This window comes from Salegentibacter sp. Hel_I_6 (genome assembly GCF_000745315.1).
In the GTDB taxonomy this organism is placed as follows: domain Bacteria; phylum Bacteroidota; class Bacteroidia; order Flavobacteriales; family Flavobacteriaceae; genus Salegentibacter.
Window position 1 is genome coordinate 3286729 of the sequence record NZ_JQNQ01000001.1, and the last position, 57671, is coordinate 3344399.

Annotated in this window: 54 protein-coding genes and 2 pseudogenes (2 of these 56 only partly in view); 18 read left to right on the forward strand and 38 right to left on the reverse strand. The window is 34.5% G+C overall.

From position 1 onward, the window contains the following. The 6 genes from FG27_RS14545 to FG27_RS14570 all read left to right on the forward strand — a co-directional run. Window positions 1-102 carry the final stretch of a hypothetical protein gene (locus FG27_RS14545; protein ID WP_037320371.1) on the forward strand. 312 nt of this gene lie to the left of the window's left edge, so only the last 102 of its 414 coding nucleotides appear in the window; the start codon falls outside the window, past its left edge; it ends in the stop codon at window positions 100-102. Window positions 103-232: 130 nt separating this feature from the next. Beyond that, entirely contained in the window at window positions 233-625 is a 393-nt protein-coding gene (locus tag FG27_RS14550) for a hypothetical protein (RefSeq protein ID WP_231563332.1), read from the forward strand. Window positions 626-797: 172 nt separating this feature from the next. Continuing rightward, on the forward strand, window positions 798-980 hold the full coding sequence (locus FG27_RS14555) for a hypothetical protein (protein WP_037320373.1): 183 nt from the start codon (window positions 798-800) through the stop codon (window positions 978-980). 418 nt (window positions 981-1398) lie between these two features. Beyond that, the gene (locus tag FG27_RS14560) at window positions 1399-1782 is read left to right on the forward strand and encodes a hypothetical protein (protein ID WP_037320374.1); all 384 of its coding nucleotides are present in this window, start codon (window positions 1399-1401) and stop codon (window positions 1780-1782) included. 169 nt (window positions 1783-1951) lie between these two features. Continuing rightward, entirely contained in the window at window positions 1952-2245 is a 294-nt protein-coding gene (locus FG27_RS19420; RefSeq protein ID WP_231563333.1) for a hypothetical protein, read from the forward strand. A 50-nt stretch (window positions 2246-2295) separates the two neighbouring features. Next, window positions 2296-3428 (forward strand): IS3 family transposase gene (locus FG27_RS14570; protein WP_156101241.1). Its coding sequence is split into 2 segments (ribosomal slippage): window positions 2296-2557 and window positions 2557-3428, totalling 1134 coding nucleotides; the frame shifts between segments, so codons are not numbered across the junction. Window positions 3429-3438: 10 nt separating this feature from the next. Here FG27_RS14570 and FG27_RS14575 read toward each other — a convergent pair. The 5 genes and pseudogenes from FG27_RS14575 to FG27_RS19290 all read right to left on the reverse strand — a co-directional run. Then, window positions 3439-4434: pseudogene (locus FG27_RS14575) on the reverse strand (IS91 family transposase); the annotation flags it as partial. Then, entirely contained in the window at window positions 4422-5177 is a 756-nt protein-coding gene (locus tag FG27_RS14580) for a tyrosine-type recombinase/integrase (RefSeq protein WP_037320380.1), read from the reverse strand. The pseudogene FG27_RS14575 and the gene FG27_RS14580, both read right to left, overlap by 13 nt. Window positions 5178-5499: 322 nt before the next feature. After that, complete coding sequence (gene ltrA / locus FG27_RS14585) at window positions 5500-6762, reverse strand: group II intron reverse transcriptase/maturase (RefSeq protein WP_037315631.1); 1263 nt, start codon at window positions 6760-6762, stop codon at window positions 5500-5502. 647 nt (window positions 6763-7409) lie between these two features. Next, the gene (locus FG27_RS14590; RefSeq protein WP_037320381.1) at window positions 7410-8273 is read right to left on the reverse strand and encodes an AraC family transcriptional regulator; all 864 of its coding nucleotides are present in this window, start codon (window positions 8271-8273) and stop codon (window positions 7410-7412) included. Between the two features lie 74 nt (window positions 8274-8347). Beyond that, on the reverse strand, window positions 8348-9127 hold the full coding sequence (locus FG27_RS19290) for a putative quinol monooxygenase (protein WP_051935870.1): 780 nt from the start codon (window positions 9125-9127) through the stop codon (window positions 8348-8350). A gap of 218 nt (window positions 9128-9345) precedes the next feature. On the opposite strand from FG27_RS19290, the gene FG27_RS14600 reads away from it, so the two are divergent. Further along, on the forward strand, window positions 9346-9921 hold the full coding sequence (locus tag FG27_RS14600; RefSeq protein WP_051935871.1) for a hypothetical protein: 576 nt from the start codon (window positions 9346-9348) through the stop codon (window positions 9919-9921). 1138 nt (window positions 9922-11059) lie between these two features. Here FG27_RS14600 and FG27_RS14610 read toward each other — a convergent pair. From FG27_RS14610 to FG27_RS14695, 17 genes are all read right to left on the reverse strand, one after another. After that, window positions 11060-11401, reverse strand: a complete 342-nt coding sequence (locus FG27_RS14610; RefSeq protein WP_037320386.1) for a hypothetical protein — start codon at window positions 11399-11401, stop codon at window positions 11060-11062. A gap of 16 nt (window positions 11402-11417) precedes the next feature. Then, window positions 11418-11834 carry a hypothetical protein gene (locus tag FG27_RS18740; RefSeq protein ID WP_051935872.1) on the reverse strand — a complete coding sequence of 139 codons (417 nt, stop codon included), beginning with the start codon at window positions 11832-11834 and terminating at the stop codon, window positions 11418-11420. Between the two features lie 19 nt (window positions 11835-11853). Next, a complete protein-coding gene (locus FG27_RS14620; protein WP_037320388.1) occupies window positions 11854-14505 on the reverse strand; it encodes a DEAD/DEAH box helicase family protein in 2652 nt (883 codons plus the stop codon). Continuing rightward, the gene (locus FG27_RS14625) at window positions 14502-15170 is read right to left on the reverse strand and encodes a DUF4276 family protein (protein WP_081912627.1); all 669 of its coding nucleotides are present in this window, start codon (window positions 15168-15170) and stop codon (window positions 14502-14504) included. The genes FG27_RS14620 and FG27_RS14625 overlap by 4 nt, the downstream gene beginning before the upstream one ends. Continuing rightward, window positions 15167-16276, reverse strand: a complete 1110-nt coding sequence (locus FG27_RS14630) for an AAA family ATPase (RefSeq protein ID WP_037320390.1) — start codon at window positions 16274-16276, stop codon at window positions 15167-15169. The genes FG27_RS14625 and FG27_RS14630 overlap by 4 nt, the downstream gene beginning before the upstream one ends. A gap of 3 nt (window positions 16277-16279) precedes the next feature. Beyond that, window positions 16280-18277, reverse strand: a complete 1998-nt coding sequence (locus FG27_RS14635; protein ID WP_037320392.1) for a site-specific DNA-methyltransferase — start codon at window positions 18275-18277, stop codon at window positions 16280-16282. A 71-nt stretch (window positions 18278-18348) separates the two neighbouring features. After that, a complete protein-coding gene (locus FG27_RS14640) occupies window positions 18349-19137 on the reverse strand; it encodes a nucleotidyl transferase AbiEii/AbiGii toxin family protein (RefSeq protein WP_037320394.1) in 789 nt (262 codons plus the stop codon). Then, complete coding sequence (locus FG27_RS14645) at window positions 19134-19928, reverse strand: type IV toxin-antitoxin system AbiEi family antitoxin (RefSeq protein WP_037320396.1); 795 nt, start codon at window positions 19926-19928, stop codon at window positions 19134-19136. Before FG27_RS14645 ends, FG27_RS14640 begins: the two co-directional genes overlap by 4 nt. Before the next feature lie 103 nt (window positions 19929-20031). Next, window positions 20032-20493: a hypothetical protein gene (locus tag FG27_RS14650; protein ID WP_156101242.1), complete on the reverse strand. Its 462-nt coding sequence runs from the start codon at window positions 20491-20493 to the stop codon at window positions 20032-20034. A 16-nt stretch (window positions 20494-20509) separates the two neighbouring features. After that, window positions 20510-20911 carry a hypothetical protein gene (locus FG27_RS14655; RefSeq protein ID WP_037320400.1) on the reverse strand — a complete coding sequence of 134 codons (402 nt, stop codon included), beginning with the start codon at window positions 20909-20911 and terminating at the stop codon, window positions 20510-20512. Between the two features lie 522 nt (window positions 20912-21433). Then, the gene (locus FG27_RS14665) at window positions 21434-22150 is read right to left on the reverse strand and encodes a hypothetical protein (protein WP_037320404.1); all 717 of its coding nucleotides are present in this window, start codon (window positions 22148-22150) and stop codon (window positions 21434-21436) included. Between the two features lie 178 nt (window positions 22151-22328). Continuing rightward, window positions 22329-22796 carry a DUF1905 domain-containing protein gene (locus FG27_RS14670; protein WP_037320406.1) on the reverse strand — a complete coding sequence of 156 codons (468 nt, stop codon included), beginning with the start codon at window positions 22794-22796 and terminating at the stop codon, window positions 22329-22331. Window positions 22797-23012: 216 nt separating this feature from the next. Then, entirely contained in the window at window positions 23013-23489 is a 477-nt protein-coding gene (locus FG27_RS14675) for a cupin domain-containing protein (RefSeq protein ID WP_037320409.1), read from the reverse strand. A 196-nt stretch (window positions 23490-23685) separates the two neighbouring features. Next, on the reverse strand, window positions 23686-24210 hold the full coding sequence (locus tag FG27_RS14680) for a GNAT family N-acetyltransferase (protein ID WP_037320411.1): 525 nt from the start codon (window positions 24208-24210) through the stop codon (window positions 23686-23688). 169 nt (window positions 24211-24379) lie between these two features. After that, complete coding sequence (locus tag FG27_RS14685) at window positions 24380-25465, reverse strand: endonuclease NucS domain-containing protein (RefSeq protein WP_037320413.1); 1086 nt, start codon at window positions 25463-25465, stop codon at window positions 24380-24382. A gap of 132 nt (window positions 25466-25597) precedes the next feature. Continuing rightward, window positions 25598-26485: a hypothetical protein gene (locus FG27_RS14690; protein WP_037320415.1), complete on the reverse strand. Its 888-nt coding sequence runs from the start codon at window positions 26483-26485 to the stop codon at window positions 25598-25600. A 174-nt stretch (window positions 26486-26659) separates the two neighbouring features. Continuing rightward, the gene (locus FG27_RS14695) at window positions 26660-27586 is read right to left on the reverse strand and encodes a hypothetical protein (protein WP_037320417.1); all 927 of its coding nucleotides are present in this window, start codon (window positions 27584-27586) and stop codon (window positions 26660-26662) included. A 642-nt stretch (window positions 27587-28228) separates the two neighbouring features. On the opposite strand from FG27_RS14695, the gene ltrA (FG27_RS14700) reads away from it, so the two are divergent. Next, window positions 28229-29491: a group II intron reverse transcriptase/maturase gene (gene ltrA, locus FG27_RS14700; RefSeq protein ID WP_037315631.1), complete on the forward strand. Its 1263-nt coding sequence runs from the start codon at window positions 28229-28231 to the stop codon at window positions 29489-29491. Window positions 29492-29582: 91 nt separating this feature from the next. On the opposite strand, the gene FG27_RS14705 is transcribed toward ltrA (FG27_RS14700), so the two are convergent. The 7 genes from FG27_RS14705 to FG27_RS14735 all read right to left on the reverse strand — a co-directional run bounded on the left by FG27_RS14705 (window position 29583) and on the right by FG27_RS14735 (window position 35718). Next, window positions 29583-30788, reverse strand: coding sequence for an aspartyl protease family protein (locus tag FG27_RS14705; protein WP_081912628.1), 1206 nt, complete (start codon window positions 30786-30788; stop codon window positions 29583-29585). A 186-nt stretch (window positions 30789-30974) separates the two neighbouring features. Further along, complete coding sequence (locus tag FG27_RS14710; RefSeq protein WP_037320420.1) at window positions 30975-31868, reverse strand: DUF5712 family protein; 894 nt, start codon at window positions 31866-31868, stop codon at window positions 30975-30977. Continuing rightward, window positions 31858-32331 carry a BfmA/BtgA family mobilization protein gene (locus tag FG27_RS18745; protein WP_051935874.1) on the reverse strand — a complete coding sequence of 158 codons (474 nt, stop codon included), beginning with the start codon at window positions 32329-32331 and terminating at the stop codon, window positions 31858-31860. The genes FG27_RS14710 and FG27_RS18745 overlap by 11 nt, the downstream gene beginning before the upstream one ends. Before the next feature lie 171 nt (window positions 32332-32502). Beyond that, a complete protein-coding gene (locus tag FG27_RS14720) occupies window positions 32503-33336 on the reverse strand; it encodes a toprim domain-containing protein (protein ID WP_037320422.1) in 834 nt (277 codons plus the stop codon). Window positions 33337-33486: 150 nt separating this feature from the next. Beyond that, window positions 33487-34665 (reverse strand): virulence-associated E family protein, encoded by a 1179-nt coding sequence (locus FG27_RS14725; RefSeq protein WP_231563334.1) that lies wholly within the window; start codon window positions 34663-34665, stop codon window positions 33487-33489. Window positions 34666-34795: 130 nt separating this feature from the next. Next, window positions 34796-35107 carry a DUF3853 family protein gene (locus tag FG27_RS14730; RefSeq protein WP_037320424.1) on the reverse strand — a complete coding sequence of 104 codons (312 nt, stop codon included), beginning with the start codon at window positions 35105-35107 and terminating at the stop codon, window positions 34796-34798. A 236-nt stretch (window positions 35108-35343) separates the two neighbouring features. Then, window positions 35344-35718 carry a hypothetical protein gene (locus tag FG27_RS14735; RefSeq protein WP_037320426.1) on the reverse strand — a complete coding sequence of 125 codons (375 nt, stop codon included), beginning with the start codon at window positions 35716-35718 and terminating at the stop codon, window positions 35344-35346. Window positions 35719-36002: 284 nt separating this feature from the next. Here FG27_RS14735 and FG27_RS14745 point away from each other — a divergent pair. Then, window positions 36003-37135, forward strand: a protein-coding gene (locus FG27_RS14745; RefSeq protein ID WP_156101194.1) for an IS3 family transposase whose coding sequence is annotated in 2 segments (ribosomal slippage) — window positions 36003-36264 and window positions 36264-37135 — 1134 coding nt in all. Because the reading frame shifts where the segments join, the coding sequence is not laid out codon by codon here. Here the strand turns inward: FG27_RS14745 and FG27_RS14750 are convergent. Together FG27_RS14750 and FG27_RS14755 are read right to left on the reverse strand one after the other, a co-directional pair. Next, window positions 37132-37506: a hypothetical protein gene (locus tag FG27_RS14750; protein WP_037320427.1), complete on the reverse strand. Its 375-nt coding sequence runs from the start codon at window positions 37504-37506 to the stop codon at window positions 37132-37134. The genes FG27_RS14745 and FG27_RS14750 overlap by 4 nt on opposite strands. Before the next feature lie 5 nt (window positions 37507-37511). Then, window positions 37512-38861 carry a site-specific integrase gene (locus FG27_RS14755; protein WP_156101243.1) on the reverse strand — a complete coding sequence of 450 codons (1350 nt, stop codon included), beginning with the start codon at window positions 38859-38861 and terminating at the stop codon, window positions 37512-37514. A gap of 356 nt (window positions 38862-39217) precedes the next feature. On the opposite strand from FG27_RS14755, the gene FG27_RS19605 reads away from it, so the two are divergent. The 5 genes from FG27_RS19605 (at window position 39218) to FG27_RS14775 (ending at window position 44507) form a co-directional block, all read left to right on the forward strand. Then, window positions 39218-39583, forward strand: coding sequence for an Arm DNA-binding domain-containing protein (locus FG27_RS19605; protein ID WP_369794122.1), 366 nt, complete (start codon window positions 39218-39220; stop codon window positions 39581-39583). Next, the gene (locus tag FG27_RS14760; RefSeq protein ID WP_369794123.1) at window positions 39552-40463 is read left to right on the forward strand and encodes a site-specific integrase; all 912 of its coding nucleotides are present in this window, start codon (window positions 39552-39554) and stop codon (window positions 40461-40463) included. Before FG27_RS19605 ends, FG27_RS14760 begins: the two co-directional genes overlap by 32 nt. A gap of 193 nt (window positions 40464-40656) precedes the next feature. Further along, complete coding sequence (locus FG27_RS14765; protein ID WP_037320428.1) at window positions 40657-42282, forward strand: dihydroxyacetone kinase subunit DhaK; 1626 nt, start codon at window positions 40657-40659, stop codon at window positions 42280-42282. Between the two features lie 202 nt (window positions 42283-42484). Continuing rightward, window positions 42485-42772 (forward strand): helix-turn-helix transcriptional regulator, encoded by a 288-nt coding sequence (locus FG27_RS14770; protein ID WP_037320429.1) that lies wholly within the window; start codon window positions 42485-42487, stop codon window positions 42770-42772. A gap of 247 nt (window positions 42773-43019) precedes the next feature. After that, window positions 43020-44507, forward strand: a complete 1488-nt coding sequence (locus tag FG27_RS14775; protein ID WP_037320430.1) for a VWA domain-containing protein — start codon at window positions 43020-43022, stop codon at window positions 44505-44507. 111 nt (window positions 44508-44618) lie between these two features. On the opposite strand, the gene FG27_RS14780 is transcribed toward FG27_RS14775, so the two are convergent. The 6 genes from FG27_RS14780 to FG27_RS14810 all read right to left on the reverse strand — a co-directional run bounded on the left by FG27_RS14780 (window position 44619) and on the right by FG27_RS14810 (window position 51561). Continuing rightward, window positions 44619-45512: a DMT family transporter gene (locus tag FG27_RS14780; protein ID WP_037320431.1), complete on the reverse strand. Its 894-nt coding sequence runs from the start codon at window positions 45510-45512 to the stop codon at window positions 44619-44621. A 779-nt stretch (window positions 45513-46291) separates the two neighbouring features. Then, window positions 46292-46984, reverse strand: a complete 693-nt coding sequence (locus FG27_RS14785; protein WP_037320432.1) for a TrkA family potassium uptake protein — start codon at window positions 46982-46984, stop codon at window positions 46292-46294. 10 nt (window positions 46985-46994) lie between these two features. Beyond that, window positions 46995-48782, reverse strand: a complete 1788-nt coding sequence (locus FG27_RS14790) for a TrkH family potassium uptake protein (RefSeq protein ID WP_051935876.1) — start codon at window positions 48780-48782, stop codon at window positions 46995-46997. A 241-nt stretch (window positions 48783-49023) separates the two neighbouring features. Then, complete coding sequence (locus FG27_RS14795) at window positions 49024-49701, reverse strand: response regulator (protein WP_037320434.1); 678 nt, start codon at window positions 49699-49701, stop codon at window positions 49024-49026. Then, window positions 49694-50773, reverse strand: coding sequence for an ATP-binding protein (locus FG27_RS14800; RefSeq protein WP_081912629.1), 1080 nt, complete (start codon window positions 50771-50773; stop codon window positions 49694-49696). Before FG27_RS14800 ends, FG27_RS14795 begins: the two co-directional genes overlap by 8 nt. Window positions 50774-51204: 431 nt before the next feature. Beyond that, window positions 51205-51561, reverse strand: coding sequence for a BfmA/BtgA family mobilization protein (locus tag FG27_RS14810; protein ID WP_037320438.1), 357 nt, complete (start codon window positions 51559-51561; stop codon window positions 51205-51207). A gap of 443 nt (window positions 51562-52004) precedes the next feature. Between FG27_RS14810 and FG27_RS14815 the strand changes: the two are divergent. Continuing rightward, window positions 52005-52994, forward strand: a pseudogene (locus FG27_RS14815) (gamma-glutamyltransferase family protein); the annotation flags it as partial. Window positions 52995-53242: 248 nt separating this feature from the next. Here FG27_RS14815 and FG27_RS14820 read toward each other — a convergent pair. Beyond that, entirely contained in the window at window positions 53243-54403 is a 1161-nt protein-coding gene (locus FG27_RS14820) for a hypothetical protein (protein ID WP_037320440.1), read from the reverse strand. A 321-nt stretch (window positions 54404-54724) separates the two neighbouring features. Between FG27_RS14820 and FG27_RS14825 the strand changes: the two genes are divergently transcribed. From FG27_RS14825 to FG27_RS14835, 3 genes are all read left to right on the forward strand, one after another. Further along, window positions 54725-55852 (forward strand): hypothetical protein, encoded by a 1128-nt coding sequence (locus FG27_RS14825; protein ID WP_037320442.1) that lies wholly within the window; start codon window positions 54725-54727, stop codon window positions 55850-55852. After that, window positions 55843-56706: a tetratricopeptide repeat protein gene (locus FG27_RS14830; RefSeq protein WP_037320443.1), complete on the forward strand. Its 864-nt coding sequence runs from the start codon at window positions 55843-55845 to the stop codon at window positions 56704-56706. The genes FG27_RS14825 and FG27_RS14830 overlap by 10 nt, the downstream gene beginning before the upstream one ends. Before the next feature lie 75 nt (window positions 56707-56781). Further along, window positions 56782-57671: the beginning of a S41 family peptidase gene (locus FG27_RS14835; protein WP_051935877.1), read on the forward strand. 1405 nt of this gene lie beyond the right edge of the window; the window shows 890 of its 2295 coding nt (coding positions 1-890); the start codon lies at window positions 56782-56784; its stop codon lies off the right edge, out of view.

Consider the following 57671-nt stretch of genomic DNA (forward strand, 5'->3'; position numbering starts at 1 on the left):
AATTCGGGGGTGGTTGATGAAAAGTCTTTAATCGAACTCGAGCGAATCCTTTCGAAGTTGGATCTGCCAGCGGACAAAACACCGTTTGCTAACAACATATAAAAACAATGCTTACTTAGGTTTTGAATTTAAACTCCATGCTCGCTTGCAACGCCTGATTGTCCTGCGGACAATCAAGCTCGCCAGCTCGCACTGTTTTTATACGGGACGTTGGCAACAATTAAAACCAAAAATGATGAAAACTAGAGTATTATTATTTTTCCTTCTTGCCTCATTAATTTCCTGTTCAGATGATGATTCGGAGGAATGTATCGGTTACAGACCAGAAAATGTAAAAGAGGTTAATGCCCCATCTTCAGGGAAGGTAAATGAGACAGTAGAAATTGAAGTAAAATTCTCAGTCTACAATGGATGCGGGGAATTCGGAAAATTCGTTGAGAGCGGAAGTGAACAATCAAAAGTAATAGAGGTTCAGGCAAAGTATGAGGGATGTATTTGTACCCAAGATATACCAACCATAATTGCAGTTTATGAATTTACTCCCTCAACTCCTGGAGAATATGAGTTGAAATTCAAGTCCGGAGAAACGGATTATATTACGGTGAATATTGCCGTGACGGATTAAAACTGTTGCCAACAGCATATAAAAACAATGCTCAAACCTGTCTTGAATCGACACTCCGTGCTCGCTTGCAACGCCTGATTGTCCTGCGGACAATCACGCTGGCCAGCTCGCACAGTTTTTATACGAGACGTTGTCAACCATAGCTCCTGACCAAAATATAAAATGAAAACAAATGAAAATTAATAAAGTAGGTTACTACATTTTAAACGCAATATTATTTATTTCCATAATTGTCGGTTTTTATGAACTGATAGATATTAAAACATTGGTAGGAGTTTTTATAACTCCAGCTTTTATAATATCTGCTTCTTTGAGATATAAAAGTAAAAAAGAGAAAACAGTAGATTCCATTTAAAGCGGACTTTTACTCAGCCGCAGATTTAATTCATCACTCTTGCGGACTGGAAATTGATAAATCAGAACTCGAAAGATTAATTAAGGAAGCGAGATTGTAAAGTTACGGATCCAACTCAGCCGCAAAAAAGAATTTCATCACTGTTGCGGATAAAACAAATAGAAAGACAAAAGATTAAAAATTTCTCAAATTAAAAACAAAGCAAACGGAAAAAACGGAACGGCAAATCTTTCGTGCTCCCTCGGCTATGTCGCTACGGATTGACAACAATGTATAAAAACAATGCTATCTTAGTGTCGAATCGTAGGTCTGTGCGTACTTGCTGCGTCTGATTTTCCTGCGGAAAATCATCGCCGACAATCGCCGCACTGTTTTTATACGGGACGTTAGCAAACAGTTCAAAATAAAAAATACAATTATGAAAATTAAGTACGAAAATAGTAGGTTGAAAAGTAATTTGGTTTACGGATCCTTTATGATAATCATAGGAATTTTTGCTGTTTCAATTAATTCAGATTCTATTTTTAATTATGCCTGGATTATTGTCGGACTTTTACAAGCTGGATCTTATTTTTACGATAAAAAACATCAGTATTTAACAATCGATAATAACACTCTGACAAAACATTTTCCAATCCCCAAAAAAATAAATATCAATGAAATTAAAAAGGTGAGAAAATTTAAAAATTCCTACAAAGTTGAAACTAATAAAGGAAGAATAACAATCTTCAAAGACCTGGTTGAGAAGGATTCTTTAAGAAATTTGGATCATTTTTTTAATGGGCTAAACTTAAAAGTCTGAAAACCGTTTGCTAATAACTAAGCGTTCGTGTGGCCGGTACGGCCCAACATGAACGCACTGTTGACTAAACCGGTTCTTTGCCGGTCAGCCATATATGGGGATTAATATGTTTTTCGGAGGTCAAATTTGTTAGGTAAGGCAGCTAAGCTCTATGCGCAATTTCAGGTTTTTGCTATTAATCGATGATGCCACTGCTTTTTACTATATTTTTTTACTGGGACTTACGGGATTTACTATCATTTTGATCGCTTTGGGCCATAGGTTTCCTGTTACGCCCGGAAGGATCGTTTTTCATACTCATTTATTTGATTGTTTTCTTAGTTTTTCCATCCAGTATCTTGGTGGGCCTCGTGCCATAAAAGTAGTAAGTGTCACCAATTTTCCTTTCTTGCACACCGGGCAAAGCTGGTTTTGTAGTGGTTGGCGCTCTTTGAGTTGCACCCGTCCTGTAAGCTTCCCTTAAAACCGAACTGTTTAAAAGTATAATATATTTTATAACTTTAAACAGTAATTATGAAGAAGAGTAGATATTCACCACAGCAAATCGCAAAGATTTTAAAGGAGTTTGATAACGGAAAAACGGCCGCAGAGATCAGCCGTGAATATGGTATTAGTACAGCTGCGTTCTACAAGTGGCGGGAACGCTATGGCGGGATGAACGGTAAAGAGCTTAAGCGCCTAAAAGATCTGGAAGAGGAAAACCGAAGACTGAAGCAGATGTATGCCAATCTATCCCTAGATCATCAAATGGCCAAAGAAATCATTGAAAAAAAGCTTTAAAGCCCTGCCGTAAAAGAACTATTGCTAAAGAACTTGTTCATTACGGTATTAGCAGGGCGTGCCGTGTTTTAAATATGAGCAAAAGCGTTTTTTATTACAGGCCAATTCCAAAGGACGATACTGCTATCGAAGCGGCCTTACAACAAAAAGCTAAAGAACATAGCGAAGAAGGCTTTTGGATGGCTTACGATCGTCTAAGAAATGAAGGCAAGCCCTGGAACCATAAACGGGTATACCGGGTCTATAAAAAGCTTGGCCTAAGTTTGAGACGAAAGGTAAAAAAGCGGTTACCTGCCAGAGTTAAAGAACCCCTGGAGGCTCCCATAGCTCTTAATCGTAGCTGGAGTATTGATTTTGTAACCGATGTTCTGGAAAATAAAAGGCGCTTCCGTGGTTTAACCGTAATCGATGATTACAACCGGGAAGCATTGCATATAGAAATTGATTTTTCACTGCCCAGCAAACGTGTCGTCTGGGTATTGAACCATTTGATTAATCGCAGGGGAAAACCTCAAAAAATAAGAATGGATAATGGACCTGAATTTGTTGCTAAGATCGCTTCAGAATGGAGCCAGATGCAAGAAATCGACTTTCAGTATATTCAACCCGGGAAACCAACTCAGAATGCTTTTATAGAACGGTTCAATGGAACATATCGAAGGGGCGTTCTCAATAAGTACCTATTTGAAAATCTCAATCAGGTAAGGGAACAAACCGAGAACTGGATGGAAGATTACAACAACGTAAGACCACATAATGCATTGGGAAAAATGGCGCCCGTAGCATACGCGAAAAGTCATTCTCCTGGCGGTACCGCCAGGAGAATGAAAAATGATATTTTTGGACAATCAAGCAGTTCTAATTAGGGGAAGCTTACAGTCCCAGGCTTTGCTGTAGCTGGGTAATCGTAATTTTTTTGTGGTAGGAGCTCAAGATTCCATAATGACGGATGCGAACAAAGCCTTTGGGAAGTATGTGAAGAGCGAACCGCCTGATGAACTCTGCATCAGATAAACGTAATAAGGATTTTCTTCCCCCGTGGCGGTAGTCCTTTACAGAAAATGTAACGCTTTTATTATCCAGGTTTTTAATTCTGTGGTTACTGATGGCGATCTTATGGGTATAGCGACCGAGGTATTCCACCACCTGGGCGGGACCTAAAAATGGACGTTTACAATAAACTACCCAATCATATTTAAAAAGGCTTTCGTAGAAGTCTTTAGATTGTGGTTCCAGTTCCTTGCGAAGGGAAGCCACAAAAAGGGCCCTAAAAACCTTGCTCATAGCCTTGACCGGGAACAGGTATTTTCCATTGCTTTTTGCAGATTTCCATTGACCGCTTTGGGCAATACCACCCCCGGGAACAATACAGTGCAGGTGTGGGTGCAAAGAAAGGTTTTGCCCCCAGGTGTGCAGGATGGCGATCATCCCAGGTTTGGCACCCAGGAATTTATGGTTGGATGCAAAATCCTGGATCACCTGCCAGGTTATTTTAAACAGTAGAGGATACATTTTTTTAGGCTCATACAGGCATAGGCGGTTGAGGGCTGATGGCAATGTGAAGACCACGTGGAAGTAAGGCACGTTTAAGAGTTCTTCTTCCCGTGCCCGGATCCATTCCTCCTTTTTATGCCCCTGGCACTTGGGACAATGGCGGTTCCGGCAACTATTATAACTAAGGTGGAGCCGATGGCAGGAAGGATTGTTACAACGGTCGATATGGCCACCCAGGGCAGCAGTGCGGCATTTGCGCAAGGCGTGCAGGGTTCTTGTCTGCCAGGTGTTGTAACAATATTTGGATAAAGATTCCGTATTCCTTTCCAGAACCTGGGCCACCTCATAGGCAGCAGGTCTCACGGCTACTTCTTGTATAGTCGGTCCAACGGACTGAAGGGCTTCTGCCTACCGAGTTGTGCCACGTGCAAGTAGGTGAGGGTGGTTTGGATATCTGCGTGTCCCAGTAAATCTTTGACACTGATAATATCCAATCCCATCTCCAAAAGGTGGGTGGCATAGCTGTGCCGAAGGCTGTGGGTAGTGATATCTTTCTGGATCCCACTTTGTTTACGGGCTTCCCGGACGATCCATTGCACCCCCATTGCCGATAACTGGGATGGGTTTCCTTTCCTGTTGTAGCCATTAAAACACCAGGTGGTAGGATTATCTGCAGCGATATATTTTTTTAGACCACGGATCTGCATTTGGGACAAAGGAACATAACGGTCTTTTCTTCCTTTGCCCTGGCGGATGTGGAGCATCTTCCGATCAAAATCCAGGTCTTTGAGCTGAAGGCTGCAAATTTCAAAGCAGCGAAGGCCACAGCCATAGAGCATTGCTAGTACCAGCCGGTGTTTGAGAAGTTTGGGTGTTTTAAGCAGTTGTTTTACTTCACTACGGCTTAATACCACCGGGAGTTTGTGGGGACGTTCTATGGAAGGCAACATAACCCGCATTGCTTTCATACCAGAGATACGATAGGCATAGCGAAGACCATAGACCGTATGCTTGAAAAAACTGTCGGATGGTGTTTTGTGCTGGGATTTTAGAAGGTGCAGGTAATCCAAAATCTGTTCTTCATCGAGATCAAGAGGACTACATTTAAAATGGAGGGACATATGCGCAAGGCAGCGGGAGTAGTTGGTAAGGGTACTTTGACTTTTACCGGCGAGTTCTACGGAACGTTTTAACTTGCGGTAGAGTTCGCCGAACTCGGGTACAGAATTACAAGCCCTGTCAATGAGGGTACTACTTTTTTTTCATAACTTTCAATATTATAATTAGAGATACTTAAAGGTAGTGAATAGTGATTTAGCGATCTCTTGAAGCTACCTTTAGGTTTAGTTCAATCGAGTAGACGGCTCCGCCGTTAATTGACGGAGTGCGCCTCTCACACCACCATACGTACGGGTCTCGTATACGGCGGTTCGATAATGAAACTTATCGATTATAGTATTCGATTAAACCAACATAACCTTTCATTTTTAAGCGTTTTATGGTAATAGTGGTACGCAAGATAGGACTCTGGGCTACAGCCCAGCCGCCCATTCGGGTGCGACTCCAGGCATAGGCTTGATCTGGATTAATACCCAATCGAATAAGGTTTTTCCGTTTTCGTTCGGGCTTTTTCCAGTGATGCCAGATGCAATACCGTAAACGATTCCTTAGCCATTCTTCCAGCTTCTTAAGCTTTCCCTGAATGGATGCCGGTTTAAAGTAATTGATCCAGCCCCTTAACAATAAGTTGATGCTGTGGATACGTTCTTCAAAGCTTGCAGGAATTGTCTTTTTGGTAATATATTTAAGTTTTGACTTAAATATTTCCCATTTTGACGCTTCTGCCACAAGCTGGTATTTGGCCTTTTCTCCTTTCTTGTAGGTTGGTACAAAACCAAATCCCAATACCTTAAAGGTTAAAGGTTTACGTATGCCACTTTTCTCCCTATTGATTGGAAGCCGGAGTTTGTCCCGGAGAAATTTGTAGATACTATTACCTACGCGTTTCGCAGCGGGTTTACTTCGAACGTAAATACTAAAATCATCGGCATATCTTACATAGCGGTGTCCTCGCTTTTCCAGTTCTTTATCCAGCTCATTGAGCAGAATATTGGAGAGCAAAGGACTTAAGGGAGAACCTTGCGGGACTCCTTTCCTGCGTTTATGCAACTTGCCGTTAATTTGTATCGGAGCTCTTAAAAATGACCGCAATAACTTTAAAGTAGCCCGGCATTTTACCTTTTTGAATATCAAGTCTAACAGTACATCGTGGGCCACTTCATCAAAGAAGCTCTTTAAATCAATATCGACGATGTTTTGGTAGCCAGAATTGATATTTTCAAGGCTCTGTGCAACGGCTTGATGGGCATTGCGGTTTGGTCTGAATCCATAACTATAATTTTGAAAGGCTGGCTCAAATACTGGTTGCAAAACCTGATGTAATGCTTGCTGAAATACCCTGTCGACAACCGTGGGAATACCGAGTAAACGTTTCTTCCCGTTGCTTTTTGGTATTTCAACTCCCAGTATTGGAGCCACCTGATATTCCCCTCGTTCTATCTGCCGGGCGTATTGTTTACCGTGAGCTTTTAGAATAGATTGGAGTCCTGTTATTTGGACGTTATCTATACCTGCTGCTCCTTTGTTGCGATACACCTGACGGAAGGCTTGGTTTAGGTTCTTTTTACTTGTTAATTCTTTAATCATTAATACTAAAACAAATTTGTTGTCTCGCTTGATCGAAGGCTATTATTCTACCGGAAGGCTATCCGTAACATAAAATAACTCCAAGGTTCATTAAAGACCATTATCGTTCAGTCCTTCACCGGCTTATCAGGTGACCGGCTACTATGACTTCGGCTGACTTCTCCATCAAGCCATCCCGTGGCTATGGAGATCTCCCCAGGTAAGAACATCTTCTTTCCCCTGATTCCTGCCGGATCTACTACTTCGGTATTCATTTCGAAAGAAATGTTTAGGACATCACAATGATGTGCTTGCTCATCCAACCTTGTAGCCTCATATCCGGTTCCTGTTCGTCAGCACCAGGGTTTGTAGTCCCGCTTCCTTCAGTCCCAACTTCGCAGTTGGCAACCTTGCGGCTTACTAATGGTTCAAGGCGTCACCCCTGCCCATAAGGGACTTGCACCCTTTAGATTAATCTTTTACCTTTCGGTAAAAGAAAAGATGCCCATGCTGGGCACACACAACGTATATAAAAAATAGCGGTTTAAGTGCTTAAACAAAAGAAAATTAATAAATTAGAGGTCAGTTATAATCCGAAAAGTTAGTGCTTAAAATCCGCTACTTTTCATATACAAAACCGTTATGTGCAACTTAAGACCACCTGATAATTATAGCCTTTCTAGTTTGGCGAAACCTACTGTCTTTCTGTAATTATCTGGAGAAACACCTACTTTTTTCTTAAAAAATCGACTAAAATAAAATTCATCATAATAACCAAGTCCAGCTGCAATCTGTTTCAAAGGTTTTGATGTTAAATATAGCTCTCGTTTAGCCGCTATAACAATTCTATTAGAAATTAAATCGCTAGGTGTTTGCTGTAAATATTTTTTTACAATCCCTGCCAATGTTTTTGTACTAATACACAAAACATCTGCATAATCTTTCGGAGAATGTAATTCACAATAATTTTTCTCAATAGAATCTACTAAATTTTGTAGGATTTCTGATTGACCATCAGAAAATTTTGGAACTATCTCTTTATCGAATTGTTTTTTCTGTCTCACTGCTTCTATCAAAAATACCTTTAAAAAAGCCACAAGAACTTCATGTTGAGCAATAGAATCTCTATCCATCTCTTTAGAAATTTGGTCTATGAGATTAAAAAACAGCCCTTCTTCAGAAATTTGAAAATGTGGTAATCCATGAAAGTTGTTAAAAAGAACGCCTTCTGTTTCAATTTCATTTTGATGACGATATGTACAAAAAAAGTCAGGGTGAAAATTTAATAACCAGCCTTGACAACGTTCTTCAGAAGAAATCATAAATGGTTGATAAGGCGACAAGCAAATCATTTGATAACCTTGCAGTTCATAATTAGAAAGGTCTACACTTAACTTATAGTTGCTTGCGTTAAGTAAAATAATAGAATAATAATTTTTTCTTTGTAAATGATCAAATTGATTAAGATTTTCAAACCTTTCTAGTCTAAAGGCTAATTCACCATTTTGTTTATCTATAATAATTTGAGCCATAAGAATATATTTCTTTATTTAATATTACATATAAAAAGAAAGGAGTGTTTTACACTCCTTTCTAAAGATATAAATTATTTGGAAGCTATAATATCTATTTTTTGAATTGCAGTTGCTTGGAAACCTTCTAAAAGAACAGGAGCATTTTCCATAAGTGCTGCAGCAACTTTACCTGTTAAATGAGCATCTCTACCTGAATCATCTGCAAAGGTATCAAAGATTGCATAAGTAGTTGCATCTATTTTTATAGCATACCAAGATAAAGTCTTTGGCTCATCACTTACTAATTGTTTTCCAACATTAAGAAAATTTTCGACATCTGCTGTCTTTGCTTCTTTAGATTTCATAATAACAAGTAAGCCATTGTTTTGCAATCCGGACTTATGATTAGATGCCAATACATCTGTTGGTTGAATATCTGTACTAGGATCAAAATCTTCTAACAAATCACCTGCATTTGCTAATAATGCCTTTGCAACTTCGCCTGTTAAATGAGCTTGCCTACCTTCTTCTACTTCAAAGGTATCATAGATACCAAAAGTTTTACTGTCTATCTGAAAGGCAAACCAAGATACTGTTTGGGGTTCTTGATTGACTAGTGCTAATCCACCAAGTAAAAAGTTTTTAACGTCTTGCTCTTTTCCTGGCTTTGCTTTCATAATTACTAATAATCCGATTGTTTCATTTTTGGTACTGTTCATAATGTTTGTGTTTTTAGTTTTTGAAAATGTTTGAGTTGTAAATCCTAGTAAAAAACTAGGAGCACTAATTTTAATGGAACTGTAGTTTTCATTTTTTCTTGTTTTTTTGTTACAATGCAAATTTGGGGTAAAACAAAGGACTGTGGAATGCATATTTATTACTATGGCATGGACGATTTTCTGAAAAGCATTACTATTGAATCCAGTATGCACATAACAACGTGAATAATTCATTGCTAGTTCTAGCCTACTTGGAAATTCCTGCGGAATTTCCTCTGGTTCGTTTTAGTTTACTAATTTAGTTGCTGAAACACGCAACGAAATCATACACAAACACGTTGGCAGCAAGTTGAAAAATCATCGCATAAATTATGAGAGGGAATTTAATCAAGGTAATTTTCTTATTTTTTTTACCTTTAACGAATAGTATTGCACAGGAAAATACACCATTTCTAAAAGGAAAAGTCGAAATCTCAATTAAAGAAGGAACTTTTGATTGTGATTTAACTTTGAGCAATATACCCAAAATTAAAGATTACTTTATTCGATTAAATTCGGGTATGAACATTCTTCATATGCGAAGTAAAAAACCAAATGACTTTTTAATTTATTATAGTAAATCCCTTGCTGACACAACTTCAACCGGAGAATCTACTGCATACTATTTTAAAGATGATAAAGGAAACGATAAATTTTTACCTAAATCTGTTCAATTTAAATATGTTGGCAAATTTCCAGTCGCTAACGATACGCTAAAGAATTATAGCCGAAAAGATTGGAAAGGTAATATTGCTTTTAATCAAAATTCCGTGAGGTCAGATGGTCGTCAATCTTCGTGGTATCCCATTTTGTATGACATTACAAATGACAAAGATTTTCATTTAGTAAAATATGACATTGAATTATCCTGCAAAGACTGCAAAAACATTGTACGTAAATGGGAATGAACCAATTAAAACAAAAAAGTAAAATAAATAATTGGTAATAGATGAAATTTCAAGGTTAAAAAAATAGTCATTTCAATATTTTTAATTAATGGCTGCGACAGAAGTAATGAAAAAAGGATCTAGCGTTTTGCTATTGAGAATGATTCAGGTTATGATATCCCTCTGGAAATTTTTTGAAAGTGATATTAATGATTTCGTCAAAATCATTAATATCCTAAATTCAGACTTTGTTAGTAAAGATTTTCCTCCAATATGGATAAGCTTTATGGAATTCAGGATTTTCTTTAAGGAGATTCCGTGATTGTAGTTTATGGGAATAACTTAATAATGGAATCTTACAAATATGAATTTCTTGAGACAGAAAATAATGGTTGTAGTGAGGATGGAATATTATAAACGATGGCGATCCGCGTTGGGACACGATAGGGTAGGAGGCCTTTATAAAAGAATGTACACATTTATACCTGAAACTTTTTAAAGGCTAACCTCAATGAGAGTGGATAGATATAAATCAAATTTACAGTAGATTTAAAAGCATCTTAGAGTTAAAGTTTGGTTAAAGGTGTCAAATTCGGTTACACTTAAAATGGACCCCTTCTGAATCGCCAGTATTGACGAGATATTCGCATTTTCGGATTGTTCCTCTTCCTCCGCTGTTTCACCTGATTATCAGGTAGTTAAGAGTATTACAGCCATATTTACAGCCAGTTTTGGTGTAAATATGGCTTTTTTGTTTTGATGAGATTCAGTGAGATTCGGTGAACGGAAATGAATACTATGGGATCGATTTTATTTAAAAAATATCTATTATCTATAGAAAGATTCTGTTTGATACAAGTAAGTTTAAGATTCTAAAATGGCTTATTAACTTACCCAATTAAATTATTGGTTTTAATCATCTTATAATCAATTGTTTGTATGATATGAGTTTAGTTCCCCAATCTTACCCAGTCTTACCCATATGTCCGGAAAAAAATTCAACCATTTGATAATCATAGGGTTTAACTTTTTTCGGACATATTGCGGACAGATTTTCTCTTTTATATCTCGTTTTTTAAAGATATAGTAAATGAGGTTAAATTGAATTAAGGTAATTTTCAGTGAATTTAGTACCAATAAAGGCAATTGTTTTGCAAAATCATAAATTCAATTTTTCTTCAACTTCTAAATTGTAGGCCTCCCATTGTTTACTGTCATCTTTCTGCTCAGGCTCTTTCATTAGAAAAGTGACTTTAAATTTAGAACCTAAATATTTACATTTAATCTTAACATATAAAGCTTCATAATCATAGTGGTAGTAGTTGAGTTTTGAGATTAAACCTAACCACACTCCACCCTTAAAGTGATCAACACACAAATTATAAAAATCTAGATTACCAACCATTTTATTTTGTTCTAGTTCTTTAATCATTTTATGAGCAGCATAGTTTAAAGTTGAAATTATTTGTTGCTTTTCTTCTTTGTTGAGAGTAGTTCCCATAATATTCAACACTTTATTAAATGCTTCTTAAGCTTTTGTTCAATTCGTAGGATAAAAAATAGTAGTAAAAAGCCGCTTTCAGTGTATATTCCATTTTCTTTTTCTTAGAAAAATAAAGGCTTACTTCTTCTTTTTTTATAGCTAATTGTCGACTAAGATCTTTTTTATTCAATCCAAATTCTTTCATTTTTTGCTCTATCCAGTCAATAGTAATAGTAGAAACATCTAAGTTAAAAACTACTGGTATAATTTTATGCTTAGGGAAAATGGCTCTGGCTCTTTGATGCAATTCTTTATTTGATAATATAAAACCATTAATAAGCTTAACCTGGTCGATCTTAACTGTTTCTTCATCCACAACGGTGATTTCGATTCCTGCTTTTGCGTAATTCTTAATAGATTCAAGTTGGGATTTATCTAATTCTTTAAGCATATTTAATTTTCTTTTATGGTTAAATGAGTTGTCCTACTTTATTAACCACTCTATATTCTAAGGTTTCAAATTCGCTAAAGTGTGCTTTACCACATTTTATTTTTAATTGCTCATCTGCACTTAATTTATGAAGATCAACCTCAGGTGTACCTGTGTCTTTCGTTTCTGCAACAAAGTAAACTTTGCTAGCATCTTGAAAAACTACTGCCCAGTCTGGGTTATAATTTCCTATAGGTGTTGGAATTTTAAACCAATTCGGTAATTTAAAATAAAACTTAATCTGCTCGCTTGTTTCACAATCTTCAGCAAATTTGCTTTCTACTCCTGAATCTAACGGAATAAACTCTTCATAGATAGTTTTAGAAGGATCATTTACATTAAATGTAAAATCATTAAGATATACTTCTAACTCTTGTGCTTCAAATAAGGTCATTTCGTATTCAGAGCCGCCTATCTTTTCGTATTTGATTCCTTCTATCATTAGATCATATAGCGTTCGTTTTATGGCCTCTGAAGCTAAATCTAAAAATAATTGGGGGTTTACTAAAATATCCGGAATTCTGTTTGATTTACTTAGAATATCCTGTAACGTTGATCGGGTTAATTCAGTTTTGTTTTGGATATATCCCAAAACGTCCGGTATAGACCAGGAGTAACTATCGTAATTTTCTACTTTATCTCCGGCATAGCTGGTTTCTAGGCCTTCATCAGACATTGATAAACGTACCTTGGTAGAACGAATTGACGGTGCTTTAATTTCCGGAAGATCTTTGATAGCTTTGGCCGCTAAGGTTATAAGTTCTTCGGTCTTATAATCTACTCTATAAGTAGTTTTGCTTTTTAGATTTTCCCATATCTCTAAAAATTTGGGGTCTGCATCAAAACCTTTGCGATATTTTATAGGAGTTCGTTTACGTTTATTTTTTACTCGGTCTTTAAAAGTTACACCGCATTCATCTTCGATTTCTTTCTGAAGTGTTTTTGCAAAATCATCGTAACTTTCGTTCGCTATTACGGTTAAGCGATTAATATTCTGGTCGTAGGTTCTTTTTCCGTTTTGATCTACCGCCAAACGTAATCCGCGTCCTATTTCCTGGCGTTTTTTAATGTCAGATTTAGTTTCGTTTAGTGTACATATCTGGAAAACATTTGGGTTATCCCAACCTTCACGTAGTGCTGAATGCGAGAAGATAAACTGCAACGGATTATCTAGATTCAGAAGTTTTTCTTTATCCTTCATAATCAAGCTATAGGTATCATCATCCGCTTTGGTTTCACCTGAAGTATCTTTTAATTTCCCTTTTCTATCCTGAGAAAAATAACCGTTATGAACTTCTGAAACAGAGAATAGATCTAAATCTTTAAATGCTGGCTTGGTTATGTATTCCTGATAAATTTCTTCAAACCATTGGGCAAATTTCCCTAGTAATTGGTTACCGTTAGCATCGTATTTTCTATAGTTAGCCACTTTATTAATAAAGAATAGCGATAATACTTTAATTCCCAGTTTATTTAAACGCTTCTGCTTCTTTAGATGTTCTTCTACGGTTTTACGGATCTGAAATTTCATAACTTCATCTGTTAAACCGCCCTGGCTATCGCCTTTGTATAATATGCTACCGTTAGAAAACGAAATACATTCATTGGCCGCGTCTATTTCTTCTATTATATAGCCATCTGAATATATTTCACGTTCGTTAGAAAGGTTATACAGATCTTTATTTACAGCAACATTTACTTTCTTCTTTTTTACACCACCTTTATCATTTAAATTAATGATCAGTTTAGCGGTAACTTTAGTTTTTGTAGCCTTTATAGAATCTACTGAAACATAGGCATCATTAAACGCATTCTCTTCAATAATACTATCTACCTCTATTTGTTTTACCAGGCCTAAATCGTAGGCCTTCACCGGATTCAAATTATAGGTAAGATTATATTGATTTCTATGGGTGGCCGAGTAGCGTAAAGTACAGGCTGCATTTAAATTTTTTATTGCTGCAATACGTTTTTCAGTCTCCATATTTTGTGGTTCATCAATAATTACAAATGGATTTGTAGATTGAATAAACTCTATTGGCTTACGACCGTTGGCCTTATAATGTGGCTGATTAATGATATTTTGATCCTTAGCGAAAGAATCTATATTGATCACTAAGATTTCTATATTGTTATTGGTGGCATAACCACGTAAGGCTGAAACTTTACTACTATCGTAGACCTGAAAGTTTACCGGTACGTTATCATAAAGATTTTGAAAGTGCTCTTTAGTTATTTCGAGATTTTTTATAACGCCTTCACGAATGGCTACAGAAGGAACTACAATCACGAATTTTTTAAAATTATAAAGTGCATTTAGTTCGTAAATAGTCCTTAGATAAACATAGGTTTTCCCTGTACCTGTTTCCATTTCGACTGAAAAATTCATTCCGTCGAGTTTTTTAGAAACTTCTATATCATTAGCTTGCTGAATACTTTGTAAGTTGGTAAGGATTTGTTCTTCAGATAAAATAAGTTTGTTACCAACCCCATTTATAAGATTTAGAACATCTTTATCGCCTAAATCAAATTCCTGAACAGCATCTTCTAAAGGCTGCCCCTCGAAAACATCGGTTATCGATTTAATAGCATCTTGTTGAAATTGTAAATTAGGTTCAAAGGTTAATTTCATTCTTTTACTTTATCAATTAATTTTTCTACCCAATCACTAAATCTTGTACACCTGTTTAAAATAGGATCAATTGTATTTATTTCAGCTATTATACCTCCATAAAAAGGCTTGTTCTTATCAAAACCTGGAATTAGCTGCTCTAATCGTTTGGAAGGTGCTGTCAATTCTCCATCATTCAACTCTTCTGGATTTTCTTTTTCCGCAACCGCTAATAATAATCTATTGAGGTTTGCTTGTTTTAAATCTGGTAAAAACTCAAATCCATCTTTTGCTGCAAATAATAAACCCTCGAACTCGTGTAACTGGATATATGGTATAAACCGAGGACTGTTTACTGCTTCTGTTAAGGCTTGCTCTAAAAAACCTACTCTTTGAATTTTATTCAGCTTTTTTTGTGCATCCTCAAATTTAGGGAAATCACTTTTTAGTCTAAAAAAGTCAATAAAAGTAGTGACTAATACATCCCTCTCATTTAATAATAATTTATCAATGTTGTATTTTAGTCGATCATATTTAACATCTCCTCCTTTATTCCCCTTACTGGTGGACATTAATATTGGACGAACATCATAAATTTGATGTGCTGTAAAATAGGGCCTCAATATTCTATTTACAAACTCTTCTTCGGACTGTCCTTCGCAAATTATATAAATGGCTCTAATCATAATCTACCGCCTATTACATTTTTTTCCCATAGTTCACCAACTGTGTAATCCTCTAGCCAAACCTTAAGTGATTCTTCAGATTGTCTTTTAAATATGGTTTGTTTATCTTTTCTGTCGGCTACAATAATATCATTAGCAGAAAACTCATTGACTAAATTTACAGACTGCGTGGCAATGATAATTTGAGAATGAAAAGAAGCATTTTTTATCATTCCCGCTAATTTTGAAATTGCAAAAGGATGTAGTCCCAATTCAGGTTCGTCCAATAATATCGTACTTGGCAAATCGGGTTGCAATAATAAAGCTGACAACGCAATAAAACGTAAGGTACCATCAGATAAATGATGAGCATTGAAATATTCATCAGATCCTTTTTCTAACCAACTCAAGAAGATCATATCTGGATTTTTAGCATCGGGTACTAGATCAAATCTTTCAAAAAAAGGTGCGACTGAGCTAATAGTATATTCAATCATTTTGAAATGTTTAGGATGTGTATCCTTTATTCGGTATAAAAACGCGGCTAAATTACTTCCGTCTGCCTTCAAATATTTATAATCCAGGGTTTTATTTGGTTGCTTTAAAGGAGAATTTGAGCTTGTATCGTGAAAATGAAAAACATCAAAGCTGTCAAAGTACCTTCGCAGAAAATCAGCTCTATCCATTCCGTTTTCAGAAATGCCACTTTCTTCTTTTCCTTCACCCCCCAAATTTTCAAAACTCCAACTCTCATTAAAACCACTTGAAAAGAAGTTGAAACCACCTTGATCTTTTTCAAAATAAAAACCTACGTCTTGTTTCTTAGGAACCAACTTAAAATCATAGCGATTATTAGTGTTCTTACCCTTGGGGTTAAACACAATGCTTCCACCTATTGACTTTGATTTCTTCCTTCCAAAATATAACAGGCTGTTTTCATAACCATTATCTGCAACATAATTAACCAGTCGCTTCTTCGAAATACTATTTAGCATTTTAAAAAATGAGATAAAATTACTTTTACCCACCCCGTTTGCACCAATTAAAATATTAATTGGTTTTATCTCTATATCGCCTGAATCTCGTATAGATTTAAAATTTTCGATATGTATTCTATTAATTGGCATAATTTATATGGTTTTAAATTCAATACCCGCATCCTTCAATTGTAAAACCGTATTGGTTTTAAGCTGGTCGTTATCCTTAAAAAGTTTGTCCAGGGCAATCACTTTTTGCGGTTTTGAGGCGATAATTTTATTGATAATCTCCTGGTTTGCTTTTTCTAAAAGCAACGCCAATTCATCTTCGTTAATTGTGTAGTAATCTCCTTGATTAACTATTTTACTATTAAGATCTTTACCGCTTTTTAATAGTAGCTCATAAACCATATTTTCTATAGTAGCAGTTTCTGAAACCGGATCTACAAAAAGTTTAATTTGCTCTTCTAAAGCTTTGGCATCTTTATTTTGTATTTGCTGCCATTGTTTAAAATTACTATCGGAAAGTTTGAGAACTTTAAAACCTAAATCAATCTTGTAATTTCTACTGTCCTCCTGAAATTGGATTTCTAATTTTTTCCTTTCATTTTCTTGTTTTAATTCATTCCTTATTATATCTCCAACTCTACGTATACGTTCTTTAGAAATTTCGGAAATATTCTTAAACCCCGCTTTGTATGCATTACTTTTTGTATCAGTCTCTTCAGGTAATTGAACACATATATATTTTCGGTTTCCGCCATCTTCTTTATTTGATTTCATTACAGCATGAGCTGTAGTCGCAGAGCCTGAAAAAAAATCTAAGATTAAATCTTCTTCATTAGGCTCTGTTACATACGTTATCAATTTTGCTATATCATCAAAGTGTTTTGGATTATCAAAGATTCTTTGGTTATTAAAAATTTTATTGAATTCTGACGTTGCTGTTTGAGCATAACTAAAATGAACACTTCTCATTACCTCTTTATCCGTTTCAAATAAGTTTCTTCTTATTCTAGGCAATGTGGATTCATCTTTTCCAAATACAACTCTGCCTTTTTCTATTTCTTCGAGCATTCTTTTTTTCTTTGGAAAACGCCAACCACCATCAGGTATTTTGCAGGGCTTTTTGGTTTCTGGGTGCAAAATTTCATATTTAGGACCTCCACCTCCAGGCCAACTTATATTACCGTCATCTCTATAAGGACCTTTTTCATCAACTTTGTTGAAACGAGCTAGAGAAATCCTTTCGTCATCTTCATCCCAACTTTTATAAAAATCCTTAATTCCTTTTTCCACTAATTCCCAGTCATTCTTATGCCTTTTTTTTAGATTAATAAATTCCTCTTTAACATCGTCAATTCCCTCCTTAACTGTCCTGAATACAAGTTTTTGATCTTTTATTATTTGATAATCTTTGAAATAAACCAACATATACTCGTGTCCAACCGAAAAATATTTAGCATCATTTTTCCTATTTTTATCGTAAATTAAAGAAGCCACGAAATTCTCTTCTCCAAAAACTTCATTCATTATTAGCTTTAGGTTATGCACTTCATTATCATCAATAGAAACAAATATAATCCCATCTTGTTTTAAAAGATTTTTGGCAAGAAATAGACGAGGGTACATCATATTAAGCCAATTACTATGATATTGGCCATTTTCTTTGCTATTTTTTTTATACATCCCCTCTTTAGTCATATAACCTTCTTCATCTTTATCGCCCACACGCTTTTCATAATCGGCTTTAGTTTCAGAAAACTTATCGGGGTAAATAAAATGATCGTTTCCGGTGTTATATGGCGGATCTATATAGATCATTTTCACTTTACCAAAATAACTCTTTTGTAAAACCTTTAATACTTCCAGGTTCTCGCCTTCAATAAAGATATTCTCGGTTTCCTCGAAATTTACAGATTCGTCTTTTGCAGGAATTAATGTTTTAGTGGTAGGAGCTTGCAACACTTTAAACGCATCACTCTTTCCTGCCCAATTCAAAACATAGCGCTCATTACTAAAGTTTATGTCTTCACCTAGCGTAGCTTTTAATTTTTCCCAGTCTACTTTACCTTCAGCAAAAACTTCAGGGAAAATCTTTTTTAATTCTTGTAGTTTTATTTCTTGTGGAGTTTGGCTTGTACCGTCCATATTTCTCTAATTTTATAAAATCTTTTTTCAGGATTATTTAATTAAAACCCATATAAACTGATTCTTAATCTTTAAATATTTGATATTACTTCTTTCTTTAACCAGTCAAACGCCTGTTCCTGGTCATATTCAATTTCTGATCTTAGCAAAGCTTCCATATCACCTGTGAAATCGGGATCATTTTCTTTTTCTTCTATATTTAATAAAAACTCTTTGGCACTAGGTGATCGTCCAACCGAAAAATCCATATAGGTTTTAAAAGACCTTAAAATCATATCAATATCTATCTCCATATTGCGCCTGGAGTAGTCCAGGTCGAAGAGATCTCTCCCTTTACTGCGTTGATATAATGCTCTTAATTTTGTTCCCAATAATTCGTTGATGTTATAAGTGCGAATATTTGCTATCCCTTCAAACCAGTTGCTTTTAACTTCAAAAGGATATTCAACCCAGGGCAAAACATTAAAGTGTTCTTTACAGTTTATTTCTAGCTTTAATCTTAACCTAATATTCTCATATTCTGAATAAAAACGATATAGGGCTTTTGCGCCGTGTCCTTTAATTTGAGTACGCCTTTCTTCTTCAAAGAAAGTTACAACTTCACCTATACGTTTCATAATTGGTTTAATTGGCCCCGGTTTTATTTGCACCAGGTCAATATCTTCGGAATATCTTGGAGCGGGGCTTAAGTAAAGTTTATGTAGTGCAGTTCCGCCGCGAAAAGCGAGATTCTCACTCAAAAAATCATCGGAAAATAATTCCACTAAGGTTCTGCTTATCACTAAATCTTGCTCAACTTGCATAAATTCTTTCCAGGGGGCATTTATCTGCCACTTAGCTATATCTGGTCTTGGAATCATAAATCACTTTCCATTTTAATATTAACATCAACTTTCCAGCGGTTGTTGACCGCTCCTGCTTTTTGGTTTGATTTCGGGCTCAATAAAACAGGATAGAATTTTTGAAGCTTCAAATGATTATAAATTAGTTCAGCGGGTTCAGAACTGGAATTATATTCATTTAGTAAGAAACCAAAACGTTGCAGTACACTTTTTTGGGAATACCAGGATAGCAAATCTTTTACATCTGAAACTTCTATTTCTTCAACCAACTCTTCCAGAATGGAAAGGGTTCTGTTCAATCCACCGATTTTGGATTGATGGTGCAGTAAATCGACTGCTGTTAATGCCGGACTGGATAATTTAAACATTCCCGCATCTCCTTTACGATTTAAGATATTTTTTTCTGGCCAGTTGGAAACCGTGAAAAAGTCAAGCTTAATAGCTCCTTTTGAGACGGAGAGTAACGGAGATTTATCGTGAAGTATATACTCCTTTTGAATTTGTTGATGACTAGCACCATAATACCTTGCCGCAGAATACAAGCCTAAATAATAGTTTCTATTTAAAAAAGTAAATAGTTTATCAATGTATAACTCAATAGGTAATTTGCCGGAATGAGAATACCTGGGCGGAATAATTAGATAAAACTTATGCCGTAATGAAACCACATCACCATTTCCCACAGCATAATAGAGGTCGTTACGTATCAAGGATTCCGATTTACCGGAAGTGCTTTCAACTAATTCATCCCAGGTAAAAGCATATTCCTCGAAAGACAATCGCTCTTTTATAAATTCGCTTAAACTCAACTTTAGTAAAATTTCGAGAAATATAGTGATTTTTACCTTATTTCTCGAAATAATACTAATAAATATAATGAGATCTTTCTAACTTATATAATTTGGAAAATAATCATTCATCACTCGTATCTGAAAAATATTCCCATTGAAAGCTATCGGTAGCGGTACTTTCATCACCTATAGAAAGGTTCTTAGTATCAATGAGTTCACCATTTTTATAAAATTTAAAAGTAACATCAAGTGATATCCCTTCTTCTACATTATCAGGTGCTACATTGTAGGTAACCCAGATACCAGGTGAAGCTTGCTTAGTTGTATAAGATAAAGACCCCGGCAGTGCAGAATTTTCCGAATTCAGGTTGGCATCAACATCATTCTCGGAATTTGTATCTTTCCATCCATACGCAGAATAGAAAGTAATTTCCTGACTGAATTGATCACTATCACCAGTTTGTGAATATTCTACCGTAAAGATGCTACCTTCGGTTTCATTACCTGGTAGATCATCTGACGAGTCATTACTACATGATATACATAACAACAATAGTGGTAATAGATAAATAATTTTCTTCATAATTAATAGTTTTAGGTTAGAATTGGGTTACAGCATCCTTTTTTAGGAGGGTAGTGAGATAATGAACTTCAGTTAGGTCAAGGTTTGAACAAGACAATTTTTCAATAATAGCCTTAACATCAATGTCGGATTTTATATTTTCCGGAACAGGGTTTGGTTCATTTAGGATCATTTTTTGAAAGTTACCATTGAAAATAACTCGAACCTTTCGATTTTCGTCCAGTAAATGAATTCCGCATTTGAGGATTCCATCCTTCTGAAATTTATCCACCATTTTTGATAGACGTCTAGAGGCATATTTATCCAGGCCTTCTTCAATTAATTCTACAGCATATTCTACATCATCAGGATGACTGGCCAGGCTTTTTAATAATAAGATTTCTTCAAAGCTGTAATTTTTCAATCGGGAAGTTTTCATTGGCTTGATTTTAAAGATTAAGTCAGCCTTTGATCTTGAAGTTCGTGCATAAAAAAGCGTGGAACTGCAACTTGTCGGTACTAGAGGTATCGCCAGACACCCGCACACCAAACAAGAGCAGCCCACGCAGGAACGTGGGCGCCTTGCTTTGATATTGGTGTGCATAAAAACTGGCGATTTTCTAGTACCAAAATCAAAAGCTAAACGCTTAAGAATTTTATTTTATAAAAAATATATTTTTTATTCTATAGTTTATGTTTTTAAGATTTATAGAAATTTAGTTTTTATTCTTAATTATATAGAAAGCCCCTATATGTAAGGGTTCACCATCAAAGATAAGAATTGTTTTCTTATGCCTATCCAAAAAGGACTTAAATAACTTTTTAGGGAAAGCTACAGGTATAGGTTCTCCATTTGGCAGGAAGACACGGACTTGTCGGTTTAGACCAGGTTCGTTGGTCAAGTTAATTATTTTCTTAAGAACGGTGCCACCTATTGGCGATGAACTTGGTTGGGCAAAGTTTATCGTTTTACTTCTTTCTCTGCTTTTTTATTTAGCTGTTTGAATGAACCCTTAACCCATACTAATTTTGGTGTTTCTCTACCTTCTCCAGTCCATCTTATTCCAAAATGAGGTTTACTGAAAAATTGAACTCCAGGCTTAGTTTTATATTCCTGATTCCAAGCTTTTGTAACGTAAATTATCGTGTCATCTGTTTTATTTAATACTTTACCTTCTTTCCTAGTTCCATATTTTCCGTTTGGTTGAATATATTTTATCTCCGTCGGTAGAAAATCAAGGTAAATCATACACTGTAAAAATTTTTTCCAGGTATTTTCTTCAAAATCTTCACTAATAATCTTCTCATTAGATTTTAAATTAAAGGTAAAAATGTTCAAGTCTGCGAATTTCTCTTTACTTGAGACTATATAATTGAAAACCCGAAGTTTTTCTTCAAACTCCTGGAAAATGTAAAACTCATCTCTACTTACAATTAAAACTCCAGAGTTTGATTTTCTCTTTTTTAGGATGTTTAAATCAAATTCATCTTTTATACGGATTGTTTCCAAAGTTTCTTTGACAGAATTTGAAAAAACATATTTAGATTTTGAATCTATTTCTAATAAACTAATCAGTTCTTGATCTTCTCTGGGAGGAACATCATTTGGTAATCTTTCAAATATATCTCCCTTGTTTTTCCTAAAGTATTCTATGCAAGAATTTTGATCTAATTTCATTTGCGGATTGCTCAAATTTAATTTGCCACAACGGTTTCGGTTACCTCAAGTTGGCGGAGTAGGAACGCGGGCTTGTCGGCTTAACCAATTTCTTTCCTGGTCTCTAAAATTACATTTTTTCCGTAATACACCCGTTATTTGCGATGAACCGACTTACCTGCAGTATTAATTCCACTGTTTAATTATTCTGATTAAGTAACAGATTGATATGGTGGTTTATTTGTTCAATTTGTTTGGCCTCTGTAGTTTTTGAAGTGATATCATCTATAATTTCTTTTTGTTCATCTTTATTTAATGATTCGAACGAATCCTTTACGCCTGCATCTTCAAAACATTTGAGAATTTCCGAATTGTTATTGATTCTCTCGTGTGTATGCAGGTATAAGGTTACGGTAACTTTATCACCACCACTTTTACCGATTGCATTTCTGATTTCTTCGTTTATTGAAATCATTTTATCTTCTTCCTTTCTTGGTGCCAAATTCATTTCTTTCAACTCGTAATCATCAAGTAAACCAGAAACTTTTAGCGAACCCCAAGTTCCATCTATATGGGCTGTATTTGGTATGACAATATGGTATGTCCAAGCTCCATTCCCTTTTTTATAGACTAATTCAAGCTTTTTATTATCGACAATTTTTTTCATTCTATTATTTATCCTTTTTTTGATATTGCAGGTAACGGTCTCGTTTATCGCCAGTTGGCGGAGTAGGGGATGTGGATTTGTCGGAATGGTATTGGTTTGTTGGTCAAGTTAATTATTTTTTTTTTAACGGTGCGGCTAATTTTCGATGAACTTTGTTGTGCACTGGCATTGTGTTTCGATCATCTAGTATAGAATTTTTTACAATTTTTAATTGTGTCATTTAGTTTCTAGCATTTTAGGAACTTGATCGTAATATTCTTGAGTTAAGACTTCTGTCCATTCTGTTGGTTTTTCTCCACTATAGAATGCTAAATATGTAACATCACTATCTTTCGTAGATGAGTGCCAATGCTCAGTTTCTTTTTCACATCTAATTACATCTCCCTCTTTTAGAATTATAGGCTTTTTACCCTTTTCTTGATAATAGGCTTCACCATCTACTATTACTAAAACTTGAACAGAACCGTGTTTGTGCCAATCTAAAGTTGAGTTAGCTTTGAAGGTTGCTTTGGTAATGTTGTAACCTAATTCTTCATCCTCGTGAATTAGTGGATTTAACCAAGCTTCTCCAATGTAATGAGTATTGGGTGCCTTAGTTCCTTGTGTATTATAGGAAGACACATTATAGTTAGAACTTTGAGCTACAAGAAACAATGGAGCAAAAAGCAAAAAAGTAAAAATTGAATATTTCATAATCTTCTTTTTTAATTAATTTCTTTAATCATTCTTAGTAAATGCTTGCGTACAATGGTTACGGTTACCGCAAGTTGCGAGAGTAGGGATGTGGAATTGTCGGTTTATCCATTTTCTTTCCTGGTTTTTAAAATTACACTTTTTATGCGAAACCCGTTATTTGCGGTGAACCGACTTAGCTGCTGCCATTTAAGATTTATTCCCTTAAATATTTTTTCATTAAGATGTCGGTTTGCTTATCACCACCTAAATCAAAGATGTGTTTATCGAATTTTATAAATCCGTTTTTTTCATAAAATCGAATTGCTCTTGAATTTTCTTCCCAAACTCCTAACCAAACGTACTGAAGGTTTTTCTGTTTTGCGATATTAATTGCTTTATTGTAAAGTTCTTGACCAATCTTTTTTCCTAAATATTCTTTTATTACATAAATCCGTTCAATTTCTAAAGCATTTGGATCTTTTAATTCCGTTTGTGATTGATTAAAATTTACTTTAAGATATCCAACTATCTTTTTGTCAATTTTAGCGAAATAGATCTCTGAATTTTCATCAGATATTTCTTCACGTACTTTTTCTTTGGAGAAACTCTTATTTAAATATTCTTCCATAAAAGCTGGAGAGTTTTGAGCACCAAAAGTATCTTCAAATGTTTGTTTTCCTATTTTTTGTAGTTGGTTTATATCTTTAAGAGTAACTTTTGCTATTTCGATTTTTTCCATTTTTCTTCTTACTAAAATTTTTGTGATGGTTGCAGCTAACGTTCTCGTTTATAGTCGGTTGGGGAAGTAAGGGACGCTTATTGTCAACTTAATATTGGTTTGTGAAGTAATTATTTCTTTTTGAGCTAATATTTATTGGCGGTTAACCATCTTTGTTGCCTATAGTTTTCTATATCTGGTTTCGTAGATATTTAGCCTTTTTCTTGACTTTATTTGGGTAACGATTTGTATCAATTATATCTGTTAATAGATTATATACAAGATCATCATCTATATATCTAAATAATCCAGTATTCCAAGCTATCCTTTCGGGATTGTTAGCATTACTATAATATTTCCAATATTTTGGTCTATGGGTATTGAAAATCAATGCTGTGTTTTTATCACAATGAAAAAGTTCATAATTATTATTCCCGTCACTTACAGGCTCAAAATAATTCATTTGTCCAATTGCAAATATGAACCTTTCGTTTTCAGGTTCTCCTATTTCTCTTGATGTGAATAATGCAATCTTACCAACCTTAGCATCCAAACACTGAATTGGTTCATTATCGTGTTTTTCTCCGTGGTAATGACCTGCATAAAAAACGAGTTCTTTTTGAGCAATACAGTCGTGACAAGGTGCGAAATTTGTTGAGAGTTCATTAGAATTTGAGTATTCGATATCTTGACAATTTATATCAAAATCAGCTTGAATGCCACACCAAGTTCTATGTTTAAAGTTATATGAAGCAACATTAGGAGAACAAACTCCACTCCAGTTGGAATCTGTATAAGTTACTTTGAAGGCAATATTTCCATCTTTTTTGGATTTTGAAGAAAGAGGTTCCTTAATTACATTTTGTGGTAACTTAAGTTCTTTGGCAATACTAAAATTTTGTTCTCTAGTTTTATTTTCGATTTGTTTATATAACTTCTGAATTTCGCTTAGATCAAATTCTAAATATTCAATTCCATAATGGTCAAATGCGTTTTTGATACTTGTTGCAATAATAGGTGCAGCTAAAATTACACGACTATTTTTAATCAATCCTGCATATTGCAATGCTTGTCCAACATCTTCCCGTGAAATTGCATCCTTTTTAAGTTCAACAGCGACATTTTTTCCGTTTTTATCTTTAAAAAGTAAATCAACTCTTAGCCTATTGTCTAAGATATGTTGACGGGAAATAAATTCCAATCCCTCTTCGAGCAATGGTTCGTGAAAAATTTCAAAAACATCTTCAATTTGTCTTTCAGATAAATTAGGTATCATATAGGTCGGGTTTTTGTTAATTATCGCCAGTTGGCGAAGTAAGGGACACGGATTTGTCGGCTTAGTATTGATTTGTTGGTCAAGTTAATTATTTTCATTCTAACGCTGCCGGCTATTGGCGATTAACCTTTGTTATATGCAGTTTTTGTTGAGCACACCTTCCATTTCCCTATCTTTTGAATCCAAAATATGTTTTTTCGAAGTTATATTAATGATATTCCAATATTCATTTTCATCTAGTACGTCCCACATTAAATTATTACCCTCATAATCTTTTAATTTACCACTTCTTACGAATTCTAAAGTTTTTGGATGTTTTAAGAACATTTCTTGTTGTTCTTTGAACATTGCTTGAGTGGATTCAATCATTTTCTTGAGAGATTCGTCCGTTCTCTTTGTTAAATAAATGCATTCATCAAAATCTTTGTTTTTACCATACACTCCTTGAGCATCATAGCTACGCCATTTATGAACTTTAATAGAAAAAATTTCTGAACCCATATTTTCAGGGACATTTGAATTCTGTGTTATATCGAAAACTTCTTCTTTAAAATATAAGTTTAAAGTGAATAGAGCTGCTAGAATATTGAATAGGTACTTTAACGATCCAAAATGTAAAGATTCATATCTATTATGTTTTAAATTTTGATAAGCGTTATTCCAACTATAAGTTAACTTGTTTTTAAAATTTTTCTCAGTTTTAATGAACGGCTTGATAATTTTTTGAGATTGGAAACAAGCAGAAGAACTTATAATAATTACTTTATCTTCCAATTTCCATATTTGATTCAAGTGCTTTATGCAGTCTTTATCAAATTGTAAATTATTTTCTTTGACTCCTCCATTCTTTTTGTAAAGTTCTTTAGAAATTGATTCTATTTCTGCAGCAGATCTTAAAATCAGATCAGAAATTTTAGAGGAATAAACATTTATTTGATTATCATCAATATGTATATCATAGGTTAATTTAGCCAATTCTGACTCTATGTTCCTGTATACAGGCCAGTAAATATTTGTCATATATTGTGTATTAGATTACAGCTAACGGTTTCGTTTATCGCAAGTTGTGGGGTTAGGGATGCGGACTTGTCGGCTTAACCATTTTCTTTCTTGGTTTCTAAAATTACACTTTTTCGTTAAAACCCGTCTTTATTTGCGATGAAGCGGTGTTGGCTGTAGTTTTATACTTATTTTTTAGTAAGGAGGTGTAATATCAGAAAATGGCTCGATATATTTTTTTTGAAAACCGATTCCTGCGTTTTCGTAATTTATTCTCAGATAAACTTGGTCAGAATTCTCATCAATTAAACCTGTTATAAGGTGTGTTATGAAAAATTCTTTATCAAGAGTTGTCTCAATTGCTAATTTCAGAGTTTGTTCTGTTTTCAACCTTTCTAAAATTGATTGGCTCAAATACAAGTTTCTTTTTGATTCACGATCGAAGTATTTTAGGCATTGGTTCCCCACTGGAATCCAATGTTTCTTTTCTTTTTCAAAAAATGTTAATTCTAAAATATTTACATTCAGTAGTTCATTTAATTCTTCAATACTCGCAGTCTCTAAATTTTTAAAGTTGAAAACTTTATTTTTATTATCCTCCTTTTGATATGGTAGAGGTGTTTTAAAGTATTCAAATTCTTTATTCATCTGCCAGCCCTCATATTCTTGAATGAATTCACCTTTTCCAGTATTTTCCCAATATTCAAAATCTCCATTTCCGAAATCTACTCTTTCTAATGTTGAAAAAGACCAACACTGATTTGCTGAAATTATTTCGCCATTTTTTATTTTAGAAAAGTAATAGAGAACTTCCTCATCAAATTTTTTAAAATTTCTATGATTTATTCTAATTTCATTCTCATCAAATTCTTTAGAACCACATAAAATTTTAAAATCTGAAAGGTTTAATGCAAAAATATACTGTAATAGAAATTCATTATCATTTGTTACTATAAAAGGATGATATTTATCTTCAAAATCATCATTTGCCATTTGCTTAATTATATTTTCAACAATCCCCAGAACATCTTTTTTGCTAAATATTTTCTCAATATGGTAACAGTTACAGTTGTGATAGTAAAATCTGTTCTTTATAACAATGTAGAAAATGTCATTTTGCATAATCTCTAATTAAAATTATAGCCAACGTCTCGTATAAAAACTGTGCGAGCTGGCGTGCGTGATTGTCCGCAGGACAATTCGCTATGCAAATGAGCACGAAATTTTGATTCAAGAACAAATTAAGCATTGTTTTTATATAATGTGTGTGCCCAGCATGGGCATCTTTTCTTTTACCGAAAGGTAAAAGATTAATCTAAAGGGTGCAAGTCCCTTATGGGCAGGGGTGACGCCTTGAACCATTAGTAAGCCGCAAGGTTGCCAACTGCGAAGTTGGGACTGAAGGAAGCGGGACTACAAACCCTGGTGCTGACGAACAGGAACCGGATATGAGGCTACAAGGTTGGATGAGCAAGCACATCATTGTGATGTCCTAAACATTTCTTTCGAAATGAATACCGAAGTAGTAGATCCGGCAGGAATCAGGGGAAAGAAGATGTTCTTACCTGGGGAGATCTCCATAGCCACGGGATGGCTTGATGGAGAAGTCAGCCGAAGTCATAGTAGCCGGTCACCTGATAAGCCGGTGAAGGACTGAACGATAATGGTCTTTAATGAACCTTGGAGTTATTTTATGTTACGGATAGCCTTCCGGTAGAATAATAGCCTTCGATCAAGCGAGACAACAAATTTGTTTTAGTATTAATGATTAAAGAATTAACAAGTAAAAAGAACCTAAACCAAGCCTTCCGTCAGGTGTATCGCAACAAAGGAGCAGCAGGTATAGATAACGTCCAAATAACAGGACTCCAATCTATTCTAAAAGCTCACGGTAAACAATACGCCCGGCAGATAGAACGAGGGGAATATCAGGTGGCTCCAATACTGGGAGTTGAAATACCAAAAAGCAACGGGAAGAAACGTTTACTCGGTATTCCCACGGTTGTCGACAGGGTATTTCAGCAAGCATTACATCAGGTTTTGCAACCAGTATTTGAGCCAGCCTTTCAAAATTATAGTTATGGATTCAGACCAAACCGCAATGCCCATCAAGCCGTTGCACAGAGCCTTGAAAATATCAATTCTGGCTACCAAAACATCGTCGATATTGATTTAAAGAGCTTCTTTGATGAAGTGGCCCACGATGTACTGTTAGACTTGATATTCAAAAAGGTAAAATGCCGGGCTACTTTAAAGTTATTGCGGTCATTTTTAAGAGCTCCGATACAAATTAACGGCAAGTTGCATAAACGCAGGAAAGGAGTCCCGCAAGGTTCTCCCTTAAGTCCTTTGCTCTCCAATATTCTGCTCAATGAGCTGGATAAAGAACTGGAAAAGCGAGGACACCGCTATGTAAGATATGCCGATGATTTTAGTATTTACGTTCGAAGTAAACCCGCTGCGAAACGCGTAGGTAATAGTATCTACAAATTTCTCCGGGACAAACTCCGGCTTCCAATCAATAGGGAGAAAAGTGGCATACGTAAACCTTTAACCTTTAAGGTATTGGGATTTGGTTTTGTACCAACCTACAAGAAAGGAGAAAAGGCCAAATACCAGCTTGTGGCAGAAGCGTCAAAATGGGAAATATTTAAGTCAAAACTTAAATATATTACCAAAAAGACAATTCCTGCAAGCTTTGAAGAACGTATCCACAGCATCAACTTATTGTTAAGGGGCTGGATCAATTACTTTAAACCGGCATCCATTCAGGGAAAGCTTAAGAAGCTGGAAGAATGGCTAAGGAATCGTTTACGGTATTGCATCTGGCATCACTGGAAAAAGCCCGAACGAAAACGGAAAAACCTTATTCGATTGGGTATTAATCCAGATCAAGCCTATGCCTGGAGTCGCACCCGAATGGGCGGCTGGGCTGTAGCCCAGAGTCCTATCTTGCGTACCACTATTACCATAAAACGCTTAAAAATGAAAGGTTATGTTGGTTTAATCGAATACTATAATCGATAAGTTTCATTATCGAACCGCCGTATACGAGACCCGTACGTATGGTGGTGTGAGAGGCGCACTCCGTCAATTAACGGCGGAGCCGTCTACTCGATTAGCTGTAGTTATACTTTACTACAGATTCCTTACCATTCCTTTCGATATGAATTGTCATATTTTTTTCCATATGTTTTTTTAAAAAAGTTGAAAGTTCACAGTATTCTTGAGGTAATTCTATATCATTTATTTTTAATAAAACATCTCCAATTTTTAATTGTCCATTTGTATCAACAATGGTTGAGACATAATAGTTTTTTGCATCAAAATTATAAAATATCCAAAATCCATACTTTGAAATATTACTTTCTGGAACATTAAAATCAGAATGCTTTTTCAAATAAATTATTTTATCAGATACATCTAAAAAGAAATTAAATTGTTTTATAAAATCAAATCCTATATTATTTTGACTTTGATTATTTAAAGTGAAATTTTGATTTTTTAAAGATAAATCTCCAAACTCTATATTCTCATTAATAAATTCGTGGTTAATTATTTTATCTTGAGAGCTGTTTATTCCCAATGATCCTTTTCCTATTGATGTGATATTTTTATTGTCATTTATGAAATCTGATAGTTTATAATCTGAAAGTGTTAGATCACCATTACTCCCTGTATCAAAACTGGCATATCTTTTTTGTCTGTCAATTTTTAATTTTATAGTTGGAATATCGTGTTTGTATTTATTTTTGGAAAAACCTTTTAGCTCATCTAGGTCAAATGAATTTTTATTATGGAATTCAATTACTCTTTCTTGAGTGTTTACTTCTATTAAAAAACCCTTCATAATATCAATTCCAATTATTCCATCAAGCTGAAGTTCACAAAAATTCATATTCAAGCTTTCTAAGCTTTTGTATGCAACTTTTTGTTCTGAAAATGTTTTTGCACCAATCTTTAGTTTGGGCAATATAGATACAGGAATATTTTCTATAGTTTTATTAATATCTCTGGTCTCTATATTCTCTATTATAGCTAAATTTTTTATTGTATTAGAATTTACCACTGTAATTCCCGCTCCGGTATCAAATAGGAATTTGTAATTTCTATTATTAATTTCTACTTGAATTATAGGCCAACCTTCTTGTTCTGCATAAGGAAGAATTAATTCTTGCGAAAAGACTGTTGAACTTAAAAATAATAGTAAATAAAATATTTTGTTTCTCATTTTTATTGTTTTAACTCTGATTAACTTCAAATTTGTTATTGATTTTCGATCAATTATATTTTTATCTATTTTACTGATTGTCCTCTTTTTCATTTCTCTTCTTATCCTTAGCCGAAGAAATTAATGGGATTTCTTCAAGAAGGAATTACAGCTAACTCGTTATATCCCGCACAAAATACATATATACCATTCAAAATTACGGGATATTCGTAGTTTTTATAAAATTAACGGATTTTTTTTTAAAATTAAATGCGGAAAACCGTAAAACGCTAACTTTTATCATCTTCTCATTGTGTAATTTCTTCTTTTATTGATTTCCGGCTTAATGGATAATTTTTCTAAACGCTGCTTGATTTCGTCTTTCTCTTTCGGTGAACCATTTTTCAAAATACTCTGAACCTCAAATTTTTCTAGTTCCTGGCGTTTATATTTGAAGAAATCATCAAATATCTTCTCGTTCTTCATTATCCATTTGGTGCGGTCGAAACCTACGTGGTACTTGTTTTTTCCTATAGTCCGGTCTTTAGACCGTTCATTGGCCACCGGGCTCAATTTCATTTTTTGGGTTTTGTCTTTCCGGCTTACAATAATATGAATATGGGAATTTAATCCTGGTTTATAATCACCAGAGTGGAATAATCCGTTTTTTACATCTTTATCATTCCCTTTAAATTTTCGAAAATGTTCAATTTTACCAAAATAAACTAAATCCTTTCCTTCATTTAGCCCTTTGCTCTGCCTGTTAAAGTTGGCAGCATATTCATCCATCACTTTACGCCCATAATCCCTTATCAGTTTATTGAACTTTATATATTCCTCATTTGAAAAATCCCATACACTTTCAACTTTTCTGCCGGCGGCCATTTCGGATAAATGTGCTAATTCTTTCTGGCTAAAGCTTATGGTAGGAGCGTAATACTTAGCATCCTTCTTACCTAGCTTCTTTTTGTTATTGTCAATCTTATCAATGACCGAAATTAAACTTACCTGGTCTGATGTGGCATCAAAAAAATGCTGTTTTCTCTTTTCATAGAGCGCAATTTTTGAGATACTATCCGAGGTTTGTATCTTCTTTTCTAATTCCTGGTTTTCCTTGTCTAAGTATTGCGCCAGGGAAGAGCAACTGCCGGAATTATTTGCTCCTAAAGAACTATGTGGTTTACTAATTGGCATTTTTAAAAATATTTTGAAAGACAGTTTTCAATCCTTTCTTATTTGCTGGGTCTAGATGTTCAGAAAGGGTAATTAAAGCTTTACGTTGTTTAGCTAATTCCTTTAAAATGTGATTAGCTCTGATCTCTGAGTTATTATCCAGTAAGCCAAGATTTTTATTAATATTCGCTTTGGCATCTTTTAAAGTCTTATCGTAGTTTTGATAATATTCATAGGTTTCTTGCCTAAGTGGTTTCAAGATATCACGCTCTTGCACCTTTAGAAATGAAACTAATCTCTTATCTAATTGCTGAATTTTATGGGAAGGACTTTCATTTTTTAAATCATCCGGATCAATCCCGGTACGCTTAAAATAAAGGATCATTTTTTCTACTAATTTTCCATAAGATTGCCCAAGACTTTCCGAAAGTTTCTGTAAATCTTTATGGTGTTTTTCCTGAATTTGAATACTCTTGTTTTTCATCTTTTATAAATTTTAATGCTGATAATCAGATTAGTAAATGTTATTCTGTAATATTCTTATAAAACTCTATAACTTAATACTTCCGCTTAAGTCAATGATAGCCGGATTTTAGCCTCGCAGAGCAAGTTGAAATAGGGGCCGCTGCCCCTGTTCAACTTGCTATAACCTTCGTTATACATTTTTCATCCACATTTCATTTAAGTCCTTGTATTCTGCATACAAGTGATTTTTTAAACTTGCCTGAGAATAATATTGAATAATAAGACTACTCACTTTTTTTCCAGCGGTATCATTATCCAGGTATAGATCGATACTTGAATAGCGTTTTAATTCAGGTAAAATTTTCCTGATTAGTGCTGTTGAATTGCAAACTAGATAGTCTGAAGAGTTTATTTCTTTTGGATAAAGTTCTAGATAGGTCAGGAAGTCTATAAAGCCTTCAAAAACTTTTACAAACCTACTTTCATTATTTATCGTTGTGAAATCCTTCGAACCAGTACACCCTTTAAAGTATTTATTGCGGAGTTCCATACCTCCTGAATTGTTGTTGAAAGCAATTGCGAAATAGTCCTTTCCATTGACCCTGTAATAGAGTTCAAAACAATAGACTCTTGCATTGGTGTAAGAAATTCCCCGGGAATCGAGGTAATTTATCAGTGCTTCATTCTGCAAATTCTGTTTTTTAAGAACTTTAAATCCTGGCTTATTCTCATATGTAAAAATTTCCTGCTGGTGAAAAGAAAAAGATTTCTCGTTTAATATGCTTAATGCTTCCTTAACGGAACAATTATTTAACCGGGTAATGAGATCAATTGTATTACCTCCTATACCTTCTCCGTGGTCATACCATCTATTTAATTGTTTGGAAACTTTAAACGAGGCTATTGTTTCTTTCCGGAATGGACTTAAGAACCAGGCTTGGCTTGAGTTATGCTTTTTACATTTCACACCCATTTCTAAAAGTAAATTGTAGATGGAAATATTATTTGCATTATTACAGTTCATTTTATACTGGATTTGATTTAATGTATATAAGTTTTATTTTTAATTACCTTATTAATTTCTGGGTAAGGTTGGGTAAGTTATATTTATTAGGATATATACTTATAAAGTATTGTTTGTTAGATGTTTATGTTGTTCGGGTAAGAACTAAGACTAATTTTTATTTTTTGCACTTAGATCTTTCGGTTTAACTAAATATCCGTGAGCTCTCTTTTCGCCCATATGGCGAGCGACTGGAAACTTGAGCATCTTTAGTGCTTTCCCTATTTTAATTTTGCTTAAACTTAGTCCTACACCCATCGCTCGTAATTCAATTATAACATCTGTAGCTGTCATAAAATCTTTTTCATTTGTTCCTGGCTCTAGGTATTTTACAATAAGTTCTTTCTCCATTGTCCAATTAAGGAATAATTCATTTCTCTTTTCATTTTTGAGAATATCCTCAGTACTTAATTCGGGATTGTAGTTTTTCCTTTTAAAAGCATTGAAATATGCTTGCGCCCAAACTTTATCAATGTCAATTTTTGAATAGTTAAAATCAATTGAAAAAATTTCGAAAATCAGCCACCTAACATTGCCCGTTTCATCTACTAAAAAATCCATTTCATTTGTAGAGGCTACAAAATTACTTCTCCTTTCTAAACGTTCTTGGCGTTTGCCATATGGTAATCTTTCATTAATACTTCCTCTGGAGATAAAAGATTTCAGAGTTTTTATGTTACCCTGGCCTTGAATAGATAATTCGTCGATGTTAATTATAAAGTTTTTACTTAATTTGATAAGGCTATCTTTGTCTGTGCCGATATCCTCTACGTAATAGTCTTTTAATTCTTTTGGAGCAAGAAACCTAAAGAATGTAGTTTTACCTACGTTCTGTTTAGAGCTAGTAAATACTAAACACTGTTTGTTTACTTTGTCATCAACTAAAGAGCATAAAACTGCTCGTGTAAGCCATTTTTCCATATGGTATTGGAGTAACTCATCGTCATCGGCCTTTATATAACTGCAAAGTTTTTTAATATGATCAATACCATCCCATTCAGGTAAAGCTTTAAAATAACCTCCTATTGGATTATATCTTTCTATTAAATGGCTTTTAAAAAGTATCTCTAATTTTGGGAGACTTATGGTAATACCTGCTTGTTCGAGTTCGATAAAAAGAGAGTTTAAATTTAGAATTTCCCATTTCCCGTTGCTTTTAAGCTTTATTTGATACTGAATTAATATTATATTGAATCGAACCAAATATTTATCATTTAAATACGCTATTACTTGATCAAATTTGGTATTACTATTTTTTCCGGAGTCATACATCCCTGAATTGTATTCCATAATTATAGTATTGTATGGAAGGATAATACAGAATTTTGTATCTTTGCATATCACTTCCAAGTGTTGAAGAATCTATTTATAAAGCATAGCTATGTCAGTAGTTATGCTTTTTTTTAATGCTTATCGAAGATTATATTTCCGAGTTTTCTTTTAGAAGTTGTAAGGCTTTTTCTGAGTCCACCATTATAGTTCTACCATGTTGAATAATGGCATCATCTAAAATTCCACTTTTCTTTATTCTATTGGCGGTTGAAATACTGCGATTAATTAGATTGGCGATTCCTCGGATGCCATATACATAAGTTTTCTTTTGGTTATTTTCAGAAGATTTTTGGCTTGATATTTCTCCAGATTCAGACGAAGTATTATTCTTTAAAAGTGAAATAAATTGCTCTCCGGTCATTTGCCAAATAGGCTTATCTAATAAATTTTCTTGATTCATTTTTAGTCATTTTGAATTAATATTTTTTTGATGTCGCGACTAAAACAAATCAAGAGAAAAAGCAAGTAGTTTTCGAGTGTAGGAAAGTGTAAAATAAAATTAAAATATATTTAAAGTTCTGTAAATTAAAACTTTAAATATTATCTGTGGAAAAAATAAGTGTATGAAATTTTATGCGGGTTGGAAAGGTTCAAAGAGTGTCATTTTTACTATTTATTTGACACTATGAAATGATATTAATACCTATTAAACTCTTTATCGATCTTTAAGTGTAATTCATTTTTATACTCATCACCAACCTCCTTTTTTCTATCATAGGTTTCTTTTTTAAATCCAAAATGTTTTATCATTTTTTCTTCCCAAACATCTTGCTTTCCAAGCATTACCCACTCTTTTAACTTGTGAATTGTATACATGATGTACATATCTTTTTTAGGTTTTTTGATTAATAATGTATTGTCAATTTTACCTTTGAGAGTATCGATTTCTGATATGAAGTTTTGAACCGATACTTCTTTTAGTAAGCTTAACTTCACAAAAATACTGTAGGCTATAAATACTGCTTCGAAATTTTTAAAAACTCTATCTTCAGGAGGAATGGAGTTCTGCATTTTTGAAACTATAAGTTTTAAATTATCTACTTTTTTTATAAAATGTTTAAAATCAACGGCTAGAATAAATTTAAGTTCGTCAAATTTTTGTTCTTTAAATTTATACGCTTGATCTCTAATATCTACTTGCTTTTTATAGGCTTTTTGAGCTGTTAGAACTTCTTTTTCTAAATTGTGTAAGTAATTTTTAGAAATGTCATTTCTACAAGATTTCCAATTGTAAGCTTCCCTTAAAACCGAACTGTTTAAAAGTATAATATATTTTATAACTTTAAACAGTAATTATGAAGAAGAGTAGATATTCACCACAGCAAATCGCAAAGATTTTAAAGGAGTTTGATAACGGAAAAACGGCCGTAGAGATAAGCCGTGAATATGGTATTAGTACAGCTGCGTTCTACAAGTGGCGGGAACGCTATGGCGGGATGAATGGTAAAGAGCTTAAGCGCCTGAAGGACCTTGAGGAAGAAAACCAAAGACTGAAGCAGATGTATGCCAATCTATCCCTAGATCATCAAATGGCCAAAGAAATCATTGAAAAAAAGCTTTAAAGCCCTGCCGTAAAAGAACTATTGCTAAAGAACTTGTTCATTACGGTATTAGCAGGGCGTGCCGTGTTTTAAATATGAGCAAAAGCGTTTTTTATTACAGGCCAATTCCAAAGGACGATACTGCTATCGAAGCGGCCTTACAACAAAAAGCTAAAGAACATAGCGAAGAAGGCTTTTGGATGGCTTACGATCGTCTAAGAAATGAAGGCAAGCCCTGGAACCATAAACGGGTATACCGGGTCTATAAAAAGCTTGGCCTAAGTTTGAGACGAAAGGTAAAAAAGCGGTTACCTGCCAGAGTTAAAGAACCCCTGGAGGCTCCCATAGCTCTTAATCGTAGCTGGAGTATTGATTTTGTAACCGATGTTCTGGAAAATAAAAGGCGCTTCCGTGGTTTAACCGTAATCGATGATTACAACCGGGAAGCATTGCATATAGAAATTGATTTTTCACTGCCCAGCAAACGTGTGGTCTGGGTACTAAACCATTTAATTAATCGCAGAGGAAAACCCCAAAAAATAAGAATGGATAATGGACCTGAATTTGTTGCTAAGATCGCTTCAGAATGGAGCCAGATGCAAGAAATCGATTTTCAGTATATTCAACCCGGGAAACCAACTCAGAATGCTTTTATAGAACGGTTCAATGGAACATATCGAAGGGGCGTTCTCAATAAGTACCTATTTGAAAATCTCAATCAGGTAAGGGAACAAACCGAGACCTGGATGGAAGATTACAACAACGTAAGACCACATAATGCATTGGGAAAAATGGCGCCCGTAGTATACGCGAAAAGTCATTCTCCTGGCGGTACCGCCAGGAGAATGAAAAATGATATTTTCGGACAATTAAGCAGTTCTAATTAGGGGAAGCTTACACAATCATATTCATTATCTAACTCTTTATAGTCTTTATATAATGATGTTGCTTTATTTATCTCTTCGTGGTGAATTTGATCAGAAAAACTTAAAAGATTTCTTAGGGTTTGGTCTGGATTAAATGCTTCGAACACGTGCCTATTCTTATAATATGAGTTTTCTATATTATCTATAGTGGTTTTTAACTGGTTTAACAGAAATACACGTTCACTAGATTGAATTAGATGGTTGTGCGTTTCTTTCAGATCCAGTTCTGAAAATTCTGAAATATGTTTCAATAACGAAATATCAATGTTTGCAGAATTCTCAATTTCTTTAAAATCTCTGTCTATATATTCCAAGAACACTAAAATTTTCATATTTATTAGAAATTTAATTTTTTCATTTCAATTTCCTTGGTTTTCTCAGATACTTCGATGTAGGGTATCATTGATTTATAATCCGAATGACCTGTCCATTTCATAATTATTTGGATTGGGATATTTTTGGCAATACATAGACATATAAAAGATCGACGACCTATATGACTGGTCATATATTCATATTTTGGTTTAGGCGAATCATATCTTTTATTTCCTATAAAGTAAGTTTCAGTAATTTCCTCGTTAATTTTTGCTAATTCTCCTAGTTCCTTTAAATATTCATTTGTCTTTTGATTAGAAATTACAGGTAGGGCCTTATTTTTTTTGAGAGGTATATCTTTATATTTATCCAGGATAGATTTTGTTGTGTGGTTAAAATCAATAACCAAATTATCTAATGTTTTTACAGTAGTTACTTCAAATTTGTCTTTTTTGATATCGGACTTTTTTAATTCATATACGTCTGAATGTCTAAGTCCACTGTATGTAAGGAAAAGTAGTACATCACGAACTCTAGTAAGATATTGTTTGGTTTCAGGAATATTAGTCTGGATTATTTGATTAATCTCATCTTCAGTTAAAAATATAACCTGCTTCTTTACTATTTTTAATTTGGGTTTGAAATTGAGGAATGCATCATTCGTAGTATACTTTTTTGATAAAGCATATCGCAAAAACCAGGTAATAAATTCAAAGTATTTTTTAGTGGTTGTATTTCTCATTTGCAGTTTATTCATAAAATAAACCAATAGATCACTTAATCCTTCGTGAGTTAAATCTTCAAATTTTAAATTTTGATTATAATCCTGTAGGTGCGTTTTTAAAGTGTTAAATTTGGTATAGGTATCTTCCGTCCAGTTATTGATTTTCCCATTGTAATTTGTAAAATCATCAAAAACTTCAAAGAAAGATAGTTCAGTAGATTTTTGAATTATTCTTTTCTTAGGAATCTTCTTATTCCCGGATCTAATTTGTTCGAAGGCTTCTTTAATTTCAGTTGTAGTGGGGATTTTTTCTTCTATTTGAAATTTAAAAAACAAAGAATTTATCTCTGATTTTTGTTTTTCAATATTCAGATTGATCTCTTCAGCTATCTGGTCATTGCCATTAACAGTTCCATCAATCACCTTTTTGTTTTCACTATCCCATTGATCCAAATTAATACGAAAACCGCTATATAAATTTATTCTCTTTCCGGAATAAGTTAACCGGAGAAAAATAGGGGCATTTTCTTCTACTATTACACCTTGCCTTCTTCTTTTTTCAATAGCAATAGTGATTTTTTTCTTTATTGTAATCATTGGCTGTAAATATCTACAGCCAAATCTACAGCCACTTTTTTTGATATTCAAAGAAATTCAATAAAAGTTTTAGAATTCACTTGTTCTTTAAAATACTGAAAAACAATTAAATAAGTATTTGTTGATTCTTCTTGATACTATAGGTGAGAGAGCCTCTTCCTCCGCTACTTAATTTACAAAATAGCTTAAAAAGCCCCAAAACCTATGGTTTTGGGGCTTTTTTGTTTTTGAGAATATCAAAATATACCAAAGAATATCAATCTATTCGGTTACACATTCGGTTACACCTAGCAAGTCAAAATTAGGTGTAACCAAAGTAATATAAATCCTACAAAATAAAACTTAACGACTTAATTATAAAGGGATTATGTTGTATCTTGAAACTGTCTAATTAAAATTATATAGTTATGAATGCAGTATTTTCGCATCTCTTTTATTTGAGAAAAAGTAAAACCAAATCAGATTCTGGAATAATTTATTTCAGAATAACCGTTAATGGCAAACGAGCAGTTACCACAACAGGACGGGAAGTACCGCTATCACTTTGGAATCCAACTTCAGGAAAAGCAACTGGGAATTCGGAAAAGGCCAAAGCTATCAATAGATTTCTCAGTAAAGTTGAGAATGATATTTATAATGCACACCAGAGAATTGTTGATAAAGGAGAGCGTTTCACTTCTAAGGATATTATCGACCTCTATCTTGGGAAAGATAAAAAAGAAAGAACAGGAGCAGGAGAAAATGATTCTAGAGATCTTTCAGGAACACAATGATCGAGTGAACAGGCTGGTTGGTAAAGATTTTGCCGCTGGTACGGCCGAAAGGTACAAAACGGCTAAAAAGCATGTGCAAGAGTATATAAAGAAGGAATATAAAACTTCCGATATTCCCGTAAAAGATGTAAATCATAAATTTATTACCGGGTTAGAATATTATTTAAAAACCGAAAGAAACTGTGCGCATAATTCAGCGATCAAATACGTAACAAATTTTAAAAAGATCATTCGTATAGCATTATTAAACGAATGGATAATTAAAGATCCATTTAAGAACTGGAAGGGGAAATTAAAGGTGGTAGACCGGGAATTTCTAACGGAAGGTGAACTTCAAGCTTTGATATCCAAAGAAATTAAAAACGAGCGATTAGGTTTGGTTAAGGATATTTTTACGTTCAGTTGCTTCACAGGGCTTAGTTATGCTGAAGTAAAAAAACTCTCAGAAAAAGAAGTAGTGATTGGTTTTGATGGGAACCGATGGATTAAAACAAAGCGAACAAAGACTAAAACAAGGTGTAGCGTTCCAATTCTTCCTGTGGCAGAAGCTATATTGGAGAAATATTCCTCGCATCCCGAAGTGAGTGAGAAGCGTTTACTTCCGATTTTAAGCAATCAAAAAACGAATGCCTATATCAAAGAAATTGCGGATCTCTGCGGAATTAATAAAAACCTGACTTTTCACCTGGCCAGGCATACCTTCGCTACAACCGTCACCTTAGCAAACGGAGTACCTATCGAGAGTGTTAGTAAGATGCTGGGGCATAAAAACCTGCAGACCACCCAGCACTATGCAAAAATTTTAGATCGAAAGGTCGGTGATGATATGGCAGCACTTAAAGATCGTTTAGATTCTAAGAATTTTGGGAGAAATGCATAAGGGGAGATTTTATACTGGATTGCTGTTGAGCTAACTCACTAAAACTTATAGGTTAAACAAGGATAAATTAAAAGTAACCTTCAGGCTTATGTAAATTTTTTCCCTCTTTAAATCTGTTGGATAATTGCCTAAGCTTAACTTTTCTTTAGATAATCAAAAAGCGCTTTTCAGTATATTTAGAAAAACAGCAACGATGAAATTTTTTATTAATGACGCCCAAGAAGTAGTAAATGAAGGTATTGAGGGCTTACTTACAGATCCAAATCTTACCAAACTAGATAATTTTCCGGAAGTAAAGGTTGTACTCCAAAAAGAGTTAGATAAAAATAAAGTAGCGGTTATTTCCGGTGGAGGTTCTGGTCACGAACCAGCTCATGCGGGATTTGTGGGTAAAGGTATGCTTACTGCTGCCGTCTGTGGTGATATTTTTGCTTCTCCATCGGTAGACGCTGTACTTTCTGCCATTATCGCCACAGCCGGAGAAAAAGGATGTCTGCTAATTATTAAAAATTATACCGGAGATCGATTGAATTTTGGACTGGCAGCAGAACAGGCACGCGAATTAGGATATAAAGTTGAAACCGTTACAGTGGGCGATGATATTGCCCTGGGGCAAGAAGTAGAACAACGTGGTTTGGCTGGAACTTTGTTTGTGCATAAAATAGCTGGCCATTTGGCCGAAGAAGGAAAATCTCTTGATGAGATTTTAAAAACAGCCCAAAAAGTAGCCGATAATATTTTTTCAATAGGATTATCCCTGGAAGAAGGAAAGAAGTTTCAAAATCCCGAAAGTTCAAGGTTATCGGATTCTGAAGCGGAACTGGGACTGGGCATTCATGGGGAACCCGGCGTTAAAACTATTGCTATGGAAAACGCCAATGATTTGATGTCAAAAGCCATTGAAAAGTTAAAGGAATACCTCCCAAAAGAAAATGAAAAGTTTGTCTTGTTAATGAACAACTTGGGAAGTGTAACCCCAATAGAAATGAATATTCTCCTCAATTCATTTCAAAAATCAGAAATCGCCAGGCAAGTAGCATATATCGTCGGTCCTTCACAATTGATGACCTCGCTAAACATGAGCGGTTTCTCCATTTCTTTACTCAAATTAGAAGAAGGATTTATAGAAGCATTAACTTCGGAGGCAGCACCAGTTTCCTGGTTTATCAGAAAATTTGGAGAAATTTCTTCTATGGAAAGTCCAAAGCTACCTGAAACGATGCCTTATAAAGCCTCTAAAAATACGCAATCCAAAAACGCTTTAAAAGCCGTTGCTGAAGAAGTAATTTCTTTAGAAGAAGATTTGAATGCTATAGATGAAAAAGTTGGAGATGGGGATGCAGGATCTACATTTGCCACGGCAGGTAAAAAATTATTGGAGGTAGCAGATAAATTACCCTATGCGAACACATCAGAGCTCCTCATTACTATCGGAAGGATTTTAGCAAGGGAAATAGGAGGTTCTAGCGGAGTTTTACTATCTATTATGTTCACAGATGCTGGAAACACCTATAAGAAAGAATCAAATATTGGTAAAGCCTTAAGCAGCGGATTGCAGAAAATGAAAGATTACGGAGGGGCCAAAGAAGGGGAGCGAACCATGATAGACGCTTTGCAGCCCGCCTTTACTGCTTTGGAAAATGGCGAAAAAATTGATATAGTAGCTAAAAAAGCCCGTCAGGGAGCAGATAGCACTAAAGAAATTAGCAATACAAAATTCGGCAGGTCTTCTTATTTATCTGAAGAAAGCTTAAAAGGCGTTCCAGATCCCGGAGCAGAAGCTGTCGCCATAGTTTTTGAAAAATTGGCGTCACTTTAAATTGGGGATGATGTTTTTTATATCCTTTCTTTCAATGCATTGAAAAAGAGATTCTATTTGGTTGTTCTGGATAATCTTTTTTCAAAATGTACCGAGAAGCAGGGAGATAGAAGAAGGGGATATTTTTAAAATTTCGTTGCCTAATCATAAATGTTGCTAATTAACGACAAATATTATATTTTCGTTGTAAATAAGCAACATTATGAATTCTAAAAAGGCAATAATCCTACCTAAATATCGAAAAATATTTGAGCAAATAGGAGAAAACATAAAACTTGCCAGAAAGAGACGCAAACTTACTACAGCGCAAGTTTCCGAGCGGGCAGGTATTCATAGGGCTACGCTTTACCGCATTGAAAAAGGTGATCCGGGAGTTGCTATCGGTTTGTATTTTAACGTCTTTAGAGTGTTTAACCTGCAAGATGATTTTTTAAAATTGGCAGTTGATGATGAGTTTGGAAGAAAATTGCAAGATCTTGATTTATTATAAGTGCTATGGCAGGAGAAAAATTTGATATATACGTATTTGCCGACTGGATAGCATTGAAGAAACCCACATTGATTGGAATACTATCCGCTCATTTTGCCAAGGGTAAAAAGGCTTTTAGTTTTGAGTATGACAACTCTGGTAGGATAAGAAGTTATTATTAGTAACAAGACCATTCAATAAAATATCCAAATTTCGGACGCAACCTTTTCAAACTATTCGCATCTATTAGATATAAAATCAATGGATTATGAAAAAATTATACTGTTTTCTATCGATCGGCTTATTGCTATTATCTTCCTGTGAAACGGATAATGTTTCTAACCAAAATATAAATCCAGAATTAGGCTTTTCCAATGATAATGCAGGCTTAGTGGATGTAGAAGTCACTGGTGATAATTACAATGAGATTATAGAAAACCCATTTATAAAGGTTGAAGATCAGGCTGTATCAACATTTTCCATAGATGCAGATGGAGCCTCTTATACCAATATTAGGCGGTTTTTAATGAGTGATAATCAATTACCTCCAAAAAATGCGATACGCACCGAGGAGATGATCAATTATTTTAATCTTGATTATGAGTTCACAGAAAGTAGTCATCCAATCAGTTTAAATGGAGAAATCAGTAATACTCCCTGGAATGAAGAAACTAAACTTCTACGTATTGGAATAAAGGGAAAACCAATGGCTGAGCCTTTACCGCCATCCAATTTTGTTTTCTTAATAGATGTTTCTGGTTCTATGGCAAGTGAAGATAAATTGGAGCTTTTAAAAAATGGATTTAAAAGTCTTGTGAATGAGTTTACTCCAGAGGATAGGATCGCCATAGTCGTATATGCTGGTTCTTCTGCTGTGGTACTTGAATCAACCCCGGGAAATGAAAAAGAGAAAATTATAAATGCCATTAATAACCTAGGTGCGGGAGGGAGCACTGCAGGTTCTGAAGGAATAAAAACTGCTTATGAAATAGCTTCTGAAAATTTTTTAGAAAATGGCAATAACAGGGTGATTCTTGGCAGCGATGGAGATTTTAATGTAGGAATCACCAGCCAGGAGGAATTAATTGAATTAATTGAAGAAAAACGAGATAGTGGTATATTCTTGAGTGTACTAGGTGTAGGCCGCGGAAACCTAAACGATGCTGTTATGGAACAAATAGCCAATAATGGTAACGGTAATTATGAATATATTGATAATATTGAGCAGTTAAGAAAAGTGTTTATTTATGAATACAATAAATTTTTTACGGTAGCAAAAGACGTAAAGATCCAGGTAGAGTTTGATATTAAAAATGTAGAAGCATATAGGCTCATCGGTTATGAAAATCGTCTTTTAGATGAAGATGACTTTGAGGACGATGAGGAAGATGCCGGAGAAATAGGAGCGGGGCAGAATATTACTGCATTGTATGAAGTGTTACCAGCCAGAAATCCACAATATTCCACCATTCCATCCCTAAAAATAGATTTTAGATATAAAGAGCCCAATTCAGAATCCAGCCAGCTTTTGGCTTTGGAAATTTTTGATCAAGGGAAGACTTTTTCGGAGTCCTCTGATTTCATGAGGTTTACCGCAAGTATCGCTTCTTTTTCTATGCTTCTTAGAGATTCTCAGTACAAGGGTAGTAGTGAATATAGCAAGGTCTTAAGCTGGCTTAATACCGTAAACCTTAACGATGAACATGGCTTTAAAGCTGAATTAAAAACATTAGTTGAAAAAGCTAAAGATTTTTAGATAACTTATCATAGCTCAAAAGCTATAGGGGTGCGCATGTTAAAACTAAAATTCTGGAAATAATCTTGAATTTAGAAAAACAAAAAACTATTTTCGATAGTAGATAGATTATCAATATCTCTTTTCCTTCTTTAACTGAGTTAAAAACACGCCAATAAAAACAACTCCCATACCTACAATATCCATAAGTTTAACCTTATCCCCAAAAGCTATCCAGGCCATCAACATTGTGATTGGTGGTCCCAAATAAAATAAACTGGCAACTTTCGTGGTGTCCAGGTGTTCAATTAGTTGCCACATTAAAATATAAGCACCTAGAGAGACGGCTATAATCAACCAAAGCAAGGCATAGTTAAACTCTGGTACCCATTCAGTTTTTAAATCTTCTACAAAAATGGCGGGCAGGGCTAAAGCTAATGCTGTAGCTATACTTTGATAAAAAATGGTTTGATGCAGAGGTAGTTTTTCTTTTTCCTTATTTATTTCCATTTTTCGTTGTATTAAAGTGGCGATGGTTATTGCTATTACAGAGCCTAAGGGAATAAAATATCCGAATATGGAATTTGAATCTTCAAAATCTATTCTAAAACCAACAGACAGTGCAACCCCGATAAATCCTAATATAAGTCCAATCCACTGATATAAGTTTGTGGACTCTCCGGTGACAAAATATGCGGAAGCTCCCGTAGCTAGAGGCTGCAGCGCTACTATAAGAGCTACAATTCCTGCAGGAACGTTATTATCTAAAGCAAATAGAACACAGGTAAGCCACACCCCGTGTGCTAAAAAACCAATAAACATGTTTAAAAAGGCTACTTTGAAGCCATACCATTTAAATTTCTTTCTTAGAAGTAAATACAATGCCATTAACAAGCTTAAGCCTAGATACCTCCAAAAAACCAGGGTAAACGGTCCCGTATGTGGCAGACCATATTCTGCCCCTATAAAACCGGAATTCCATAAAAGAATAAAACCTATAACTATTAAAATTGTGCTTTGTCTCATTTATTTAGATTCCTATAATTTAAATTCAAAATGCATTCGAGAATTGCTCAAATAGAAAGAGGACATAAGATTTCTTCTGATTCCGGTGCAGGATTATTAGCTAAAAGCTTTTTAAGAATATTCTTTAATTAAATTTGGGTAGGGCAATAGGTGGCCCAGTGGGCAAACCGAATCCAGAATAGAATATGATCCTTCAATTTTTAGTAAGAGCAAATTCATCTTAAATCAACCAATTGCGTAATTTTTCGAAGCATTCAAGATAAATTCAAAGGTCAAGGATTTAAAAAAGAAGGATGTGCGGATTTTTACAGATTTTTAGCGGTTTTAATATCCTTTGCAAATGTTTAACTTCAATTGCAAAAGAAATAACTCTAACAGCTAATAGATTTGACTCTTGGATACCAGATTAATAATTATAGACACTTTAATATCTGTATTGGTTTCCAGGTAGTATTGATTTCCCATGATACAACAAGGGTTTCCTTGAAGATCGATAAGCATTTTTTCTATAACTGTTTCTGGCGGTATATAATCAACATCCAGGAAAATTAAAAATTCATTTCCTGCGTATTGAGATCTTAGATTCCGGGATTTTGAAGGCAGGGTAGAGGTTTTAAAAGTTCTTCGTCCCCATCTTTTCCACTAAGCACCACCACATTTTTTATGTAGCTTTCCTTACCTAAGAATTGTGAGTTTATAGAAGAATTTTAAATTCTTGTAAATTTTTGAATTGTGGTTTTGGCAATGTTTAGATCACAAAGAAAATTATGTTGCGGTGATTATTTTCTTACTTCCTTTAATAGCTTTTTGATATCACGGTTATTGCCGTATAAGACCATAATATCTCCAGCGTGTAATATAGTTGTACCAGAAGCTACTCCTTGAACATCAGCTACCTGTTTTGCAGAGCCTATCTCATTTCTACCTTTCATATACTTAATGGTAGTAAGCACAATAATGTTATATTTTTTTTTCAAACCAATTTCCTCCAAAGTCTTGCCGTCGAAAACTTTAGGGATTTCGCTTTCTACGATGCTGTATTCCCCAGTGACTTCAAAAGAATCAACAACACCTTCCAGGTTAAGTTTTTTAGCCCAACGTTCAGCGGTTTCTTCTTCAGGGTGAATTATTTCTTCCACCCCCATCGCTTCTAAAACCATTTCCTGCAGAGGCGCTACTGCGCGGCTAATTAATCGCTTTACTTTAAGTTGTTTCATAAGTGCAGTGGCCATGATATTAGCACCTTTGTCTTCACCAATTCCAACTATTACTACATCGGTATCTTCTAGGGGTAAATTGGTCACTGCATTAAAATCTGTAGCATCAAGACTTACAGCATGGGTGATTTTTTCTTTAATAGCTTCTACTTTGTCAAGATTACAATCAACCCCAATAACCTCATTTCCCATGGAAGTTAATTTCTCGGCCAGAGAAGCTCCAAAATTACCCAGTCCTATAATAATATATTTCATTTTCTTTTCTTTAGTTTATTAAAATCTCTTCAGAAGGATAACGATAATTTAGGTGTTTAATATCGCGAAGTATTGCAATGAGTAGTGTAAGCATACTAACCCTTCCAATAAACATTGTTGCAATTATTACTATTTTAGAACCTGAACTCAAATCGGCCGTTATCCCCATACTCAAGCCTACTGTACTATAGGCGGAAAAAGCTTCAAAAGCAATGGCTATAATACCTTTTTCCGGATCCAAAAATGATATTATGGATAACGAAACTCCAATTACCAATAGAGAAAGTGAAATAATGGCAAAAGCCCTCCTTATGGAGATATTAGACACCTCTCGTTTATAAACTTCAATCCTATCTTTTCCTTTAGCCAAACTGAAAAAATTTAGGGTAGCTAATGCAAATGTGCTTGTTTTAATTCCCCCTCCGTTTGAAGCGGGAGAGGCTCCTATCCACATTAAAAGAAACATCAGCATCAAAGTTGAGAAATGCAAAGCCGAAGTATCAATAGAGTTAAATCCGGCAGTTCTAGGGGTGGCAGCACCAAAAAAAGCAGTGACGATTTTCCCAAATGCACTATGCTCACTTAGTGTATTATTATATTCAAAAACGTAAAAAACCCCCGTGCCAATTAACAATAGTATAAAGCTTGTAGTTAATACGATTCTTGAATTAAGGTTTAAGACCCAGGGCAGGTATTTTGCTCGATTAGGATCCTTAAATTTCTGTAGTTTTCGGAGCAAATAATACCTCACATATTTGTAAAGATTCAAAAGAATAGGAAATCCGATTCCGCCCAAAATAAACAAGCCGGCAAGAATTAGATGTAGAGGATAGTTAAAACGGAATTCAGGTTCATACAGACTGTTTTCTAAGGTAGAGAAACCTGCATTACAAAAACCAGAAATACTGTGAAAAACAGAAAAAAATATACGCTCTGTTACCGAAGAAATAATGGAACTATCTAAATTGAAATAAATAAAAAGCGCTCCTATGGCTTCGATACTAAAGGTTAATAGCAATATCTTTTTTAAGACCATAAAAACTTCTCCTATCTTTTCAGAATTACTAATATCCTTCAACATAAGTTGATTGGCATAAGAGGTATTACCTCGAAAAAAATAGCTGAAATAACTGGCAAATGTCATAATCCCAAGACCACCTAATTGGATTAAGATCATAATTATACTTTGGCCAAAAGCGGTAAAATAACTTCCGGTATCAACAACAATCAATCCTGTCACGCAAACTGCACTGGTAGCTGTAAAAAGCGCATCAATAAGACTTATTCCTGAATGAGTTGCTTTGGGCATTAGAAGGAATATCGTTCCTAAAAAAATAATAAATAGAAAACTGGCAACAAATAACTGGGCGGGATTTAAATAATCTTTTTTAAAATTTACTTTAAAAGATGAAATCTCACGTATAAAAAAGAGTAAGATTGAAAAATAAACCCATCCCATTTGGTTAAATATCTTTAAATAACCAATTTTCTCTAAAATGAAATCCAACCTTATTAAGAGTAGGAGTCCAAATAAAATTGTAAGAATCCAATCAAAGACCAATACCTTTCCAGGGGTTTCTTCACTCGAAATTAGACATCGAGTTAAAACAATTAAAAAACCTGGGATTATAATGCAATAATACAGGGTTCTAAGAATATTTTCTTCACTTTGAATATGGGTAAAGCCCAAATCAAAAATCAGGAGGCACACACCCAATATGCTTAAGATTCCCGCTATCTTATCAAAGCGGTTTCCACTGTAAATTTGAGATAATCTTTTTCTTAGGAGAGATGACATTTTAGCCGGTCTAAATTTCACCCTGTCGGGACAAGTAATCAAGCACCATCACAAGAATCACTGTCAAAACAGCCATGATGATAGCGGGCCATTTTAAGTGTGAGAAGGATTGTTTTTTCTCTGGATCGGGGGTTTTCTGAGGTTTAGCCACAGTAATCTATTAAGTTATACTGCAAAGTTAGGCCTAAGGGTGTAAGCAGAATATAAAATAACTGCCGGGGGTATAAAGATTTTATAAAGATTAAACAAAACGATATCCTACACCACTTTCGGTAATAAGATGTTTTGGATTATTAGGGTTTTCCTCTAATTTTTTGCGCAGTTGAGCGACGAATACTCTAAGATACTGGGTTTCATTTTGGGAGCCAAGCCCCCAAACTTCCTTTAATAAGAATTGATGGGTTAATACCCGACCCTGGTTTTTTGCCAAAAGGGCAATTAAATTATATTCTGTAGCCGTTAATTTTATAGGCTCCTCATTTCTCTTTACTAATCTTGAACTTAAATCTATTTCCAGATCACCAGCACTAAGATTTGGTTGAGGATCTGTATTTAGAGTAATTCGCAAGGAGGCTCTAATCCTGGCTAAAAGTTCTCCAGTCCTGAATGGTTTGGTAAGGTAATCTGATGCCCCATTGTCAAGAGCTTTAATAATATCGGCCTCGTCATCCTGTACAGAAAGAATGATTATAGATTTATCATACCATTCTCTAAGTTCTTTTAAAACCAGATGGCCACTTTTATCAGGGAGGCCTAAATCCAAAATGATAAGATCAGGACCGTGGTTTGCTGCGAGATGGACACCTTCTATCCCCGTTTCGGCTAAAATCACTTTATAATCGTTACTTTCTAAAGTTATTTTTAATAATTTTCTTATTTGCGGCTCATCGTCGATAATAAGAATTTCGGCGTTATTCATTTTGATAATGTTTTGGATCGGTCATTTTAGCTGGAATGCTTATCGTAAATTCTGCACCACCTTCTATTTTGTTTTTCAATTCAATTTTACCATTATGGGCCTGTGCAAATCCCTGAGCAATAGAAAGACCAAGACCTGTTCCCCCAGCAATTGATTTTGGTAATCGATAAAATTTCTCAAAAACCTGTTCCATATATTCATCTGGAAATCCTTTGCCATTGTCTGAAACTTTAATAACACAAGCATTATCTGTTGCAAACGCATCAATTTCAATCGTAGAGCCCCTGGGTGTATATTGAATTGCATTATGAATAATATTATGTAATATCTGTTCAATTAATGTGGCGTCAAATAAAAAGAGTGGGAGGTCTTTTGAATCGTATATTATTTTATGTTCATTTTCACCTACTTTGTTATTTTCAATGACGTTATAAATTAATTCATTTATATCATACCAATTGGGTTGTATGTGAATAGATCCACTCTCTAAACGACTCATGTTAAGTAGATTTTTCACTTGTCTGTTTAGTCTGTTGCCGGCAATTTCAATTTCGTTATAAAGATCTACAGTATTATCTTCAGAAAGTTTTGCAGAATTTTCCTTTAGGGTGTCAACGGATCCTATAATAGCTGCAATCGGTGTTTTTAATTCATGCGAAAGGGAATTGAACAAAGTATTATACAATTGAATAGTTTTTTCTTTTTCCTTTCTCTTTCTGGCCTGGGCTTCAGCTTTTCTTATTTTAGTTGTAAATACTGCATTCATAACAGCGATTACAAAGTACATTAAAAATAGCAGCGCGTCCTCTGGTGTATTTATTTTAAAAGTTAATTGTGGCTGAATAAATAAAAAATTCCAAATTAAAGCACTTAAAACAGCCACGATTACAACCGGCAGAATTTTAAAGAACATGGCTAGAATAGAAACCATTAAGAGTAGAATTAATGCAACTACGTGGTACCCAATAAAATCAATAAAGAGGTAACAAATAGATGAAATAAAAAGAACAGAGCCTATACTAATAAGAAATTGAAGGCTTCGGTTTTCATTTATATGTCTAAAAGATTCCAAATATTCAGTATTTATTTTTCAAATATACAATGACTATATCAGTAAATATCTCAGATCAATTATTTTTGATCTTTGCTGATATAGTGGACCAAACTACTTTCAAAGATGTTATTGCAGTCACTTTAAAACTGTACAATCAATTTTTATTTTTTCCCAGTTCAGCTTTTAAAAAGTCATTATATAAAATGTGCCCCATATCTACCATAACTTTCGCCGGATCCTATGCTGTTTTTATAGTGTACGGGAAGTTAAACGTAAAGTAAAAACAGTATAGGGGCGTTATTTGATTTAATTATTGGGTTCAGAAACAAGTATGTAATAGTTTATAATATGACTTTTCAAAAAAAGGTAAACCTTTACTATTCCACGCATAATATCCGATACTGAAATTCTTTTGGTTCAAGTTTTAGGTTCTTCTCTACATTAATATATCATTTATAAAAATCGGGATGGGTATCGTCTTCTTCATAATCCCTTTTTCGATTTTCGTAATTATTTTTAGGATCTGCTGCCTCCATAAGTGACATCAAAATAGCCAAAGTGGGGTTTACTTTATTCTTCTCCATATCCCTGGTTATTGCGATTACTGCATTGATTCTTTTCTTAATTATATTTTCAATTCTCCTGCCTGTGGGTCCAAAATTTTCTTTTGGAGAAATTTCGTTATAGAAGAAAAAATCCAACATTCCGGCCAAAGCTTCTGAATGTGTTTTGTAATGTGTTCGAGAAAATTGCTGAAAGCGTTCCGCCGTTTTCTTTTCGATGGTGATGTTCTTAACCTCCTTCATAATTCAGTCATTTTTTAGAGTTTACTGGTTTTTTGAACCATTTTACAGGACTTACAAGCCCAAAACCAGTAAATTCATAATTTTATAATATTTCTGTTATTTTTAAATTATTGATAATCAATATTTTAAAATAGAAAAGGTAGCTATAACCTCGCTTTGCGGGTTATCCTCTTGCTCTACCTTTTCGTCCCGCAGGGACAAAAACTTCGACTATTAAATTCAATTTAATCGCCTTTTTAATAATGAAGATATGAATCCCATTTTTTAAGATTGAGAAAGAAAATCTTTGATCTTAATCATAGCGATATGGATGAATTATTAAGAATTATTCAAAAGGAAAATCGATTAGCAAAAATTAAATTTCTGCTAGAAACTTATTAATATTAAATAATTCATAAGGGGAATTTTAGCAAAGTGAGCGATCATTTGAACTTTTAGTAAAGGAAATGAAAGCCGGAAATGGGATTATAGATCTCGAAGATCTAAAAAATTACAAATCTACCTGGAGAGAACCTATTACTGGAAATTATCGAAACTACAAGGTCTATAGTATGGCACCTTCCAGTAGCGGCGGAATAGCCTTAGTTCAACTTCTAAAATTGTCCGAACACTTTCCAATAGCCAAATTTGGATCCAAATCTGTTAAAACGATACACGTTATGGCTGAAATGGAAAGACGTGTGTATGCAGACAGAGCCGAACATCTTGGGGATTCAGATTTTTGGGATGTTCCGGTAGACGAACTTTTAGATGATAGTTATATAGAAGGCAGAGTAGCGGAAATTGATTTATCAAAAGCAACCAACAGTGAGGAAATAATAGCAATGGAATTGGCTGATATTGCAGAAAGTGAAGAAACCACGCATTATTCAATTATTGATGCAGAAGGAAATGCTGTATCATTAACCACAACGATTAATTCAGCCTATGGTTCTAAAGTTTTTGTAGAAGGTGCCGGCTTTTTAATGAACAATGAAATGGATGATTTTAGCAGCAAACCTGGAGTTCCAAACAAATACGGGCTGCTGGGAGGTGCTGCAAATTCTATTCAGCCGGGCAAGAGAATGTTAAGTGCGATGACTCCAACAATTCTTGATAAAGACGGAAAACTATTTATGGTGGTAGGAACCCCTGGGGGGTCTACGATAATCACCTCTGTTTATCAAACTATATTAAATGTCATAGACCACCAAATGACCATGACCGAGGCGGTTTCACAAAAAAGATTTCATCATCAATGGAAGCCAGATCAAATTTATATGGAAAAAAATGCCATAGATGAAGCAGCGATAGAGGAATTGACCAGGATGGGCCATAAAGTAAAAACTCGTGGCTCCATAGGAAAGGTTGATGCTATTTTGGTAAGCCCTAATGGCACCTATGAAGGCGCCGCAGACCCGAGAGGAGATGATTGGGCTATTGGTGTTGATTAAATTCACTTGTATAATTGGTAACCTCCAGGGAATAGCAAGAAAAGGTTAGATTAAAACTAGGTGAAATTCTTTCTTCTGGAATTATAGGTCCTGATATATATTGAAGAAGCCCCTCTGGAAAAATGACAGGTAAAAGAATTCTTTTATCGCATTTGCTAAAATGGGAATGCTAGCGATGGCCAGGGGTGCCTTCAATTTAGTTTTCATGTGGTTTAGCCTGTAGTGGTAATCCCTTGCGATTTGAGCCCTTATTCTCTAATAATTATTTCATAGGGAGCATAATCCAGGGGAATATCTAAAATAATTTCACCATCAAAATTAAGATAGACCACGCCTCCTTTGTTAGTATCTCTTACGTCCTCGTATCCTGCTACCAGTATTTCTGAATCTAAATTAACCTTAACTTTGGTAAGATTGAAAGATAAGGACCGGTCATCTTCCAGTGCTCTTTTGGCATCAGCCAGGTAAAAATTTCCACCTTTTGTAATTTCATTCGTAGTCCAATCATAAATTGCTGGAGCAGAAGCCAGGGGAGAAGGTTGTGGATAGGTAAAGTCGAAGACCATTTTATTATCCTTAAAATCACGTTTCTGAATTCCCAAAGAATGATGTAGATATTGGTTGTTTGTTTGTCCTTCCTTTTCTAAGGATAAATCATCTAAATTATAAGTACTGTACTGGCCATTAATAAACATTAGAAAGAGCTGCTCATCATTCATAGTGACCCGGAATTCCGTTTCAGATGTGATTCTTTCTATTTGCTCTCCTGTATCGATATTAAATATGCTAAGTGAATGCTGCGATTGATCTGGTTCAGAAGAATATAAATAGAATCGATCTTTATAAATTTGCGTATAATTTCTATGTTGTATATAAAAATCTCCAATATAAAACCTGTTACAACTGGAGGTGACGTGATCATAAATATTTAGGTAATTCTTTATTACATTGTTTTCCTCATTAAATACAGTCACCACGCCTATTTTCTCACTATCAGTTTTTACGAAGCGAACCCCTTCATATTCTGATAAACTGCATATTGGACTGCTATTTTTACTAGTGCCGCTACGCACATCTTTTTGCCAAAATTCATAATTTCCATTTTCAATATTCACAAATGTGACACTAAAATCATCGGTAAAATTTCTATAAATGTCTAAAGGTAAGTCCAGGCTTTGGCTAAGATTGATGACTTCTATTTCTTCGTTATTTTCAAGAATGTCTATTTGATAGATAGAGTCCTTAGATTTAGCAATAGCAGTGATATCAAAAGGAACCGGATTATCCTGGCCAGAAGTTGGTTGATCTACTTCTTCAGCATCATCCTGGGTACTACAGCTAAATAAAAGTATGATTATTAAAATATTGATCAGGTAAATAAAACTAGGGGAATTCTTAAAAATGTTCATAAAATAAATTAAGATGTATGAAGATAATAGGATGTTTTGGTAGGGGCAGCAAACTTAATAAATAAAAAGATTTATTCGATATTAAGGCTAAAATTAGATTTTATGACTGTTACTATTCTAAAATCTCCAGAAGAAGTTATTTCTGTACGATTCTCTTTTGGGAAAAAGCTATCAGAATTCAATATTATTAAACTTTGGCTAAAAATATTACGGAATAAAGGCTAATTTTTTGGCTAAGTTTAAATTTATTTCGAATTTTTTCAGAATAGTATATCTTAATGGGAAGTTTTCTCCTATTTTCGGAGAATTAATAAACTTATAGTGAGTAATAAATATTTCATTCCTATTTTAATTCTCATTTTTACTTTTAGCTCCTGCGGGGGTGAACCTGAATTTGATGATGAACTTTTAGTAGGAACAGTCAAAAAATTAGACAAAAACCAACCTTTTCCTTTTCTTCTAGAAAAAACAGAGAAGGGTTTTTATCTCATCGATCACAGGAATCAGGTTATTGACAGTAGTAGCGGAACTCAGCTAAATTATGAGCCTATGGATACTATGAGAATGGAGAACCATGAATTTATAGTATTTAAATCTATGCCTAATCTTTGGCTCACCGATATTAGAGATAGTGTGAACTACCCTTACCAGCACCCTATGTATGCTGCACAGCTTGTTCGAACGGTAAAATCTAAAGTAATCGACTTGCCGGATTTTCTTGAAGATCTTCAGGCCAAGACGTATCAAACGGAAGTTGAATCTGCACATTTTGCAAGTCCTAACCGGGATCTAAAAGTGCTAAAAGAAATGCGATTCTCTAAGGATAGCCTGGAAACATTCTTTACCTATTTTTACGATGATGAACCGGTATATTCCGAGAGAGAAGTTTCGAAATATCAATTATTTAAGAGAAAGGGGAAAGTTTTCTTTACCAAAGATCACAAAACAGACAAAGCCGAAACATTATACCAGGTGCTGGAAGCTGATAGTGATTCATTTACCCTTAGAACCTTGCGAAATAATGAGGAAGTTCTTGAAAGATTTAAAGCAACTAATGACCCTCAAAAACCTAAAAATCTGCGTGACTTTACAAGATGTATGGAAGGGCAGCCCGGGGAATATTACCATAAAGATTTGACTTACTTAGATGGAAATGAATTTCTTATTCAGAAAATAGGAGAAAATGCACCTACCGGTACAGGCGATGGATATATCACGATACATTTTACCCTGAACTGTAATGGCCAAATGGGTAATCCTGGGTTGGAACAAATGAACCTTGAATATAAGTCAACTTCTTTTGAAGCTCCACTTGTCCAACATTTAATTGATGAAGTAATGAAACTTGAGGCCTGGCCAAAGGTGGAACCGGGATGGTTTTATGAAGATATTCATTCGTTTTTAATGTTCAAGATTACAAACGGAAAAATAACAGATCTATGTCCATAAGAATTATTGTTTTCTTTCTGTTTATAGGTTTAATGTCAGGCTGTAAATACGAGTCTAAAGTTGAAAGTAAGTTTGGTAATCTTACTGAAAAAGAACAGGATTCTCTTGCAAATTTTTATCATGATTTATCTATGGGAATGTATCAACCTTCCGAAATGCACCGACGATTTAAAGATACAGCCATTATGATAAAGCCGGATCACGTAGAATATCGTCAAAGGCTTTCCTATTCTTATAAAAAAAGAGGCGAGCATATTAAGGCTATGGAAATATTAAACGAGGCGGTTGAAATGGATGTCGCGAGAGGAAAGACCTTCGCTCTTCAGTACAGAGCCTGGTCTTTACTTTATTTTTATAGAGATTATAAAAACACCATTAAGGATGTTAATCTTATTATGGAAATGGAACCGAAGAATAACTATACAACTTGCCATGGAGAACCTTGTGAAGGTATAAAGGGGCAGGCTTTGTACAAATTAGGTCGTTATCAGGAGGCTATAAAAGTATTCGAAAATGTTTTAAAGACGGAGCAAGAATTAGGCTGGGATCCTGTAGATAATTTTCAGGTCAATTTTTATAGAGCCAGGTGTTATGCTGAACTGCGACAATATGAGAAAGCTATAGACATTTATAGAGAACAGCTAGCTGCCAATCCTCGATTTACTGAAGCCCATTTTCAGCTGGGGAAAATATATTTTCTAAAGAGAGAAAAAGAAAAAGCATTACAAAATTTAAAAACAGCTTCACAACTGCTGGCAGAAGGGAATAAGATGGGCGAACCGTATTACGAAGCTTTCGATGAGGTCTTTTCATATCAAATTGAGGAGATGTTAGAACAAACTTCCAGACTTTAATGAATTTAGCTATCCATCTTCATTAGCCATTTAAATAAGACTTGGCTTGGGAACTAAACAATATAAAAATCAATAATGAAAAATAAATTCGGAATACTTATCATAGGAATGCTACTAATAGGGTGTATAGGAAACGCATCAGATGAAAAAGAGCCTCAGAAAATACAAGCACGGCAACAGCAAGAAAATCTAAACTATTTAAAAACTTTTTGTAAAGCTTATGGGTATGTAAAATACTTTCATCCAAGTGATGAAGCCTCCAAAATAGATTGGAATAGTTTTGCAGCCTATGGAGCAAGCGAGATTTTAAAATGCAACAGTTCCAATGAGGTAATAGCTACGCTAAATGACCTTTTTAAACCCATTGCACCTAGTGTTATTTTTTCTGATAAAAAGCAAGACTTTGATATAAGTGCAATTACACCTGATAATACTAATGAGTATAAGCCAGCCTATTGGCAGCACAAGGGTGTTTCAAAAGGTATGAATCATCAGGGGGGTGTGTATAATAGTGTTAGAGTTAACAGATATACGGAAATTGATGAATCTAGTGGGTTTGGTAACCTTTTGTTCTCTGTAGATGCAGAAAAATATAAAGGAAAGGAAATAAAATATACCGCCTGGGTAAAGCTTAAGGATGCTTCCACGGGTACAGGGCATTTATGGTTGAGAGTAGATAAATCTGATAAAACGATGGGTTTTTTTGAGAATATGGATGCGAACCCGATTAAAAGCAATGCGTGGAAAAAATATGAAATTGTTGGTAAAGTAGATGATTTAGCTTCGGAGATGGTTATGGGGAGTTTTATCAGTGGTAAAGGAACTTTGTTTTTAGATGATGTGCATCTCTATTATAAAGAAAACAATGAATGGATAGAAATTCCAATTAAAAACAATGATTTTGAAGCTAAAACGATTGGCAAGAAAAATAAAGAATCAGATTGGAGAGGAAACAGCGAGGGTTA

What these genes read in the sequence shown, in the direction of transcription:
- FG27_RS14550 (WP_231563332.1), top strand. Translation starts at nt 233, where the DNA reads ATGATGAAAACTAGAGTATTATTATTTTTCCTTCTTGCCTCATTAATT.
- FG27_RS14555 (WP_037320373.1), top strand. Translation starts at nt 798, where the DNA reads ATGAAAATTAATAAAGTAGGTTACTACATTTTAAACGCAATATTATTT.
- FG27_RS14560 (WP_037320374.1), top strand. Translation starts at nt 1,399, where the DNA reads ATGAAAATTAAGTACGAAAATAGTAGGTTGAAAAGTAATTTGGTTTAC.
- FG27_RS14580 (WP_037320380.1), bottom strand. Translation starts at nt 5,177, where the DNA reads ATGTCCCTCCATTTTAAATGTAGTCCTCTTGATCTCGATGAAGAACAG.
- ltrA (WP_037315631.1), bottom strand. Translation starts at nt 6,762, where the DNA reads ATGATTAAAGAATTAACAAGTAAAAAGAACCTAAACCAAGCCTTCCGT.
- FG27_RS14590 (WP_037320381.1), bottom strand. Translation starts at nt 8,273, where the DNA reads ATGGCTCAAATTATTATAGATAAACAAAATGGTGAATTAGCCTTTAGA.
- FG27_RS19290 (WP_051935870.1), bottom strand. Translation starts at nt 9,127, where the DNA reads ATGCATTCCACAGTCCTTTGTTTTACCCCAAATTTGCATTGTAACAAA.
- FG27_RS14600 (WP_051935871.1), top strand. Translation starts at nt 9,346, where the DNA reads ATGAGAGGGAATTTAATCAAGGTAATTTTCTTATTTTTTTTACCTTTA.
- FG27_RS14610 (WP_037320386.1), bottom strand. Translation starts at nt 11,401, where the DNA reads ATGGGAACTACTCTCAACAAAGAAGAAAAGCAACAAATAATTTCAACT.
- FG27_RS18740 (WP_051935872.1), bottom strand. Translation starts at nt 11,834, where the DNA reads ATGCTTAAAGAATTAGATAAATCCCAACTTGAATCTATTAAGAATTAC.
- FG27_RS14620 (WP_037320388.1), bottom strand. Translation starts at nt 14,505, where the DNA reads ATGAAATTAACCTTTGAACCTAATTTACAATTTCAACAAGATGCTATT.
- FG27_RS14625 (WP_081912627.1), bottom strand. Translation starts at nt 15,170, where the DNA reads ATGATTAGAGCCATTTATATAATTTGCGAAGGACAGTCCGAAGAAGAG.
- FG27_RS14630 (WP_037320390.1), bottom strand. Translation starts at nt 16,276, where the DNA reads ATGCCAATTAATAGAATACATATCGAAAATTTTAAATCTATACGAGAT.
- FG27_RS14635 (WP_037320392.1), bottom strand. Translation starts at nt 18,277, where the DNA reads ATGGACGGTACAAGCCAAACTCCACAAGAAATAAAACTACAAGAATTA.
- FG27_RS14640 (WP_037320394.1), bottom strand. Translation starts at nt 19,137, where the DNA reads ATGATTCCAAGACCAGATATAGCTAAGTGGCAGATAAATGCCCCCTGG.
- FG27_RS14650 (WP_156101242.1), bottom strand. Translation starts at nt 20,493, where the DNA reads ATGAAGAAAATTATTTATCTATTACCACTATTGTTGTTATGTATATCA.
- FG27_RS14655 (WP_037320400.1), bottom strand. Translation starts at nt 20,911, where the DNA reads ATGAAAACTTCCCGATTGAAAAATTACAGCTTTGAAGAAATCTTATTA.
- FG27_RS14665 (WP_037320404.1), bottom strand. Translation starts at nt 22,150, where the DNA reads ATGAAATTAGATCAAAATTCTTGCATAGAATACTTTAGGAAAAACAAG.
- FG27_RS14670 (WP_037320406.1), bottom strand. Translation starts at nt 22,796, where the DNA reads ATGAAAAAAATTGTCGATAATAAAAAGCTTGAATTAGTCTATAAAAAA.
- FG27_RS14675 (WP_037320409.1), bottom strand. Translation starts at nt 23,489, where the DNA reads ATGAAATATTCAATTTTTACTTTTTTGCTTTTTGCTCCATTGTTTCTT.
- FG27_RS14680 (WP_037320411.1), bottom strand. Translation starts at nt 24,210, where the DNA reads ATGGAAAAAATCGAAATAGCAAAAGTTACTCTTAAAGATATAAACCAA.
- FG27_RS14685 (WP_037320413.1), bottom strand. Translation starts at nt 25,465, where the DNA reads ATGATACCTAATTTATCTGAAAGACAAATTGAAGATGTTTTTGAAATT.
- FG27_RS14690 (WP_037320415.1), bottom strand. Translation starts at nt 26,485, where the DNA reads ATGACAAATATTTACTGGCCTGTATACAGGAACATAGAGTCAGAATTG.
- FG27_RS14695 (WP_037320417.1), bottom strand. Translation starts at nt 27,586, where the DNA reads ATGCAAAATGACATTTTCTACATTGTTATAAAGAACAGATTTTACTAT.
- ltrA (WP_037315631.1), top strand. Translation starts at nt 28,229, where the DNA reads ATGATTAAAGAATTAACAAGTAAAAAGAACCTAAACCAAGCCTTCCGT.
- FG27_RS14705 (WP_081912628.1), bottom strand. Translation starts at nt 30,788, where the DNA reads ATGAAAAAGAGGACAATCAGTAAAATAGATAAAAATATAATTGATCGA.
- FG27_RS14710 (WP_037320420.1), bottom strand. Translation starts at nt 31,868, where the DNA reads ATGCCAATTAGTAAACCACATAGTTCTTTAGGAGCAAATAATTCCGGC.
- FG27_RS18745 (WP_051935874.1), bottom strand. Translation starts at nt 32,331, where the DNA reads ATGAAAAACAAGAGTATTCAAATTCAGGAAAAACACCATAAAGATTTA.
- FG27_RS14720 (WP_037320422.1), bottom strand. Translation starts at nt 33,336, where the DNA reads ATGAACTGTAATAATGCAAATAATATTTCCATCTACAATTTACTTTTA.
- FG27_RS14725 (WP_231563334.1), bottom strand. Translation starts at nt 34,665, where the DNA reads ATGGAATACAATTCAGGGATGTATGACTCCGGAAAAAATAGTAATACC.
- FG27_RS14730 (WP_037320424.1), bottom strand. Translation starts at nt 35,107, where the DNA reads ATGAATCAAGAAAATTTATTAGATAAGCCTATTTGGCAAATGACCGGA.
- FG27_RS14735 (WP_037320426.1), bottom strand. Translation starts at nt 35,718, where the DNA reads ATGCAGAACTCCATTCCTCCTGAAGATAGAGTTTTTAAAAATTTCGAA.
- FG27_RS14750 (WP_037320427.1), bottom strand. Translation starts at nt 37,506, where the DNA reads ATGAAAATTTTAGTGTTCTTGGAATATATAGACAGAGATTTTAAAGAA.
- FG27_RS19605 (WP_369794122.1), top strand. Translation starts at nt 39,218, where the DNA reads ATGAATGCAGTATTTTCGCATCTCTTTTATTTGAGAAAAAGTAAAACC.
- FG27_RS14760 (WP_369794123.1), top strand. Translation starts at nt 39,552, where the DNA reads ATGATTCTAGAGATCTTTCAGGAACACAATGATCGAGTGAACAGGCTG.
- FG27_RS14765 (WP_037320428.1), top strand. Translation starts at nt 40,657, where the DNA reads ATGAAATTTTTTATTAATGACGCCCAAGAAGTAGTAAATGAAGGTATT.
- FG27_RS14770 (WP_037320429.1), top strand. Translation starts at nt 42,485, where the DNA reads ATGAATTCTAAAAAGGCAATAATCCTACCTAAATATCGAAAAATATTT.
- FG27_RS14775 (WP_037320430.1), top strand. Translation starts at nt 43,020, where the DNA reads ATGAAAAAATTATACTGTTTTCTATCGATCGGCTTATTGCTATTATCT.
- FG27_RS14780 (WP_037320431.1), bottom strand. Translation starts at nt 45,512, where the DNA reads ATGAGACAAAGCACAATTTTAATAGTTATAGGTTTTATTCTTTTATGG.
- FG27_RS14785 (WP_037320432.1), bottom strand. Translation starts at nt 46,984, where the DNA reads ATGAAATATATTATTATAGGACTGGGTAATTTTGGAGCTTCTCTGGCC.
- FG27_RS14790 (WP_051935876.1), bottom strand. Translation starts at nt 48,782, where the DNA reads ATGTCATCTCTCCTAAGAAAAAGATTATCTCAAATTTACAGTGGAAAC.
- FG27_RS14795 (WP_037320434.1), bottom strand. Translation starts at nt 49,701, where the DNA reads ATGAATAACGCCGAAATTCTTATTATCGACGATGAGCCGCAAATAAGA.
- FG27_RS14810 (WP_037320438.1), bottom strand. Translation starts at nt 51,561, where the DNA reads ATGAAGGAGGTTAAGAACATCACCATCGAAAAGAAAACGGCGGAACGC.
- FG27_RS14820 (WP_037320440.1), bottom strand. Translation starts at nt 54,403, where the DNA reads ATGAACATTTTTAAGAATTCCCCTAGTTTTATTTACCTGATCAATATT.
- FG27_RS14830 (WP_037320443.1), top strand. Translation starts at nt 55,843, where the DNA reads ATGTCCATAAGAATTATTGTTTTCTTTCTGTTTATAGGTTTAATGTCA.